This window comes from Microbacterium sp. NPDC064978, assembly GCF_044543605.1.
Taxonomy (GTDB): domain Bacteria; phylum Actinomycetota; class Actinomycetes; order Actinomycetales; family Microbacteriaceae; genus Microbacterium; species Microbacterium meiriae.
The window spans coordinates 1-55,272 of record NZ_JBITWF010000003.1; the positions used below are offsets into that span (position 1 = coordinate 1).

Sequence of the window (55,272 nt, forward strand, 5' to 3'; positions counted from 1 at the left end):
CACATTCCGAACCCGGAAGCTAAGCCTCACAGCGCCGATGGTACTGCAGGGGGGACCCTGTGGGAGAGTAGGACACCGCCGGACTCCTTTTAGTCAAGAAGGCCACCCAATGCTGGGTGGCCTTCTTGCGTTAACGCGATCGCTCCGCGCGGCCCGCAGGACGGACTCAGCGCGCCAGGCGTGCCTCGAGCGTCGCCGCGGTCTCGCGTACCGATTTCGCCAGCGCAGATTCCCTGCCGTCGTCGTCGGCCCAGGTGACCGCCACGGCGGCGACCGGCCATCCCGCAGCGTCCCGCACCACTGCGCCCACGGAGCGCAGTCCGTCCGCGACCTCACCGTCCTCGGTCGCATACTCGCGGACCCGTACTTCGCGAAGGAGTTCGCGCAGTTCGCCGGGCCTACGGGGACCACGCCCCGTGCGGTCGGAGAAGGCCGAAGCATCCGGATACAGCGCCCGCACCTGTTCACGGGGGAGGGCGGCGAGTATCGCGCGTCCCGTTGCGGTCAAATGCGCAGGGAGGCGCACGCCCACGTCGGTCACCAGTGCCGGGCGTCGCGGCGCCCGTTCCTCGACGATGTAGAGCACATCGCCGCCGCTCATCACCGCGAGGTGTGCGCTTTCCCCGAGATGGTCGGAGAGTGCGGCGATGAGCGGACGGCCGAGCCGTGCCAACGGCTGCTGCCGCGCGTAGCCCCCTGCCAGCTCGAAGGCCGACGTGCCGAGTCCCCATCGACGCTCCTCACGGAGGTGCAGGACGAAGCCATGTGCGGCGAGCGTGCGGAGCAGGTGATAGACGGTCGACCGCGGGAGCGAGAGCTCGCGGGCGATTGCGGACGCCGCCACCGGCGCCGGTCGGCCTGCCAGGTAGCTGAGGATGCGCAGGGTCTGCGCGGCCGCTGGCACCTGAACGTGGTCGGTCTCCGAGGTGTCTGGTATCACAGACACAGGTTCCCACGAAGCCTCGTCCGCGTCGACTCCATGGGTGTGGAATCGAGACATGAGCGATCCTGCCCCTGTCATCGTCGGCGCCGTCCCTCTCTCCCCGGCGGAGGTCGTCCGCGTGGTCCGGCATGACGTGCCCGTCCGGGTGGATCCCGCCGCGCTGGCGAGGGTCGCCGAGAGCCGCCGTGTGATCGACGGCCTCGCCGCGGACCCCCACCCGCACTACGGGGTGTCCACCGGCTTCGGCGCGCTGGCGACGACCTTCATCGCTCCTGAGCGGCGACTGCAGTTGCAGGCGAGCCTCATCCGCTCCCATGCCGCGGGGACCGGCGCCGAGGTGGAGCGGGAAGTGGTGCGCGGGCTCCAGCTGCTGCGCCTGCAGACGCTCGCCTCGGGGCGCACGGGCGTGCGTCCTGTCGTGGTCGAGACCTACGCCGCGTTGCTCAACGCGGGCATCGTCCCCGTGGTCCGCGAGTACGGGTCGCTGGGGTGCTCCGGGGATCTCGCCCCGCTTGCCCACATCGCCCTCGCGGCGATGGGGGAGGGTGAAGTGCGCGACGCCGCCGGGCGTCTCGTCGACGCGGCCGACGCCCTCGCCGCGGCCGGCATCGCTCCGCTCACCCTCGTCGAGAAGGAGGGGCTGGCCCTCATCAACGGCACGGACGGCATGCTCGGCACCCTGGTGCTCGCGCTCCACGACCTCGAGACGTTGCTGTTCACGGCGGACGTGGCGGCGGCGATGTCGGTCGAGTCGCAGCTCGGCACCGATGCTGTGTTCGCCGCCGACCTCATGGCGCTGCGTCCGCAGGCGGGACAGGCGGTCTCCGCCGGCCACCTCCGGGCGCTGCTCACCGGGTCCCCCATGGTCGCCAGCCACAAGGGCCCGGAGGACGGCCGCGTCCAGGACGCATATTCGTTGCGCTGCTCGCCGCAGGTGCACGGCGCCGCACGTGACACGCTCGGGCACGCCGCGATGATCGCGGAGCGCGAGCTCTCCAGCGTGATCGACAACCCCATCATCACCCTCGACGGCCGCATCGAGTCCAACGGCAACTTCCACGGGGCCCCGGTCGCCGCTGTCCTCGACTTCCTGGCGATCTCCATCGCCGACGTCGCCTCCGTGTCCGAGCGCCGCACCGACCGGGCGCTGGACCCGGCCCGCAGCCACGGGCTCCCGCCGTTCCTGGCGGCGGAGGTCGGCGTCGACTCCGGTCTGATGATCGCGCAGTATGCGGCGGCCGGCATCGTCTCGGAGCTCAAGCGCCTCGCGGTTCCGGCCTCGGTGGACTCCATCCCGTCGTCGGCGATGCAGGAGGACCACGTCTCGATGGGCTGGGCCGCGGCGCGGAAGCTGCGGCGCGCGGTCGACGGCCTCTCGCGGGTCCTCGCGATCGAGATCCTCACCGCGGCCCGTGCGCTCGACCTGCGCGCGCCGCTGCAGGCGGGCCCGGCGACCGGGGCCGTGCGCGACCTCGTCCGCACCGTCGCCGCAGGCCCCGGACCTGACCGCCACCTCTCGCCCGAGATGGAGGCCGTGACCGCCCTCGTCCAGTCGGGCGCCGTCGCCCGTGTCGCAAAGGAGCACATGCATGACTGAGGACACCGCAGCGCGTACGGTACGCGCAGCCCGAGGTGCCGAGCGCACCGCGAAGAGCTGGGGCGCGGAAGCGGCCAAGCGCATGCTCATGAACAACCTCGATCCCGAGGTCGCCGAGCACCCGGAGGATCTCGTCGTCTACGGCGGGACGGGCAAGGCGGCGCGCAACTGGGCGGCGTACGAGGCGATCGTCCGCACGCTCGACGAGCTGGAGCCGGATGAGACGCTCCTGGTCCAGTCCGGGAAGCCGGTGGGGGTGTTCCGCACCCATGAGTGGGCACCGCGCGTGCTCATCGCCAACTCGAACCTCGTCGGTGACTGGGCGACCTGGCCGGAGTTCCGTCGCCTGGAGGAGCTCGGGCTGACGATGTACGGCCAGATGACCGCCGGCTCCTGGATCTACATCGGCACGCAGGGCATCCTGCAGGGGACGTACGAGACCTTCGCCGCTGTGGCCCGCTCGCTGGGCCGGGATTCCCTGCGGGGCACGCTCACGTTGACCGCCGGCGCCGGCGGCATGGGCGGGGCGCAGCCCCTGGCGGTGACCCTGAACGAGGGCGCGGTCCTGATCGTCGACGTCGACGAGACGCGGCTGGCGCGCCGCGTCGAGCACCGGTACCTCGACGAGTACACGACCGACCTCGATGCGGCGGTGGCCCGGGTCGTGGCGGCGAAGGACGCCGGTCACGCCCTCTCGGTCGGCGTCGTGGGCAATGCCGCGGAGATCTTCCCCGAGCTCCTGCGCCGGGGCGTGCCGATCGACGTGGTCACCGACCAGACCAGCGCCCATGACCCGCTCGCCTACCTGCCGATCGGTATCGACGTGTCGCGCTGGAAGGCGGAGGCCGCGCGCGATCCGGAGGAGTTCACCCGGCTGTCCCGCGCGTCCATGGCGGCCCACGTCGCCGCGATGGTCGGCTTCCAGGACGCGGGGGCGGCCGTCTTCGACTACGGCAACTCGATCCGCGCGGAGGCGCAGCTCGGCGGGTTCGACCGGGCGTTCGCGTTCCCGGGCTTCGTCCCCGCCTACATCCGCCCGCAGTTCGAGGAAGGGCGAGGACCGTTCCGCTGGGTGGCGCTCTCCGGAGACCCGGAGGACATCTTCAAGACGGACCGTGCGATCGCCGAGCTCTTCCCCGAGGACGCCGCGCTGCACCGCTGGCTCGACAAGGCGGGGTCGGCCGTCCACTTCGAGGGGCTGCCGGCGCGCATCTGCTGGCTCGGCTACCAGGAGCGGCACCTCGCCGGGCTGAAGTTCAACGAGATGGTCGCGTCGGGAGAGCTCTCCGCACCGATCGTCATCGGCCGCGATCATCTGGACTCCGGGTCCGTCGCGTCCCCGTACCGGGAGACCGAGGCCATGAAGGACGGCTCCGACGCGATCGCCGACTGGCCGCTGCTCAACGCCCTCCTCAACACCGCCTCCGGGGCCTCATGGGTGTCGCTGCACCACGGCGGCGGCGTGGGGATCGGCCGCTCGATCCATGCCGGGCAGGTGACGGTGGCGGACGGCTCGGCCCTCGCCGCGGAGAAGCTCGCGCGCGTGCTGACCAACGACCCGGGAACCGGCGTGATGCGGCATGCGGACGCCGGTTACGAACACGCCAGGGAGGTCGCGCGCGACCGCGGACTGAAGGTGCCGATGCTGTGACGACCACCCTCATCACCGGGATCGGGGAGCTGACGACCAACGTCGCCGCCGAGGGCGATCCGAGCGGCACGCTCAGAGACGCCGCCGTGCTGATCGACGGCGAGCGGATCGTGTGGGTCGGTCCGTCCGCGGGAGCCCCCGCCGCCGACGAGGTCGTCGACGCCCGGGGGAGGGCCGTGATCCCCGGATTCGTCGACAGCCACAGTCACCTCGTCTTCGGAGGCGATCGCGCGGCGGAGTTCGAGGCGCGCATGGCGGGGCAGCGGTACGCGGCGGGCGGCATCCGCTCGACGGTGCAGGCGACCCGGGCGGCGAGCGACGACGAGCTGCGGAGCCGGCTGCGTGGCTTCATCGAGGAGCTGCGGACGCAGGGCACCACCACGGTCGAGATCAAGAGCGGCTACGGTCTCGCCGTCGCGGAGGAGGAGCGCCTCGTGCGCCTCGCCGCCGAGGTGACGCCGGAGGTCACCTTCCTCGGGGCGCACGTGGTGCCGGTCGAGTACGCTGACGATCCCGATGCCTACGTCGACCTCGTCGCGGGGCCGATGCTCGACGCCTGCGCCCCGCACTCCCGGTGGATCGACGTGTTCTGCGAGACCGGCGCCTTCACGGTGGCGCAGTCGCGGCGGATCCTGGAGGCGGGCATCGCCCGGGGTCTCGCTCCTCGCGTGCATGCGAGCCAGCTCGGCCCGGGCGATGGCGTGCGGATGGCGGTCGAGCTCGGGGCCGCCTCCGTGGATCACGGTACCTACCTCACCGACGCGGACGTCGCCGCGCTCGCCGCGTCGGACACGGTGCTCACGCTGCTCCCCGGTGTGGAGTTCTCCACGCGTCAGCCCTATCCGGACGCCCGCGGACTCCTGGACGCGGGGGTGACCGTGGCGCTCGCGTGCGACACCAACCCGGGGTCGAGCTTCACGTCGTCGATGGCCTTCTGCATCGCCATCGCCGTGCGCGACATGGGTATGACGACGGCGGAGGCGGTCTGGGCCGCCACGGCCGGCGGGGCGCGCGCGCTCCGGCGCGACGACATCGGCCGGATCGCCCCCGGTGTGCGCGCCGACCTCGTGCTGCTCGACGCCCCCTCTCGCGTGCACCTCGCGTACCGGCCGGGGGTGCCGCTGGTGCAGCGCGTCTGGAAGGACGGGACGGCCGTCGTCTGACCGTCCCGCCCCTCACCGCAGGGCTTCGGCGCAGACCACGGCGGCAGCGGCGGACCATGCCTGCGGACGGCAGGCGGCCGGGTAGGGGACCGGTCGGCCGCCGTCGACGCGGGGCTCGCCCGAGTGCAGCTCCGGCACGCGGTAGTCGAAGCCCTCGGCGAGATCGAGCAGCTGGGCGGCGATGCGTCCGGCATGATCGGTGAGGCCGGCGCGGAGCATCCCGTGCACGGCGATCGCGGTGTCGTGGGTCCACACGCTGCCGCCGTGGTAGCTCAGCGGCCAGTATCCCGAGGCCTCCGTGGACATCGTGCGGACGCCGTAACCGCTCGATATCGTCTCGCCGACGAGCAGTTCCGCGCAGGCGCGCTCCTCGTCCGGATCGAGCAGCCCGGTGCCGATGAGATGGCCGATGTTGCTGGTGAGCGTGTCGACCGCGGCGCCGTGGGCGTCGAGGGCGATGGCGGGGTACCGCCCCTCCGGCGTGGTGACCCAGTAGGCCTCCCGGAAGCGTCGCCGCAGGTCCGCCGCCCACGAACGCAGGTCGTCACCGCCGGCTGCACCCAGCTCGTCGAGGAGCGCTGCTCCGCGCACTGCGGCCTCGTAGGCGTATCCCTGCACTTCGCTGAGCGCGATGGGACCTTCCGCGAGACGACCGTCGCGCCACTGGATCGAGTCGCCGGAGTCCTTCCAGCCCTGATTCGCCAAGCCGTGGCCCGACTCATCCGCATAGTCGATGAAGCCGCTGCCGGAGGCGTCGCCGTGCTCGATCATCCACGTCACTGCGGCGCGCAACGCGGGCTCCAGGTCCTTCAGCTCCGTGATCGTCAGGCCGGCCGCGCGCGCGTCGGCGAGGAGGCAGATCCACAGCGGTGTCGCGTCGACCGTGCCGTAGTAGAGCGGAGGCAGCAGCACGCCCTCGCCGGGGAGGGAGAGCTCCGCGCTGCGGAGCTCGTGCGCGATCTTGCCCGGGGCCTCCGCGGTGCCGGGGTCGTGCACCGTGCCCTGGAGACGCGCGAGCACCCGCAGGGTGGAGGCGGCGATGTCGCGGTCGGCGGCGAGGGCGAGACGGGCCGCCCAGATCGAGTCCCGTCCGAACAGGGTGAAGAACCAGGGGGCGCCCGCGGCGTAGAACGCCTCGTCCGGCTGATCCGGAAGGGCCAGTCGCAGGGCATCGAGGTCGGCGCAGGCGCGCTCCAGCCAGCGCGCGGCGCGAGGGTCCGCTCCGGTGGGGACGGGCCGGACGCCGGCTGTCCGGGGCGACGACGTCACGACCAGGGTCGGATCGTCGAGGTCGACCGACCACGTCACCTCGACCTCGCCGCGCGGAGGGACGGTCACCCGCCAGGTGAGCAGCATCTCCCGACCGTCGATCGACACGGCGGCGTCCACAGCGCGCAGCGTGAACGACGCCTGCCCTGCGCGGCAGCGCTCGCCGTCCCACGACCACTCCTCGCCCCCGGCCACCCCCGCTTTGACGAGCTGCAGGGGGGTGAAATCCGGGCGGATGCGCACCGTGAGCTCGGCCGTCACCTCGTGCATGAGGTGCGAGGACACCCGCAGGGTCTCGGTCAGTCTTCCCGCCTCGACGGTGCGATCCCGGTCGAGGCGCACCTTCGGATCGGCGGCGGCATCGTCGAGTCCGCGCAGCAGGCCGGTGAACAGCGCACGCTGCGGGACCGGCGCCGAGCAGGCGATGGCTTCCAGGGCGGTGCCCCGCACCTCGAGTCCGATCGCGGCGATGTGACGGACGTCGCCATGGTAGACCCCGTGGATCGGGGCGCCGCCCACGTCGCCGTCGCGGTCGGACCAGACCTGGGTGGGGGCGTCGAGCACGACCACGGCGTCGTCGAGCAGCGGCTGGAGGTGGGGGCGGTCGGTCATTCCTTGACGGCTCCTTCGGTGGAATTCATGATGCGACGCTGGAAGATGAAGAACATCACGGCGACGGGGATCGTCATGATGAGCGCCGCGGCGAGCTTGAGCGGGTACTGGGTGCCCTGGCTGAGCTGCCCGCTGGCGAGCGAGGCGACACCCTTCGTGAGGGTCGTCAGCGCGGGGTCGTTCGTGGACACGATGAAGTGGCTGAGCTCGTTCCACGACCCCTGGAACGACAGGATGACGATCGTGATGAGGGCGGGCGTCGCCATCGGGAGCACGACCGACCAGAAGGTCCGGAACGCACCGGCTCCGTCGATCCGCGCCTGCTCCTCGACCGAGACGGGGATCGACTCGAAGAAGTTCTTCATGATGAAGACGCCGGCGGCGTCGACCAGCAGCGGCAGGATCATGCCGGCGTAGGAGTTGAAGATGCCGAGCTGGTTGATGACGAGGAACTTCGGGATGAGCAGGACGACGGTCGGCACCGACATCACGGCGACGAGGGCCGCGAACACGACTCCTCGACCGCGGAAGCGCAGACGCGCGAGCGCGTATCCGGCGAGGGAGTTGAAGAACACCCGCCCCGCGGTGACGAAGATCGTCACGATGGCGCTGTTGACGAACCACGACGGGAAGTCGGAGTTGGCGAAGAGTCGTTCATAGGCGGCGAACGTCCACGACTCCGGGAGCAGGTTCACGCCGGAGCTCGCGGCGTCCTCGTCCGTCTTGAAACTCGTGAACACCTGGATCAGGAACGGGTAGATGTAGATGACGGCGAGCACGATCAGCACGGTGTACAGCACGATCTGCCAGGTCAGCTGCGTGCGCGAGAGCCTCATGAAACCCCTCCCTCGCGCGCGACCTCGTACGCGCGGATGCGGCGCCGCGATACCGGCCGGTCGCGCAGCACCCAGCGCTGCAGCAGCGTGAAGATCACGATGATGACGAAGAGGATGAAGGCGATCGCCGCGCCCTGACCCCACTCCTGGTCCGTGAACGCCGTCTTGTACGACAGGTACGCCGGGGTGAGGGTCGTCTTGCTGGGGGCGCCACGGGTGCCGGTGTAGATCTGATCGAACACCTGCCAGCAGCCGATGAGCCCGAGGGTGAGCACCGTGAACAGCGTCGGCCGCAGCTGCGGCAGGGTCACCCGCCAGAACCGCTGCCACCCGTTCGCCCCGTCCATCATGGCCGCCTCGTCGACGTCCGCGCCGAGATTCTGCAGACCGGCGAGGAAGAGCAGCATGAAGGTGCCGGAGGTCGTGAAGATGGCCATCAGGATGTAGGCGCTCATGGCGATCGACGGACCGGCGAGCCACTCCCACCAGGAGATGCCCAGCATCCCGCCGCCGGTGAGCGCGGCGGGTCCGGTGTCGATGCCGATGCCGCTGAGCGCGAGATGCAGGATGCCGCGGGGGTCGTTGAACCAGTTCGGACCGTTCAGGCCGAACCAGGCGAGCACGCTGTTGACCGCTCCGCTCGCGGAGAACAGGAAGAGCCAGAGCACCGTGATCGCCACCGAGCTCGTGACGGAGGGGAAGTAGTACGCGGTCCGGAAGAACCCGCGGCCGCGCAGCACCGCTCTGTTCACCAGGACAGCGAGGAACAGGGCGATGGCCGTCTGCAGGGGCACGACGAGCAGCACGTACCAGGAGTTATTGCGCAGCGCGGTCCCGAAGTCCTTGGTCGCAAGGCCGCCGTCGGCCAGCACGGCCGAGTAGTTCTCGGTGCCCACGAACGAGACCGACGGCGAGAGGGGGCTGCCGCGCCCCGCCCAGTCCGACATGCTGACCCAGAGCGCCATGAGCACGGGGACCAGCAAGAAGACCCCGAGGATGAGGATGACCGGCGCCGTGAAGAGCCACCCGGCTGCGGCCTCGCCGCGGCGGAGTCCGGAGGCTCCCCCGCGGCGAGACAGGGCCTGTCCCGCCATCGCTACTCGACGATCGCTTCGAGGTTCGACTGCACGGTGCCGAGGATCTGTGCGGGGTCTCCCGTCTTCAGCGACTCGAGCTGCGCGTTGAAGTCGGCGATCACATCCGCAGCGCCGTCCTGGTTGGGCGGGAACTGCGCGTAGTCCGCTCCCGCGAGGAAGGGCGCGAGGTCCGGGTTGTCCGCGGTCCACTGGTCGGCGGCGGAGGTGATCGACGGCATCGGGCCGAACGCCTTCGAGAAGGCGAGCTGGCTGTCGGCACTGGTGAGGTACTCGACGAGGTCGAGGGCCGCCTGCTGGTTGGGGCTGTCGGCAGCCATGCCCCAGCAGTTCGTGAACTGCAGGGTGCCCTGGCCGCCCGGTCCTTCGGGAAGCTCGGCGACGGTGTAGTCCACGGAGCCGAAGTCGTTCGCCATCGCACCGGTGATCCAGTTGCCTTCGATCACCATCGCGGCCAGCTCCTTCCCGAGTGCCTCGCCGCCCCAGCCGGCCCCGACGTCCTTCGCGTAGGCGAAGGTGCCGTCGACGAGGTGGGTCTGCACGTACTCCAGCGCCTCGACGTTCGCGGGGTCGTCCGCGATCGCCGTGCCGTCCTTCACGAGCCCGCCGCCGGCCTGCGCCATGAACGTGCCGACGCGCTGGTACTCGGCACCGAAGGCCAGACCCACGTGGTCGGCGGTGGTGAGCTTCTGCGCGACGGCCGCGAGGTCGTCCCAGCTCTTCGGGAGGTCGGCATCGGTGAGTCCCGCCTCCGCCCACATGCGTGTGTTGATCACGAGCGCGAGCGTGGAGAAGTCCTTCGGCGCACAGTAGAACGTGCCGTCGAGGGTGAAGTTCTCGACGAGGGAGGGGTAGAAGTCGTCCTTGTTCGAGAGCTCGTCGCCGTACGCCTGGAGGGAGCCGTTCGAGGCGTACCCGGCCATCTGCTCCGGTGCGAGGTAGAAGAGGTCGGCGGGGTTCCCGGCGGCGAAGCCCTGGGAGAGCTCCTGCGCCAGGTCGCTCGCCACCTGGAGGTCGACCTCGGTGCCGGACTCCTCGGACCAGGCGTCGAGCGCCGACTGCACTGCGGCGGTCTCGGCGTCGCCCGACGAGCCGATGAGGATCGTGAGGCCGTCGTCGGAGGAGGTGAGGTCCGTGTCGCCCTCGCTCTGCTCCTCGCCTGAGAACCCGGAGCCGCACCCGGTGAGCACGAGGGTGGTGGTGATCAGGACCGCTCCGGCGCCGAGCCAGGCGCGTGTGGTCTGCCGTGTCATGTCTCTCTCTCCTTTGATGAGGGCCGGCGGGGAGGAATTTGAACGATCAAACTCTGCATGGAATACGCTAGGTGCGGCAGTGCGGACGTGTCAAGCCGCCGGGATCGAGGAGTGCGATGGCCAAGGCCCCCACGGTGGAGGATGTGGCGGCACACGCCGGCGTCTCCCGCCAAACGGTGTCGAACGTCCTGAACACCCCGGACATCGTCCGGCCGGCCACCCGGGAGCGCGTGCTCGCCTCCATCGACGAGCTCGGCTACCGTCGGCACGCGGCGGCCCGCCGGCTGCGCCTGCGTCGGAGCTCGACGATCGGCATCCGGCTCGACCCGTACCTGGGCGGGATCTCGGGGGTGGTGCTGGATCGGTTCGTGCACGCCATCACGGAGCGGTCGAGTGATCGCGGCATGCGCATGCTCGTGTACGCGGCACGGACCCCGGAGGAGGAACTCGGCCGGCTCGCCGAACTGTGGGACGGATCCGAGATCGATGCGGCGATCCTCACCGGCACCGTGCGCGACGATCCCCGCGTCACGCGGCTGGACGCGCTCGGTCTGCCCTTCATCTCCTTCGGACGGCCGTGGGGAGATGACGACATCTCCGATCCGATGCATCTCTGGGTCGACGTGGACGGCGCGGCGGGCACCAGGGCGGCGACGACGTATGCGCTCGAGCACGGGAGCGCGGTGACCTTCCTGGGCTGGCCGTCGGGGTCGGGCACGGGGGACGATCGAGAACGCGGGTGGCGCGAGGCCGTCGCGGAGGCGGGGGCGCACGGCGCCAGGGTCGTCGCCGAGGACTCGGTTCCCGAGGCGCGTCGGGCGATCACCCGGGCGCTGGAAGACGGCATCCGGGCGGACGCCATCGTCTGCGCCAGCGACTCGCTCGCCGTGGGGGCCCTGCTCGGCCTCGCCGACGCCGGGAAGACCGTCCCGGTCATCGGGTTCGACAACACGCCCACCGCCGAAGCCTTGGGATTCTCCAGCGTCGAGCAGCGACCGGAGGATGTGGCGGAGGCGATCCTCCATCTATTGATGGGGCCGACGGGGGACGTCGTCGCGCCGCGTCGGGTCGAGTCCGGCTCGGCGCACGCGCTCATCACGCCCGAGCTCGTCGTGCGCTGATCCGGCGCGTCGCCCGGGCCGCTCCTCTGCTCAGCGCGCGGCGAGGCCGGCGAGCAGCTCGAGCACGCAGAGGGCCGCGAGTCGCACGGTGCGACCGTCCTCGGCATCCGCTGTCGCATCGACCTCGGCGATGTCGGCGCTCCGGACCCGCGGGTCGGCGGCGACACCGCGCGTGAGGGCGCGCAGCTCCCACGCCGCCAGGCCTCCGGGGACGCTGGCCGGGCACCCCGGGGCGACCGCGCGGTCGCACACGTCCACGTCGATGTCGAGGTGCACGCGGGGCTCGACGCCCGCCCCCGCGATCTCGACCGCCTCGGCCACGACGTCGGCGATCCCCCGACGGCGCACGTCGTCGAGCGTGACGACCCGGATGCCCCAGTCCGCCGCGCGGCGGGCGTAGGCGGCGGAGTTCGCGAAGTCGGCGAGGCCGATCTGCACGATCCGGGTGGGGTCGATGCGGGCGGTGGGGAGGCCGGACGCCGCCGGAGCGTCTTCGACGAGTCGCCGCACCGGTGTGCCGTTCGAGACGCCGTCGCGCAGGTCGAAGTGGGCGTCAAACGTGATCAGGCCCGTGGCCTCCGCACCGAGGGCGACAGGGTAGGTGAGGGAGTTGTCGCCGCCGAGAGCGATGACGAGGTCGGACGCTCGCGCCAGCTCCCGGACCCGCTCGATCGTCCGTGCCTCTCCGGTGTCGCCGTCCGGCTCCGGCACGTCCCCGGCATCCGCGATGCGGAGCACCTCGTCCAGGTCGATCGTCGGCGGGCCGAGGACCGTCGTGCCGTAGCGGGGGAGCGCCTCGCGGATCGCGGCCGGCGTCGCGTGGGCTCCGGTCGGGGACAGCGAGGTGCGCCAGGTCGGGACGCCGAGGAGCACCGCATCGGCCGTGTCCTCGAACGCGGGCCAGGCCCCGGCGCGCGGCCAGGACGGATCGTGGGACAGCGCCATGTCAGACTCCCGGGATCAGGGCGTGGGCGACGGTGAAGATCGCAAGGCCGGCGAGGGCGCCGACGACGGTGCCGTTCAGACGGATGTACTGCAGGTCGCGGCCGACCATGAGCTCGATCTTCTCGGTGGTCTCGGCGGGATCCCAGCGCTCCACGGTGTCGGTGATGATCGAGGCGATGTCGTGCCGGTACCGGTCGACGAGGAAGACGGCCGCGTCCGAGACCCACGTGTCGACCCGGCGCTGCAGGGCGGCGTCGGTCGTGAGCCGCTCGCCGACCTCCTGCAGGGCTTGCACGGCGCGACGCCGCAGCCCGCTCTCCGGGTCGGCGAGGGAGGTGAGGAGTCCGTTCTTGGCGGTGTTCCAGGCCTCCGCCGCCAGGGCGCCGACGCGCGGGCTGTCGAAGAGAGCAGCCTTGGCGTTCTCCAGTTTCTCGCGCGTCGCGGGGTCGTTCTGCAGAGCGTCAGCGAGGCGGGACAGGTACCCGTCGATCGCGAGGCGGGCCGGATGCCGCGGATCGGCCTGCACGGCGCGGACGAACTTGACCGCCTCGTTGTACACCGTGTCGTCGATCAGGCGGTGCGCGATCTTCGGCATCCACCCGGGGAGTCGTCGGGAGACGAGTCCGGCGAAGGACGCGGCGTTCGCGTCGAGCCACCGCCCGATGCTGTCCACCGCGAGGTCGACAGCGCCGTGGTGCGCTTCCGCGTCGACGATCTTCTCCAGCCACGCTCCGGCGGGCGGCCCCCACTCCGGTGCGACGAGGTGCTCGCGGGCGAGGTCGGCGAGGAGGTCGCGCACGTCGTCGTCGCTCAGCGCGTTCAGCACCGCCGTCGCGACCGTCGCGCCCTCGGCAGCGACCCGCTCGGCATGCGGGGTCTCGCGGAGCCACTCGCCGGCGCGGAGGGCGATCGCGGTGCTGGTCAGCTTGGTGCGCACGACGTCGGCAGCGAGGAAGTTCGTCTCCACGAACTCGCCCAGCGTGCGGCCGATCTCGTCCTTGCGGTTCGGGATGATCGCGGTGTGCGGGATGGGCAGGCCGAGCGGACGGCGGAACAGCGCCGTGACCGCGAACCAGTCCGCCAGCGCGCCGACCATCCCGCCCTCCGCCGCGGCTCGCACGTAGGCGAGCCCACCGACCCGCTCCTGGAACGCGAACGCGACGATGAAGGCGAGGGCCATGAAGATGAGGGCGCCGAGCGCGACGGCCTTCATCCGCCGCAGCGCGCGCCGACGCTCCTGGTCGGCGACGGAGAGCAGCGTCGTGGGTGTTCGCGGCATGACGTCATCCTTTCACGGGGCGAGTAGCCTCGATACGTGATCGAAGACATCAAGAAGCGCGCTCTGCACCGCACCAGCATCCTCGAGGGTCAGATGCGCGGTGTCGCGCGGATGATCGAGAACGAGGAGTACTGCATGGACATCATCACGCAGTCCCGCGCGATCCAGCGCTCCCTCGAGTCGCTCAACCGTCTGCTGTTGGAGAACCACCTGCGCACGCACGTCACCCACATGTTCGAGGACGGCGGCGAGGAGCGCGACAAGGCCGTCGGCGAGCTCCTCAAGGCGTTCGACTTCGACCGCAAGTAGCGTCCGGCGGGGGGCGCCTCTCAGCCGACCGCGTACCCGTCGGCGACCGTCAGCGCCTCCTCGATCCCGGCCAGTCCCCGCACCAGCTCCGCCTCCTCGATCACCAGCGGCGGGGCGATGTGCACGCGGTGGAAGTGCGTGAAGGGCCAGATTCCTGCCCGCTTCGCGGCGGCTGCGAACGCGGTCATCGGCGCGGCATCGGTACCGGTCGCGTTGAACGGCACCAGCGGCTCCCTGGTCTGCTGGTCCCGCACGAGCTCCACCGCCCAGAACAGGCCGCGGCCGCGCACCTCGCCCACGCTCGGATGCGACGATGCCCACGCGTGCAGCGTCGGGCCGACGATCCGCTCGCCGAGGTCGCGTACGCGTTCCAGGATGCCGTCGCGGCGGAACACCTCGAATGTGGCGACACCGGCCGCGCAGGCGAGAGGGTGCCCGGAGTACGTGAGCCCGCCCGCGAACGGAACGGTGTCGAAGGCTGCGGCGATGCGGTCCGAGATCACGACGCCGCCGAGCGGGACGTAGCCCGAGTTCACCCCCTTCGCGAAGGTGATCAGATCGGGGCGCCCCTCGAAGGCGTCGATGCCGAACCATTCGCCGAGCCGGCCGAACCCCACCATCACCTCGTCGGCGATGAAGACGATCCCGTAGCGGTCGCACAGCGCGCGCACCCCGGGCAGATAGCCGGGCGGCGGAAGCAGCACGCCGTTGGTGCCGACCACCGTCTCGACGATGATCGCGGCGATCGTCTGCGGGCCCTCGAGCTGGATGGTCTGCTCCAGATGCGCGAGGGCGCGCTCGGTCTCCTGCTCCGGCGTCTCGCTGTGGAACGGGGAGCGGTACAGGTACGGGCCGAAGAACCGCACGGCGCCGGTGTCCGTGACGTCGTTCGCCCAGCGACGGGGGTCGCCGGTGAGGGAGATCGCGGTGGCGGTGGAGCCGTGGTAGCTGCGGTACATCGACAGCACCTTCCGGCGGCCCGTGGCCTGCCGGGCCATGCGCACCGCGTACTCATTCGCCTCCGCGCCGCCGTTCGTGAAGAACACCTTCTCGAAGCCGTCCGGGGCGACCTCGGCGATGAGGCGCGCGAGCTCACCCCGCACATCATTGGCCATCGACGGCTGGATGGTCGCGAGCCGCCCGGCCTGCCGCTGGATCGCGGCGACGAGGTCCGGGTGCTGATGGCCGAGGTTGAGGTTCACGAGCTGGCTGGAGAAGTCGAGGTAGGCGGTGCCCTCGTAGTCCCAGAACGTCGAGCCCTGGCCGGCGGCGACCGGCAACGGGTCGATCAGCGCCTGGGCGCTCCAGGAGTGGAAGACGTGGGCGCGGTCGTCGGCGTGCACCTGCGCTTCGGCGTCGGGGGCGGGGAGGGGGGAGGAGACCCCGTGGCGGTCGGTGAAGGTCGTCATCGTGATCGCTCCTCGTCAGTGGTTGCTCGGGAAGCCGAGGTCGATCTGCGACGGGGTGTGGTCGGGCCACCGCGTCGTCACGACCTTCGACCGCGTGTAGAAGTGCACGGACTCCGGGCCGTAGATGTGCGCGTCGCCGAAGAGGGAGTCCTTCCACCCGCCGAAGGAGTACGCGCCGACGGGCACCGGGATCGGGACGTTGACGCCGACCATGCCGACCTCGATGTCGAACTCGTACTGCCGTGCCGTCCCGCCGTCGCGCGTGAAGATCGCCGTGCCGTTGCCGTAGGCGTTCGCGTTGACCAACGCGACGGCCTCCGCGTAGGAGCCCACGCGCACGACGGACAGGACCGGGCCGAAGATCTCGTCGTCATAGACGCGCATGCCAGGGGTGACGTCGTCGATCAGGCTCACGCCGAGGAAGAAGCCGTCGCCGTCGAACTCCGCGCTCGTGCCGTCGACGACGACCCTGGCGCCCTCTCCGGGGGCTCCCGCGACATAGGACGCGACGCGATCGCGGTGCTCCGCGGTGATGAGCGGGCCCATCGCGCTCGCCGGGTCCGTGCCGGGGCCGATCGAGAGGCCGTCGATGCGGCGGGCGATCGCGGCGACGAGGTCGTCGGCGATGTCGCCCACGGCCACGAGCACGGACACCGCCATGCAGCGTTCGCCCGCGGAGCCGTAGGCCGCGGAGACGGCGGCGTCGGCGGCCGCGTCGATGTCGGCGTCGGGCATCACGACCATGTGGTTCTTCGCGCCACCGAGCGCTTGGACGCGCTTCCCGGCGGCAGACGCCCGCTGGTAGATCGCCCGGGCGATGGGCGTCGATCCGACGAAGCTCACCGCCTGCACCCGCGGGGACTCGAGAAGCGCGTCGACGGCCTCCCGGTCGCCGTGCACGACGTTGAGGACGCCGTCCGGCAGGCCCGCCTCGTGGAACAGCCGTGCGAGCCACACCGCGGCGGACGGATCCTTCTCACTGGGCTTGAGGACGACGGTGTTGCCGCAGGCGATGGCCGAGGCGACCATCCACAGCGGCACCATGACCGGGAAGTTGAACGGGGTGATGGCGGCGACCACCCCGACCGGCTGCTTGACGGAGTGCACGTCGACCCCGCGGGCGACCTGCTCGCTGCGCTCGCCCTTGAGCAGATGTACGAGGCCGGCCGCGAACTCGACGTTCTCGATGCCCCGGGACACCTCGCCGGCCGCGTCGGACAGGACCTTGCCGTGCTCGGACGTGACGATCGCCGCCAGCTCGTCCGTGCGCTCCGTGAGGAGCTGGCGGAGCCGGAAGAACACATCGGCGCGTTTGATGAGGCTCGTCTCCCGCCACGCCGGGAGTGCCGCAGCCGCGGCGGCGACGGCGGCGTCGACCTCGGCGGCCGAGGCGAAGGCGACCTCCTTCGTGACGGCTCCTGTCGCCGGGTCGAAGACGGGGCCGCGGCGCGCCGCAGCGGCCGTCTCGGTGCCGTTGATGAGATGACGGACGGTGTTCACAGGTGCTCCTTCGCAGTGGATCGCGTATCGCACACTCTGACCGAGGGTCGCTACGCTGGGGCTCGGCCCATGCTCACAGAGAACGGAGCCCGTGCAGAGTGGCAGAGCGTCAGGAGTTCTTCTTCGGTCGGACAGACCGTCCGGATCGGCGCTCGTCGGCGCTGCTCGTCGGGGACGTCCTCGCTCTTCCCGCGGTCCAGGAGGGAGCGCCGACCGTCCTTGTCGGCGGCCCGGCACTCGAGGCCGGGGTGCGGTGGGTCCACGTCTCGGACAGCGCCGACGTCGCCCGCCTGCTCGACGGCGGCGAGCTGCTGCTCACGACCGGCGCCGCCTGGCCGACCGGCACCGCAGCACTGCGCGTGCTCGTGGCGGAGCTGGCGGCGATCGGGGTCTCGGGCATCGTGATCGAACTCGGCCCGCGGATGTCCCGCGTCCCGGACGCGGTCATCGAGGCCTGCGCCGCCGCCGGTCTCGCCCTCGTCGCGCTCGCGGTGGAGGTGAAGTTCGTCGCGGTGACCGAGGCCGTGCACCGGGCGCTGATCGAAGCGCAGACCGCGGCGCTCCGCGAACGGCAGCGTCTGCATGATCTCTTCACCGCCCTCAGCCTCCGTGGCGCACCGGCCGACCTCATCGTGTCGGAGGTCGCCCGTGCGCTCGACGTCCCCGTCCACCTCGAGAACCTGGCAGGAGAGGTCGTCGCCGTCGAAGCTCTCCGCGTTCCGGTCGGCCAGGCTCTCCGTCCGCCCGGCCCGGATGGCGGTGACCGTGTGCCGGTGCAGGCGCGCGGTGTGCGCTGGGGCTGGCTCATCGCGGCGGACGGTCCACCGCATCCCGCCGGTCGCGCCACCGTCTTGGAGCTGGGGGCGACCGCCCTCGCCTTCGGTTGCCTCGCCGACGGGGAAGGCGCGTGGACCGTGCTCGCGCACCGCAGCCTCATCGAGGATCTCCTCGGCGCGCGCTTCGCCCGTGAGGAGGATGTCGAGGTCCGGCTCCGGCGGCTCGGGCTGGATCTCGCGGGCACCACCGGCACCGGGCTCGTGTTCCGCACCGACGAGGCATCGGACCGGCTGGTCGCCCGTGCGCGTGCGGCCGGTCTGGCTGCGGTGGGCTCGCGGCGCGGCGCCGACGTGGTGCTGCTCGTCGCGACCGGCGTCGGCGCCCTGTCCGATGCGGCCGTCCGCCACCTCTCCGGCGGTGCGCCCGCGATCCTCGGTCCGAGCGCCGAAGGCGTGCTCGGACTCCTGGCCTCGACCCGTGCCGCGCTCGACCTCGCCGCGCGGCCGTCCGGGGGTGACGTGCCGCCGGTCCGCCGCGTCGCCGACCGGCCGCTCGAGCGCCTCGTGTCCGCCCTGCGCGACGATCGGCGACTCCAGGCGCACAGCGAGCAGATGCTGGATCCGCTCGTGCGTCACGACAGGGATCGCCGAGGCGATCTGCTCGCCGTGCTCGCCGCTCTCGTGGCGCACCCGGGCAACCGCTCCGCCGCGGCGGCCGCGAGCCACCTCTCCCGCTCGGTGTTCTATCAGCGCCTCGCGCTCATCGGCGACCTGCTGGGCGCGGATCTGGACGACGGGGAGACCCTCGCCGCCCTGCACCTCGCCCTGCTCGCCCGCCGTCGTGATACGGCGCCGCCGCTCTGAGCGGGACGGTCAGCGTGTGCCCCAGGCGAACTGCTGCTTCTGGAGCTTCGCGTAGATGAAGGTCTCCGTCGACACCACGCCCTGGATCGGACGGATGCGGTCGTTGACGAGCGCCAGCAGATGGTCGTCGTCCTCGCACACCGCCTCGACGAGCACATCGAACGATCCGACCGTGATCACGACGTAGTCGACCTCGTCGATGTCGGCGATCGCCTCGGCCACGCCCCGCGCGTCGCCGGCGACCTTGACGCCCACCATCGCCTGCCGGTGGAAGCCGAGCTGCATCGGATCCGTCACCGCGACGATCTGCATGATGCCCGACTCGGTGAGGCGCTGCACCCGCTGGCGGACGGCGGCCTCGCTCAGCCCCACGATGCGGCCGATCCCGGAGTACGAGCGGCGGCCGTCCTCCTGCAGCATCTCGACGATGGTCTTGGAGATCGCGTCGAGGGTGTGGTCCTTCTTCGACGGTGCCATGGTGCGATCCTGGCACTGCGGACGATCGCGGACAACGGGGTCCGCGTGCGCCGATCAGGCCTCGATCGGGCCGAGCCAGGCGCTCGCCGCTGTGGCGTGCGCCGACTCGGGGTCGGAGGGGTGGAACGCCCCGGCGAGGACGTCGCGGTACAGCCGGGAGAGCTCGTTGCCGGAGAAGTACGAGCCGCCACCGGCCACCAGCATCGCCTCGTCGACCACCTGCTTGGCCATCGTCACCGCCCGGTGCTTGACTCCCGAGAGCGCGGGGAACCAGCCGGCGCCGCGGTCCGCGCGCTCATCCACGTCGCGGGCGAGGGCGGCGATCTGCGGCGGGAGCGCGTCGTAGGCGAGGGCCATGTCGGCGATACGCCAGCGGATGTCCGGATCCTGGCTGTACGCGGTGCCGCTCTTCTTCGAGCGACGTCGGTGCGCCGCCGCCACGGCCAGCTCGAGGGCCCGGCGCGCGATGCCGGTGTAGACGGAGGCGAGGAGGATCTCGAAGACGGAGAAGATGCCGAAGACGATCGGGTCCGGGCTGGGTCCCGGGTCGATGCGCCGCACCACGTGCGCCGCATCCGCGACGGCGCCGTCGAGCCGCGTGGTCCGGCTCTGTGTGCCGCGCATGCCGAGGGTGTCCCAGTCATCCGCAGTGGTGACCGCGGACGTGCGGTCGACGAAGGCGAACACGAGCTTCGGCGCGTCCGGGCTCGTGGTGTCGAGGCCGTGCAGGCCGAGCTTCGTCCACACGGGGGCGAGCGAGGTGAAGATCTTGGTGCCGGTGAAGGCGTAGCCGCCGCCGCCGTCCGGGACCGCCGCCGTGTCGCTCCCGAACAGCACGAGGTCGTTGCCGCCCTCGCTGATGCCGAACGCGAAGACCTCTCCGGCCACGGCGCCGTCCTGCACGAACTCGAGACCGGGGACCCCGCGATCCGAGAAGACCTTGGCCACGCCGGTCCAGACCAGGTGCATGTTGATCGCCAGGGCCGTTGCGGGCGCGGCGCCGGCGAGCCGCTGCTGGAGGACGGCCGCCTGCTCCAGGCCGAGTCCCGCGCCGCCGCGCTCCCGGGGCACGAGGATGGACAGGTAGCCAGCTGCGCGGAGCTCGTCGAGGTCCGCCTGGGGGAAGGTGTTCTCCCGGTCGTGGATCGGCGCCCGTTCGCGGATGCGGTCGAGCAGGTCGTCGGGGAGATACGCCGACGGGTCGAAGTCGTTCATGCCAGAGCCTCCAGGAGCTGTCGGATCGATTCCTCCGGGCGGTCGCGATGCACCGAGTGGCCGGCGCCGGCCACGACCGACAGGGAGATGCGGGGGTTGCTCGCGAGCACCTCGTCGGCGAGGGCTCCGGTGAAGATGCTGTAGACGGCGGGGTCGCCGCCGATCACGTGCGTGGGCACGGTCAGGCGGGCCGCGTGTCCGCGGACGTCCCACGGCTGATTCTGGGCGCTGGTCTGCTCGACCGCCCACGCACTCGCCCGCCGGACGGCGTCGACCTTGAGCTCCTGGTCCTGCGGGTGCCAGTGCGGATGCTCCTGCCGCACGGCGTCGAGGCGGTTGTCGGCGAAGGCGCGTTCCTGGTTGTGGCGGACGATGGCCGCGTCCCGCTGGACGATGTGGATCGCGGGGTCGATGAGGACCAGGCGGTGCGTCCAGCCCGTGTCGTCGGCGGCGGCCACCGTACCGGCCGCCCCGCCGAGCGAGTGCCCGACGACGGCGTCCCAGGCGCGCGACCCGGCAGGCCGCGTCGCGACGAGATCCGCGGCATACGCCGCGACGGAGTAGTCGAGGGCCCGCGGGGCGTCACCGTGGCCGCGCAGGTCCACCGCCGTCGCGTGCCAACCGGCCGCCGCGAGAGCATCGCCGAGCCGCCACATGAGTGCGCCGGACGAGCCGAGACCGTGCACGAGAAGGGCGCGTCGCCCCGCCGCGGGATCGCCCCAGCTCAGGCGGGGAAGGGTGACGGGAGCGGGCATGGCACCAGCCTACGACCGCGCCAGGACGCGGCGGGCGGAGTCAGCGCGCCGGCTCCAGGGGCGGCAGGTCGGCCGCGATGCGGAGCACTCGCGCTGCGGCCTCGTGTCCTGCGGCCAGGCGGGTCTCGAGGTCGGCGCCGTCGAGCGTCGCGGCCAGGAACCCGGAGGCGAAGGCGTCCCCCGCACCGACGGGCTCCACCACGTCCACGGTCGGCGCGGGCACGAAGACCGGGTCCGCGTCACCGGCGAAGGCCGTGGCGCCGACGTCGCCGTCCTTGACGACGAGCAGACCGCAGTGCGGAAGGTGCGCGCGGATCTCCGCGGCCGTCGCGGTGCCCCAGATGCGCTCGGCCTCGTCACGGCCGACGAAGGCGATGTCGGCGGCGTCGGCCAGGCGCGCGAGGGTCGCGGCCGCCTCCTCGGGGCTCCACAGCGCCCGGCGGTCGTTCACATCGAAGGAGACGACGGCTCCGGCGGTGCGCGCGTCCGCGAAGAGCCGGTCGACCATCGCCAGGCAGGTCGCAGACAGCGCCGGGGTGATGCCCGTGGTGTGCACGATACGGACGCCGGCGAGCTGCGCGGGGGACAGGAACCCGGGTGCCATGCGCGAGGCGGCCGAGCCGCGGCGATAGTAGTAGACCGCCGAGGACTCCACGCCGGGATCCTTGAACATCACTCCGGTCGGCGCCTCCGGGTCGACCTCGGTCCAGAGTTCGACGCGACGCTGCTCCAGCTCTGCGGAGAGGCGGCGGCCGAGAGGATCGTCGCCGAGACGAGAGGCCCAGACAGCCCGATGGCCCGCGGCCGCGACGCCGACGGCGACGTTCGCCTCCGCACCCGCGTGGGTGATCGACGCGGTGTCGGCGGTCGTGAGGTCGGCGCCGGTCGGCGTGATCAGGGCCATCGACTCGCCGACGCACACGATCGCGGGGGAGGAGGACGGGACGGAGGGGCTCATGAGGGGGTGACCGCCAGGGGCTCGGTGTCGGGATGGGGGCTGGCGTCGCGGTGACGCAGATCGGGGAAGGACCGCACGAACACGATGGAGACGAGCAGTCCGACCGCCGCGAAGATGGTGGCGGCCAGGTACGCACCGCGCCAGTCGCCGACGTCGACGAGGAAGCCGGCGACCGCCGATCCGGCCGCGGCGCCGATGAGCTGCCCGGTGCCCGCCCAGCCGAAGGCCTCGGCGGTCTCGCTGAACTTCACGCTGGCCGTGGTGATGGCGAACAGCACCGCGAGGGCGGGGGCGATGCCGATGCCGGCGAGGATGAGCGTGCCGCCCAGCCAGTAGACGTTGAGCATGACCATCGTGAGGGCGAGGCCCACCGTGACGATGAGCAGGCGGCGCGCCATCGCCCAGGGGCCGATCGGGATGTGGCCGAAGGCGAGGCCGCCGGCCAGGCTGCCGGCGGAGAAGACCGCGAGGACGAGACCCGCCGCGAGGCTGCCGTGCTCGAACGTCGCGACCACGCCGACCTCGACCGCGGAGCAGGCGCCGATGAGCAGGAATCCGATGACGGTCGCGAGGAGCACGGGCGGCTTGAGCACGACCGTGCCCAGCGCGTTGCGGCTGCGCGGGATGCGCACGCGGCCGACCTCGGGGGAGAGGATGAACCACGCACCGCCGGCGACGAGGACGATCGCCACCAGGAGCAGGCCCTCCATGGTGCCGACCTGGGTGGAGACGAGGGTGATGACGACCGGCGCCAGCACCCAGATGATCTCCTGCAGGGACGCGTCGAGGGAGAACAGCGGGGTGAGCTGACCGGCGTTCACGAGCTTGGGGTAGATGGTGCGGACGGCCGCCTGCACCGGCGGCGTCGAGAGGCCGGCGATCATGCCCAGGGCCATGTATCCCGGGACCGAGAGGGGCAGCAGTCCCAGGCCGAGTACGGCGATGACGCAGACGGACAGGGTGAGGGTCAGCACGCGTCGCATGCCCCAGGCGCCCATCCACCGGCTGGTGATGGGGCCGGCGACCGCTTGGCCGACACTGGTCGCGGCGAGCACGAGGCCCGCCGATCCGTACGATCCGGTCTGCTGCTCGACGTGCAGCAGGATCGCCAAGGACATCATCCCGTTGGGGAAGCGCGCGGTGAGCTGGGCGGCGATCATGCGGCCCACTCCCGGCGTGCGAAGAAGATCCCGATAGCCCGCCACCCGACAACGGTACCGGGCGGCGGGGACGTCGGTGCGATGGGCCGGGGATGGACACGCCGCGACACGCCGTGGACACGCCGATGGGCGAATTCCACAGGCCTGGGGATGTCGGATGCCCCTCGTAGGGTGCCTCCTGTGGATGGATCTCTCCCAGGCTCCTCCCAGCCGCGATTTCCCGCGGGTCGCCGACCCCGGGAGAGGGGGTCCGCCTGTGGAAGAAACGGTGGACAACCTGTGTTGTATCTGTAGAGAGCGGTGGAAAAACTACACGGATGTAACTACTACCCCTTGTGGTCGCACCGAATGTCCGTCCCTATATGTAGTATTGAGATCCCGGCGGAGGTCTGCCGGAGAAACCAGAGATTTGAGGGGTTCAGATGTCGATCACGGTGTACACCAAGCCTTCCTGCGTCCAGTGCAACGCGACCTACCGTGCCCTGGATGCCAAGGGCATCGAGTACGAGATCCACGACCTGTCGGAGGACCCGACGGCGCTGGAGCAGGTCAAGGCACTCGGCTACATGCAGGCGCCCGTCGTCGTCACCGACGAGGACCACTGGTCGGGCTTCCGTCCCGACAAGATCGACGAGCTCGCGTCCCGCCTGGCGTAGTCCGACAGGCTCACCGACCCGGCCCTTCGACAGGCTCAGGAACCCAAGGAGAGAGCTATGAGCGCCGTCGCGACCGCTGCGCCGCTCCTGGTCTACTTCTCGAGCGTGTCGGGTAACACCGCGCGCTTCATCGAGAAGCTCGGGCTTCCCGCCCGACGCATCCCCCTCCACCGGAACGAAGAGGACCTCGTCGTCGACGAGCCCTTCGTCCTGGTCACCCCCACCTACGGCGGGGGTGCCGGGCGCGGGGTCGAGAAGGGGGCCGTGCCCAAGCAGGTGATCCGGTTCCTCAACGACGAGCGCAACCGGCGTCACATCCGCGGGGTCATCTCCGCGGGCAACACCAACTTCGGCGACGCGTTCTGCCTCGCCGGCGACATCATCAGCCGCAAGTGTCACGTGCCTCACTTGTATCGGCTCGAGATCTTCGGCACACAGGACGACGTGGATCGCGTGAGCGACGGATTGGAACGACGGTGGAATCTTCAGTGACCGAGACAGTGGCATTCAAGGTGAACCCCGCGTATGAGGGTCTGGACTACCACGCCCTCAACGCGATGCTGAACCTGTACGACGCGAACGGGAAGATCCAGTTCGACGCCGACAAGCGCGCCGCGCGGGAGTACTTCCTGCAGCACGTGAACCAGAACACGGTGTTCTTCCACTCGCTCAAGGAGCGCCTGGACTACCTCGTGGAGAAGGAGTACTACGAGGGCGCCGTCATCGAGAAGTACTCGTTCGACTTCGTGCAGAAGCTCAACGACCTCGCCTACTCGAAGAAGTTCCGCTTCGAGACGTTCCTCGGCGCGTTCAAGTACTACACGAGCTACACGCTGAAGACGTTCGACGGCAAGCGCTACCTCGAGCGCTTCGAGGACCGCGTCGTGATGACCGCGCTCGCCCTCGCGGACGGCGACGAGAAGCTCGCCGTGAACCTCGTCGAGGAGATCATCTCCGGTCGCTTCCAGCCGGCCACCCCGACCTTCCTCAACGCGGGCAAGGCGCAGCGCGGCGAGCTCGTCAGCTGCTTCCTGCTGCGCATCGAGGACAACATGGAGTCGATCGCCCGTGGCATCAACTCCGCGCTGCAGCTCTCCAAGCGCGGCGGCGGCGTGGCCCTGCTGCTGTCGAACATCCGCGAGTCGGGTGCCCCGATCAAGCAGATCGAGAACCAGTCCTCGGGCATCATCCCCGTCATGAAGCTCCTCGAAGACAGCTTCAGCTACGCCAACCAGCTCGGCGCGCGTCAGGGGGCGGGTGCGGTGTACCTCAACGCCCACCACCCCGACATCATGCGCTTCCTCGACACCAAGCGCGAGAACGCCGATGAGAAGATCCGCATCAAGACGCTGTCGCTCGGAGTCGTGGTGCCGGACATCACGTTCGAGCTCGCCAAGAACGACGAGGACATGTACCTGTTCTCGCCGTACGACGTGGAGAAGGTCTACGGCGTTCCGTTCGGCGACATCTCGGTCACCGAGAAGTACCGCGAGATGGTCGACGACCCGCGCATCAAGAAGACCAAGATCAACGCGCGCGAGTTCTTCCAGACCGTCGCCGAGATCCAGTTCGAGTCCGGCTACCCGTACGTCATGTTCGAGGACACGGTCAACAAGGCCAACCCCATCAAGGGGCGCATCAACATGTCCAACCTCTGCAGCGAGATCCTGCAGGTGAACACGCCGACCACCTACAACGACGACCTGTCGTACAAGGAGATCGGCAAGGACATCTCCTGCAACCTCGGCTCGATGAACATCGCGCTGTCGATGGACGCCGACGACCTCGGCCAGACGGTCGAGACCGCGATCCGCGCGCTCACCGCGGTCAGCGACCAGAGCCACATCGGCTCGGTCCGTTCGATCGAGGACGGCAACGACCGGTCGCACGCGATCGGCCTCGGCCAGATGAACCTGCACGGCTACCTCGCCCGCGAGCACGTGTTCTACGGCTCGGAGGAGGGTGTCGACTTCACGAACATCTACTTCTACACCGTGCTGTTCCACGCGCTGCGCGCCTCGAACCAGCTCGCGATCGAGCGCGGCACGACGTTCGACGGGTTCGCCGACTCCACCTACGCGTCCGGCGAGTTCTTCGACAAGTACATCGACCGCGCCTGGGTGCCGGAGACCGAGAAGGTCAAGGAGCTCTTCGCGGGCAAGCACATCCCGACGCAGGAGGACTGGGTCCAGCTCAAAGCGTCGATCCAGGAGCACGGCATCTACAACCAGAACCTGCAGGCCGTGCCGCCGACCGGCTCGATCTCCTACATCAACAACTCGACGTCCTCGATCCACCCGATCGCCTCGAAGATCGAGATCCGCAAGGAAGGCAAGCTCGGTCGCGTCTACTACCCGGCGGCGTTCATGACGAACGACAACCTGGAGTACTACCAGGACGCGTACGAGATCGGCTACGAGAAGGTCATCGACACGTACGCCGCGGCCACGCAGCACGTCGACCAGGGTCTGTCGCTGACGCTGTTCTTCAAGGACACCGCCACCACGCGCGACATCAACAAGGCCCAGATCTACGCATGGCGCAAGGGCATCAAGACGATCTACTACATCCGTCTGCGTCAGCTGGCGCTCGAGGGCACCGACATGACCGAGTGCGTCTCGTGCATGCTCTGACACTTCGACAGGCTCAGTGACCCAGGAACTAGGACAAGAATGACTCCTCACTCCCCGCTCAAGCTGGTCTCCAGCGTGCAGGCGATCAACTGGAACCGCATCCAGGACGACAAGGACCTCGAGGTCTGGAACCGTCTGGTGAACAACTTCTGGCTGCCGGAGAAGGTGCCGCTGTCGAACGACGTGCAGTCGTGGAACACGCTCACCCCCGACGAGCAGCTGCTCACCATGCGGGTGTTCACCGGGCTCACGCTCCTCGACACGATCCAGGGCACCGTCGGTGCGGTGTCGCTGATCCCCGACGCGATCACGCCTCACGAAGAGGCCGTGTACACGAACATCGCGTTCATGGAGTCGGTGCACGCGAAGAGCTACTCCTCGATCTTCTCGACCCTCGCGTCGACGAAGGAGATCGATGAGGCGTTCCGCTGGTCCACGGAGAACCCGAACCTTCAGAAGAAGGCTCAGATCATCATGGACTACTACCAGGGCGATGACCCGCTCAAGCGCAAGGTGGCCTCCACCCTGCTGGAGTCGTTCCTGTTCTACTCGGGGTTCTACCTGCCGATCTACTGGTCCTCGAAGGCGAAGCTGACGAACACGGCCGACCTGATCCGCCTCATCATCCGTGACGAGGCCGTGCACGGCTACTACATCGGCTACAAGTTCCAGAAGGGGCTCGAGAACGAGACCCAGGCGCGTCGCGATGAGCTCAAGGACTACACGTTCTCGCTCATGTACGAGCTCTACGACAACGAGGTGCAGTACACGCAGGACCTCTACGACGGTGTCGGCCTGACCGAGGACGTCAAGAAGTTCCTGCACTACAACGCCAACAAGGCTCTGATGAACCTGGGCTACGAGGCGATGTTCCCCTCCAGTGTCACCAACGTGAACCCGGCCATCCTGTCGGCGCTCTCGCCGAACGCGGATGAGAACCACGACTTCTTCAGTGGGTCGGGCTCGTCGTACGTCATCGGCAAGGCCGAGGCCACGGAAGACGACGACTGGGACTTCTGAGCCCGCTTGTGCGGCGTCACGCAGTGTGGCGCCGCACCACGTCCGGGCCCGCGCGCCACACTCTTCGACAATTCCTCGAGGCGGCGCAGCTTGATGCGCTCGTACGCGACGTGCTGGTTCCGGCTCCGTGAGGCTGGCGTGAGATAAGACGCAGGGGGGTGTCCCTCATGTTGCGGCAGAGATCGCGGAGCCACAGACGTCAGCGTGCGCTCAGGACGAAGGCCAGAACCGCTCCCAGGACGGTGCCCGCGAGCATCGCGGCGGCCGTCCAACCGACGACGCGACCTCGGGCGACCTGGCGTTTCGTCGCGTACACGCCCGCGCCGAGGCCACCCACCACCACTGCCGCCATCGTCACGCCGGCGACGAGCGCCTGGACCCCGTAGTCCGGCGTCGGCGGGGCAGGATCGACGAGCGGAGTCGCGAAGCGGTAGGTCATGACGACGCCGAGGGCGACGAGCGAGACCGCGGTCATCGCTGCGATCAACCCCCACGCTGTCGATGTGCGCATCCGTCACCTGTTCTTCGCGGAGTTCGATGACCGGAGGTCGCCACAGGCGGAACGCGGGTCAGTGACCCGCGGCGCGCTCCGCTTCCTTCTCCGCGACGATCCTCCGGAGGCCCGAGCTGGAGAACCGATGGTCTCGGCTGTTGAAGTAGAGCTCGATGCCACTCTCCTCGCAGTACGCGCGGCCGGTGAAGTCCCGATCGCGGTACTCATCCCCGACGATGCGCACATCGAGCTTGAAGGACCGAAGGATGTCCTCGAGGTCCTGCTCCGTCGAGTACGGCACGATCTCATCCACGTGCTGACAGCCGCGAAGCTGGATGTAGCGCTCCACGACCGTCTGCGTCGGCGCGTTCTTCTCCGGGCGGTCCAGGGTCGGATCCATCTGCAGGCCGACGATGAGGTAGTCGCACTGCCGCTTCGCCTCGGCGAGCATCATGATGTGCCCTGCGTGCAGCAGGTCGAAGGTGGAGAAGGTGATCCCCACTCGCGGTCCGGGGTTGTAGTCGCGCCGTTGCGCCATGGACTCGTCAGACAAAATGTTCCCCCCTGTTTCCCGTACTCTACCGGCCCGCGCTCGCGCGTCGATTCCGGTCACGGAGTCGCTCGCGTCAGCCGCCGTCGCCGAGCACCGGAACGCCCCAGATGCGTGCCGCGTCAGAGATCAAACGGTCCATGCCGTCCGGTGACTCCCGGCGAAGCGGCGCGTCGTCCCTGGTCACCGGGACCGGGATCGTGGCCTGTCCCGCTCCCTGCGAGACCACGATCTCGAGGGTCGGGTAGAGGAAGGCGCCCTCCTGGATGGCACCTCTCGTCACGCCCTGGATCCGATCCCGCGGCACGCTGTATGCGGTGAGGAGACGGTCCCCGCCGCGGACCACCCGGAACCCCGAAGGGTCGATGACGCCCGTGGGGCTCGCCGTCAACAGGCCGCGGGGGGCGGGGCCGAGTCCGAGGAGGGGGATCGCACGTGACAGGTAGGCTGCAACACCGTTGAGCGCGTAGGAGCCGAAGGCTCGCGCCTGCGGCTCGCGCTCCCGCAGTGCTCGCCGCTGGGTGCGCTGCAGTCGTTGGATGCGTCCGAGCACGATCCAGATGATCAGGCCGGCGAGCAGCACTCCCGTCGCGAACACCAGCGATGTCGGCACAGGCAGCTCGCCCTCGACCAGGGGACGCACGAGTGTCCCCCAGGCGAAGAACGCCGCCAGGGTCACAGCCATCGCGAGCATCAGTCTGTTGGCGGGCGGGTTCCGGCGCACGAGGGCTCTTTTTCAGGAAGCAGTGAGGGCGAGGGTTGTTGGGGCTGGCTGACACCCTGCTCGCGGCGGTTCAGCCACCCATGAGGAACGCGGCGGTGGGAAGGACCGACACGGCCCCCAGCACGGTTCCCGCGACCGGCCACGCGTAGCCGCCGCGGTCGGCACGGGCGAAGACGAGCCCGATGACGCCGAGGATGACGGCGGTGCCACCGAAGAGGACCGCGAGCGGCAGCGTGAGGAACAACAGCCATCCGTAGTTCGGGTCCGCCGTCCCCGCCAGGACGAAGACGATCGCGGTCGGCACGATCCCGACGAGCGCCACGACGGCGGCCGCGACCCCGCATCCGAAGGCTCGGCGACGGGGTGACGGGATGATCTGGCTCACGGGGCGATCCTAGCCACAGCCTGATCGCGCGACGAAAGCGTCGTTCTCGGTGACCACGGCTCCTCGCGATCGGAGGATGCGAAGATGAGGGGCGAGCCGGGGGAGGGGTGGCCGATGAACACCGAACATGACGAGGACGTCAGCGCGTTGCGAGGGGTCGTCGGCCCGGTGCTCCGCGGCGGCGGTCAGCCGACCAGGGGAGCAGAGGGCGCATGCGATCGATGACCCCGATGCCGGGGGACCCGTGGCCGCACGACATGATCATCACCGTCGACGATCGCCCTCACGCCCTGCTCGAACTGCTCTGGGTCCGGGAGGCGCACGGGCTGGTCCCTGTCGACGACGCGCTCCCGCCGCTCCTGGTCGACCGGCCAGCGGAGGCGGAGCGGCCCGTGGACGCGCAGACCCGTGATCACTGGGCGGAGGTCTGGCCCCGGATCTGGGACAAGGCTGTCGCGCACGCCGCGACGGAGCCGGATCGGACGTTGTTCGACCGCGCCCTCGATCCGACGATGGGTCCGGATGAGCGGGAGACGCTGCTCGGCCAGCTCGTCGGCCCCACGGCGCGGGATGAGTTCGGAGACGATGTCTTCGACGACGCGGCCTACCGCGAATGGGAGCGGCGTGGCTCCGACGCGCACCTCGCGACGAACCGCACGACACTCGCGGACAGCCCTGAACACCGGGACGTGGCGACGCTCGCCGACGCCTGGCGGCGCGGCCTCGGGAAGGTGGTCACGCTGCCGTGCCGCGGGGTGTACGTCCGGCAGATCGGTCCTCGCGCCCTCCTGGTCACCGATGCGGTACGGAACGACGCCGCCACGTATCGCACCGCGCTGGAATCGTTCCGCCGGTCATCCTCGCAGCGACCGTCGACGGCGTGAGGTTTCCGCGCGCGACGTCAGAGGACCAGCGGGAGGAAGGACACGATCAGACCGACGGCACCGACCGCGGCGAAGACCACCCCGACGGTCCGCAGGACCCGACGCAGATGCGGCGGCTCACCGATCCGGATGCGGGCCAAGTCGTTCGAGCTGTGGAACCCGTCGAGCCATCCATCGGTGGTGGCCGTGGGCTCGCTGCGGCGCAGCGGTCTCTCGTGGAAGTCGCCGCCTGCGAACCAGCGAGCGGTGGGGCGGCCGTCCCGATCGATCACGGCGATCTCGACGGGGATCCACTGCCCCTCGACGAGCCGGATCAGCAGGGCCACGATGAGGAGCGGCACGCCGATACCGAGGCCGATCCAGGACAGCACCTCGCCGACGACGGAGAGGGTGTCGACGAGCTGCACGAGTCCATCGTAGAGACGCATGCATCCGGAGTCGTGCGAGACGCGGCGCCGGATCACGGAGGACCGCTCGCTGATCCGCCGTCATACTGCATCCTTCCCACGGATAGTCTGACCGGCATGACGGATTCTGCAGACATCCCGACGTCCCGCCCGATGGACGCCTGGCTCGACGCGCTCAGTCAGCCCACCGGTTCGCCTGGCGGAGGTGCGGCGTCGGGGGTCATGCTCGGCCTGGCCGCGGCACTGATGGGCATGGTCGCCGGATACACCCGCGAGGATCCTGCTGTCGCCGAGAGCACCGGCCGCCTCGACCCCGTGCGCGCGGAGCTCCTGCAGGCCGTCGAGGCGGACGGCGTGGTGTCGGCTGGCTTCGGTGCCGCGCTCGCACTGGCACCGGAGGACCCGGCACGGGAGGAGAGGGTGCGGAACGCCGCCCTCGACGCCGCTGCGTCCGTCGCGCGCCTCGGCCGCATCGGTATCACCCTGGTCGCGGAGGCGCGCACTCTCGCGTCGCGCGGCAACCCGCACCTCGCCGTGGACCTCGCCGTCGCGACGGAGGCCCTGGAGGCCGGCCTCTCGGGTGCCTCCCTGAACCTCCGCGCCAACCTGCAGCTCGCTCGCGCACACGGCGCCTCGCCGTCCATGCGGTCCGGGCTCGACGAGGAGGTCGGGCGATTGGCGGAGGCGCGGACCCAGGTCTCGCGGATCACGGCGGAGCTGTCCGCGCGCCTGGACTGACGTGGCGCACGAGGAAGCGCTGCATGCGCGCGCCGCGGAGGTCCTGAACAGGTGGAGTCTCTCTCCGGACGGGCCCCTCCGGTCCGGAGAAGCGGGGATCGTCGTCCCGGTCCGGCGGACGGACGGTCTCATCGCCGTGGTGAAGGTGGAGCAGCCGGGGCCGGAGTTCGACGCGGCGGTCGTCGGGCTGGGGCGGTGGGACGGGCGAGCCATCGTCCGGCTCCTCGCGAGTGCCCCCGATCAAGGCGCGATGCTCCTCGAACGTCTCGATGCCGAGCGCAGCCTCGAGGCGATGGAGGACGACGATGCCACGCGCGTCGTCGGTTCCCTTCTCGAACGCCTGCACCGCGTCGACCCGCCGCCAGGTCTTCCGCGCCTGGAGGCGGTGGTGTCGCAGATGCTGAACGATGCGACGGGAGCGGCGGTGCTGCTGTCGGGCGAGGACCGACGACGATTCGACCGGTGGCTGCACCTCGTCGCGGACGTCGCTGCGATGCCCGGCAGCCGGTTTCTGCACTGGGACCTGCACTTCGGCAATGTCCTCGGCGCGGAGCGCGAGCCGTGGCTGGCGATCGACCCCGAGCCGCTCATCGGCGACGCGGGCTTCGATCTGTGGCCGGCTCTGGACAGTGGATGGAGCCGGGACCCGCGTACCGCCGATGCGGCACGCATCGTGCGTCGTCGGTTCGACATCCTCTCCGACATGCTCCACCTCGACCGCGCATGCGCGGCCCGCTGGACGAGCGCGCGGCTCCTCCAGAACACGCTCTGGGAGATCGAGGACGGCCGGCCCACGATCCCGACCGCCGCGAAGGTGCTCGACGATGCGCTTCGGTCTGCAGGGCTGTCTTGATAGCATCCCGCCCATGAGCACGCCGGACTCCGATGCCGCTCGGCCCGAGCACGACCGCGCCGCAATTAAGGAGCGGGTGTACGCCACCTTCACGGGCCTCGCCATCGTGCTCGTGCAGAACTCCAACGTGGAGCACACCAGCGCCCTGCAGGCCACGGTGACTCTGCTCGTCGGCATCGTCGCCATCGCCCTCGCGGGCTTCGCCGCCGATCTGGTCGCCCATCTTGCGGCGCACGGCAGCTTCCCCCGAGGGTCCGAGCTGCGGGATGTGCTGCGGCTCACCGGTACAGCGCTGGGATCGGCGGCGATGCCACTGCTCGTCCTCCTCGTCGCCGTGCTCGGATGGATCGAGCTGCGGACGGCGCTGACCATCGCGTCGATCGTCTACGTCGCGATCCTCGGACTCATCGGATACGTCGCCGTCCGCCGGACGGGAGTGAGCGGATGGCAGCAGCTCATCGCCCTGGGGATCCTCGTCGGGCTCGGCGGCATCGTCGTGCTCGTCCAGCAGCTCGCGCACGGACACTGACGGACACACCCGTTGCGCGGGCCGTACGCATGGTTCATCCTGAACGTGCTGCACCGATCGACTCGGGGGGCCTTGCCGGTCGCGCTGCGGCCGACGGAGCGCCTGCCACCCAACTCCCTCCCCCGGCGGGCGCTCCGCTGCGCGAGAAGGTGCTCGCTTGCGCGAGAGTCCCGGGACTCACCCGGGTGAACATCGCTCAGCCCCTTTTCGCCGGAGGAGCCTGTGTCTATCGTCGGTGACCAACGGCGGGCTGTCGCAGGTCGGGGAACCCGTCACTCGGATCATCGGCGAGATCGAGGGACACCATGCACACCGAGACGACGCGATCGCGTACGCGCACGGCAGGGGCTCTTCTGGCGACGGCCATCGCCGCGGCGATGGTGCTCTTCGGAGCCACGCCGGCATCGGCTCTGTGGGATCCCGATCCGGTGCTTCCGCGGGCCGGCTTCTTCACGCAGGTCACCATCACCGGCTCGCAGTACCCGACGAACGTGACCGGCGAGCTGACGACGCTGGGGCCCACGCCCGGCCCCTATCCGGCGACCGGGGCCTCCGTGGAGGCCGTGAGCCCCCAGCTGATCACCATCGCCGATCCGGTCTCGGGGGCGACGGCCTCGGCGTACTGCATCGATTTCAGTACCGAGACCGGCGTCGGGGCGGGCTACAACATCGGCGAGTGGGACGAGTCCAACGTGCCCAATCTCGACTACATCAACTACATCCTCACCAACTACTTCCCGTTCGACACGAGCAACCCGATCTCCGGGCTCACGCTCGCCCAGCAGGTGGCGGCCGTGCAGAGCGCGATCTGGTACTCCAGTGACGGATTCGTCCTGGCCACCGGCACCACCGCGACCATCCGGAACGCCACGGCCGCTGTCGTCCAGGATGCGCTGGACAGCGGAGGTCTCCCGGAGCCGTCGGTGCCGACGCTCGGCATCGAGCCCGGCACGACGACGATCCCGGAAGACGGCTCGATCGTGGGACCGTTCACCGTCTCGGGCACCGCCAGCGGCACGCTCGACGCCGCCGCGGGCGTCGAGGTCTTCCTCGATCAGGCCGGAACCCAGCCCGTTCCGGTCGGCACGGCTGTCGCGTCCGGGGCGCAGCTCTGGGCGCGCTGGACCGGACCCGCGGCACCCGTGAACGGCTTCCGGATCACGGCGCAGGTGCCCCTGACGCAGGGCACGGTCTATCTCTACGACCCGGAGTCCTCGGACAGACCCGCAGCGCAGAAGCTGGTCCTCGCGCAGACGACGACGCTCCCGGTCCGCGCCGGGGTCCGGGCGACGCCCTACGCCTCCGGCGAGATCACCGTGCAGAAGATCATCACCGGTGACGGCGCGGGACTTCAGGGCGCCATCACGATCGACCTGGCCTGCACGCCCGCCCCGGCACCCGGCGTCATCGTCTCCGCCACGATCCCCGCCGGAGCGACGGCCGCCGACCCCGTCGTCTTCTCCGGGCTGCCGGATGGCGCGACCTGCACGGTCAGCGAGTCCGCGGACGGCGCCAACGACGCGGTCACGCTCGCCGCGCAGACCATCGAACCGGCGACCGTGACGGTGGACGCCGCTGCGACCACCCCGGTGGCGGTGACCGTGACGAACACCTACGACCCCGTCGAGTCGCCGAGCAACGGCGGCGGCGAGGAAGGCGGCGAGGGCGGCGGTGAGGGCGAAGGGCTCGCCGCCTCCGGGCCGACGCCGATGACGGGCGCGCTGACGGTGGCCGGGCTCGGTCTCCTGCTCGCGGGTGCCCTGCTACGGGTGCGGCGACGGGCGAACCTGCGCTGACGATGCCTCGACCTCGTCCTCCCGCCGCGTCAGATGGTCGGCGAGTTCGGGCACGAGCACGAGGACGACGTCGACGAGCTTCCAGTCCAGCTCGTGGCACTCCTGGCGCGCGCGGTCGAGGTCGGCCAGGGAGGGCAGGGCATCGTCGACGGGCACGATGAACGCTTCGACGTGGAAGAACTGGCCTTGATCCCTCGTCCGCACCGCGACGTCGCGGACCCAGGGCAGGGTGCGGAGGTGGTCCAGCACGGCGTGGGAGTCGGGGTGCGGCTTCTCGTCGTCGAAGGTCGTCGCCCTGGTGTCCATGAGGTCGGTGATCGCGGCGCGGGTGTTGCGCCACCCGTCCCAGAGGATGCTCCCCGCGATGAAGGTCGCCGCGGCGGCGTCCGCCCACCACAGCCCGAGCCCGATCCCGCCGACCCCGACGATCGAGCCGGCCGCGGTCATCCAGTCGGCCTTGTTCATGTCCGCATCGGCATAGAGGACCTTGTTGTGCAGATCCTTGGCCAGGCGCATCTTCACACGCCCGAAGTAGATCGGCAGCGGAATGGTCAGCGCCATCATGCCCATCATCAGCCAGCCCGACCAGATCACGTGTCCGAACACCTGGACCGACCCGATCGGAGGCCGGTCGCCGCTCACCAGCCCGATGACGGAATCGACCACGAGGAACGCGCCCATCGCGAACAGGGCGACGCCGGCGACGAGGTGGGCCACACCGACGGAGCGGAAGAACCCGTACGGGTATTTGACGGTCGGCGGCTTCGCGATGATGCGGACGGCGACGAGGAAGGCGATCGGCGGGGCGAGGGAGAGCAGGTCCTCGATCCACGCGGCCTTCATCGCCTGCGAGCTGCCCATGACCAGGTAGACGCCGGTGATCGCCACTGCGAGGAACGCGAGCGTGAACCACTCGTAGCGGATCGCTCGACGCAGGGTGTCCTGCTGCGCGGGCGGAAGGTCGGGATGAGCCCTCATCGCGCGTCTCCTCGTTCGAGCAGGAAGGTCTCCAGGGTGGTGAGGAACCGGTTCTCCCCCAGAACGGTGAGCATCACGTGCTTCTTCGTCTCGCCCGCGGTCGTCGCGTCGTCGAATGGGACGGTCATCGCCGCCTTCTCGACCCAAGGGGTGTCGTCGGTGAACCCGCCGACGGCCAGGTCGAGGGCATGGTCGTGCAACCGCTCGGCCAGGTTCGCCTCGCTGTCGGCGGTCCAGACGACGGTCGCGTCCAGCGTCTCGGCGAACTCCTCCACGAGGCGCACTTCGACCCCGGCCGGGTCCGACGGATCGGTCGTGTCCGTCCACGGCGGGTTGTGCGTGATCCCGACCCGGATCTGGCCGTCGCGGGTCCTGTCGAGGGTGCCGTCGACATCGGCCGGGATCGCCGTGCAGCCGGCGAGCGCTGCCGCGATCGCGAGCCACCCTCCGATGATCCCGATCTCGCGGAGAAGTGGTCTTCCGGTGCTCATCCTGCGCATCGGCGCGCGACGACCAGGCCTGCACATCGCTTCGTTCGCTCCTCTGGGGTAGGAAAAACGCGCCGCACAGGCGACGCGAAGGGCATGGCTCTCACCATAGCCCGACCGGGTCATCGTCCTCTGGTCGTCCGGTCTTCCGGCTCCGACCCGTCGTCGTCGTTCTCGACGCGGATGCGCCGTCCCTCCTCGATGTCCTTCCGCTCCTTCTCCGCCCGCTTGTCGCTCTGACGAGTGTCGCGTGCGGGGAGCTGGATGTCGCGCTCGGCGGCGATCCCGGCCTGAAGCTGGCGGCCGCGTTCCAGCTCCGCGTCGAACTCCGCGCCGAACAGCAGGGCGAGGTTCGCGATCCACAGCCACAGCAGGAACACGATGACACCCGCCATCGATCCGTAGGTGCGCTCGTAGTTGGAGAAGGTGGTGACGTAGAGCACGAAGCCGAGGGTGGCGACGGCCAGCACGACGATCGCCACGAGGGCACCCATGCTGATCCACCGGAACTTGGGCTGCTTGGCGTTCGGGGTCGCGTAGTAGAGCATCGCGACGAGGAAGACGACGACGAACAGCAGCAGCGGCCACTTGGCGATGCTCCACGCGAGCTGCACGCCCTCGCCGGCGCCGATCGCGTCGCCCAGCGCCGACACCACATCTCCGGAGAGCACGAGCACGATGGCGACGATGGTCAGCGAGACGACGGTGATGAGCGTGACGAGCAGCTGCATGGGGCGCAGCTTCCAGAACGGCCGCCCCTCCTCGATCTCGTAGATGCGGTTCATCACCCGGCTGAACGCCCCGACATAGCCCGACGCCGACCACAGCGCGAGGAGGATCCCGGTCACGAGCGCGATGCCGGCGCCGGGAGCCTGGGAGATCTGCTCGATCGGACCGCGGAGAGCTTCCGCGGTCTCCGGCGGTGCCACGTCGCCGATGATGCCGAGCACGGCGTCGGCGGCGGCCCCGCCCTGGCCGAACACGCCGAGCAGCGAGAAGACGGCGATCATGGCGGGGAAGATCGAGAGCACCGCGTAGTACGTGAGGGCCGCGGCGCCGTCCATGCACTGATCGGCGGAGAACTCCCGGACGCTCTTGACCAGGACGTACTTCCACGACCGCTTCTGCAGATCGGTCGGGCTGTCCGGCTTCTCGTCGTGCTCTGGCGATGGAGCGGACGCGGATCCGCTTCGTCCTGTGGCTGCCTTCGACATGGCTCCTCCTCGGCGTCGGCGCGAGCACTGCTCCCGCGATCCAGTCCTATGAGGAGAAGAGGTGTTCCGGCACGGGGGTTGCGCGAAGACGAGACGAGGGGGATGCTGTGCCGACGTGCGGTCATGCGGCCGGGTAGGTGACCGTCCCGTCCGCGCGGACGACCGCGCCGGCGCTGAGCTCGGCCGGATCGACGTGCCCGGGACCGAGGATGTGGCGGACGACTTCGTCCCGCGCGAGGAGGTGGTCGGCGATGATCCGTCGATGGCACCGCCACCACACGCTCTCCGAGCACATCACCGTGACGCGCCGCTCGCGGCCCTCGGCGCGGAGCTCGTCCAGGGCCTGCCCGAAATCGGCGGAGAGGGCGTGATCGGCGTAGTTGTGGAAGCTGCGGTTCTGCCACCACGCGTTGGTCTCGAAGGGCACGTCCCTGCTCACGGGGCGGCGACCCGTCAGCCCCTCTGCACGGTGGTAGGCGATCCCGGCGGTGCGGAGGGAGGACGCGAGTGCGTCCTGGTCGAACTGCGGATGCCGCTTCGAACCGGGGAGGCGGCGCACGTCCACGACGCTCTCCACACGGCTCTCCTGCACCAACGCGAGGAACTCATCGATCGTGCGGGTGGAGTGCCCGATGGTGAAGAACGGCTCGGCCATGAGGCGACCGTAGCCCACCCCTCCCGATCCGCCGGCGACCCTTGCCCTGCCGAGGTCCTCGCCCCTACGGTGAGGTGACGGGTGGGATCCGCACCCGAGGCGGGGGCCGTTCGATCATGAGAAGAGTCCGATTCGGCGTTCTGGGCGTGCTGCTGGCCGCCGTGGTCGGTTTCGGCGGCGCACTCCCCGCCGTCGCCGCCGAGCCCACTGCCCGGCTCTCGCTCTTCAAGGCGATCGAGAACCTCGACACGGGGGCCAGTCTGGGGGATCGGACCCTGTGGACGATGCACGCCGTCAACGTGGCCACGGGGGAGACCTTCACCGGCGACGGCCTCAACGGCATGCAGTCGCGCCTCGTCCCGCCGGGCACCTACCGCATCTTCGAGACCGGCGGCGTGGCCGGTTACGCCTTCTTCGCCTGGAACTGCGACGGCGACATGACGACGGAGCCGGAACGCACGATCACGATCACCGCGAACCAGTCGATGACGTGCACGGTGCAGAACAACGCCATCCAGGGCAGACTCACGCTCGTCAAGAACGTGCAGGGCGGCGGCGCGGCCCCGTCGGAGTGGACGCTGCGAGCCCAGGGACCGTCGACCATCGAGGGGGTGGGAGGCTCGGCCGAAGTGCAGAACCAGCCCGCCCGGATCGGCGTCTACACGTTGAGCGAGTTCGGCGGACCGGGGAGCTACGTGCCGGGGCCGTGGACGTGCGAGCGGCGGGATCTGACGACCGGAGTGGTCACCGAGGTCCCCGTGAGCGGCGACCAGTTCGAGATGACGCTCGGCGGTGCGGTGACCTGTCAGATCACGAACACCGGGGATCTGCCCCACCTGACGCTCGTCAAGGAGGTCGTCGACCCGGCAGCCACCGGATACCCGTTGGCCGCCCCGTCGGACTTCGTGCTGAGCGCGAGCGGACCCGAGCGGATCTCCGGTCCCTCCGGCTCGGACGCCGTCGACCACGCCTCCATCGACCCCGGCGCCTACACGCTCGCCGAGAGCGGCCCTGCCGGATACAGCGGAGGCGCGTGGACCTGCGTCGACGCCACGAGCGACGGCGGCATCGACGGCGGCCTCCTCTTCGTGCGCGAAAGCTCCGACATCACCTGCCGCATCACCAACACCTTCGCGGGCGGCTGGCTCACCCTCGTCAAGAACGTGGTGGGCAGCGACCAACCGCCGTCCGACTGGACCCTGACGGCTGCAGGACCGGAAACGGTCACCGGTGCCTCCGGATCCGCTGCCGTCTCCCGCGTCCCGGTGCCGGTCGGCGACTACGCGCTCGCCGAGGCGGATGGCCCCGCCGGGTATGCGGCCGGCCCGTGGTCGTGCACGGGCGGCGCCCTGGCGACCGACACCGTGACGGTCGGCGCCGGAGCGGACGTGACATGCACGGTCACGAACACCCTCGAGGTCGGCCAGCTCACCCTGGTGAAGAACGTCGTGAACGCGGGCGGCGGCCCGCTCACCGCGCAGGACTGGGAGCTCACCGCGAGATCGGCCGACACCGTCATCAGCGGCGCCTCCGGCTCGGGCAAGGTCAGCTTCGCGGCGGTGGCACCGGGGACCTTCACCCTGTCGGAGGCCAGTACCGCTCCGGAGGCGGGCTCCTATACGAGCGAGGGCTGGTCGTGCGTCGATGACGAGGGCACTCCGGTCGGCACGGGCGACACCGTGGAGGTCGTGCCGTTGGAGAGTGTGATCTGCACCGTCACGAATCGATGGACCGAGTCGACCCTGACGCTGCGCAAGCAGGTCGCCTCCGCCTTCGGCACTCCGGCCCTGCCCTCGGCCTGGACGCTGACCGCGACCGACGGCGCCGCCACGGTGTCGGGGCCCGCCAACTCCCCGGCTGTCACGCAGGCGGCGGTCGCCCCCGGCGCGTGGACCCTCGGCGAGACGGGAGGCCCATCCGGCTACGACCCTCTCGGGTGGAACTGCTCGGGCGGGTCCGTGTCCGGGGACGTCGTCCAGGTTCCTCCGTCCAAGGACGTGGTGTGCATCCTCACCAACGCATCGATCACGCCCAGCCTCACGCTGGTCAAGCAGGTGGTGAACGGCGAGCGCGGCCGAGCAGTGCCTGCGGACTTCGAGCTGAAGGCCCGCGGTCCGGGCAATGCGGCTCTCTCCGGTCCCAGCGGCTCGGAGTTCGTCACCGACATGCAGCTTCCGCCGGGCGACTACATCTTCTCCGAGGACGGCCCGAGCGGCTACGAGGCCGAGTGGTCCTGCACGGGCACCGCCTGGGACGGGACCACGGCGACGCTGGGGTTCGGGGAGGACGCGATCTGCACCGCGACCAACACGTTCGTCGGCGGAACCCTGACGCTTCGGAAGGCCATCGTCGGGGTCGGCCCCGGGGCGCCGACCGGGCCCGCCGACGCCACGGACTGGACCCTGCGCGCCATCGGCGGCGGGCAGTTCCCGCGTCCGCGCATCGAGGGGGCGTCCGGAGAGACCGCAGTGACCCTCGCTCCGCTCGGCGCCGGTGCGTTCCGGCTCTCGGAGCGGGCGGTCGCGGGGGCGCCCACAGCGGACTACCGCAGCGACGGCTGGGCGTGCACCGGGGGAGCGCTGGAGGGCGACGTCGTCGAGGTCACGGCCGGGATGGACACCGTGTGCACGGTCACGAACGTCTACGACCCGGGGCCCGAGCCCGAACCAGAACCGGAACCGGAGAACCCGGATCCCGGAACGGACGGAGGCCCCGGCCCGGCGACCGGGTCGGAAGGCGGGGCGGCCTCCGACCTGGCCACGACAGGGCTCGCGCCGGCGACGGTCGTGATGGCAGGCGCCGGTGGTCTGCTCGTGCTCCTCGGGGCCGTGCTGATCGCGACCCGCCGTCGCCGACGGCGAGGAACGGATCAGGGATCCGGTGTCCGCACGTCCGCGCGTCCGTAGTCGCCGAGCTTCTCCACCGCGAAGTCGAGGAGGGCATCGGCACGCGACGTCAGGGTCATGTCCGCCGGCCAGATCCCCACGACGTGGGAGACCGTCACCGGGGGGTCCAGGGGGCGGATCACGACCGGGCGTCCCTCGCTGCTCACGGGCAGGGTGTTGGGGCGGGACATGAGGAGGCCGTAGCCCAGGCCTCGGCCCACGAGGGCTTCGACGAGGGCGAGCTGGCTGACGCGGGCCTCGATCCGGGGCTCGAGTCCGCGCGCGGTGAAGGCATCGATGACGTTGCGCGTCCCCGGGCTGGCGTCGTACTGGATGTAGGGCTCGTCGGCGAGGTCCGGCAGGTCCAGGGTCGCCGCATCGGCCAGCGGGTGCGCGGGCGGCAGGTGGACCTCGAGCTCGGTGGCATAGATCCGCCGACGACGGTATCCGGCGGGCAGGGACACGTTGTACACGAGCGCTACATCGAGGTCTCCCGCGTCGAGTGCCGCGAGGAGTTCCTCGTTCGTGCCGATCATGATCTCGAGCTGCACGCCCGGATGGCGCTTCGGGAAGCCTTCGAGCAGCTCCGGAACCACGCTGGTCGCGAAGCTGGCGTAGCACCCGAGCGTGACCGGGCCGCGCAGCTCGGTGCCGCGGCGCGCGTCGAGGACGAGCTCCTGAGCATCCGCGACGATCCGACGGGCCTGCTTGGCGAACTGCTGACCGGTCGGCGTCAGAGTGAGGCCGCGTGCCTTCCGTCGCACGCAGAGCTGGGCGCCGACCGCCCGCTCCAGGCTCGTCACCGCCTGGGACAGCGCCGATTCCGAGATGTGCAGATGAGCTGCCGCGGCGCTGAGGGTCGGGAAGTTGGGCAGGGCGGCGAACAGCTCGAGCTGCCTCATACTCACGTCGGACATGACGGCTCCCCCTCGATTCTTCTTCCGCTCACCTGAACTATAACCACGAAGAAGTGCGATTTACGTACAGAGTCCCCGCCCTCACGATGAGAGGGACACATCCCGATCCCCTCGCTCGCGAGGGGGACAACGACGTTAGGGACGACCATGACCTCCTCTTCCGCATCAGGCAACGCCAGCTCGCAGCGCCGCATCGCCTTCGCGACGATCATCGGCACGACCATCGAGTGGTACGACTTCTTCATCTACGCGACGAGCGCCGGGCTCGTCTTCGCACAGCTCTTCTTCCAACCCGCCGGCAAGGAGATCGGCCTGCTGCTCTCCTTCGCCACGGTCGGCATCTCCTTCCTCTTCCGTCCGCTCGGCGCCTTCCTGGCCGGGCACTTCGGCGACGTCCTGGGGCGGCGCACGATGCTCGTCCTCACCCTCGTGCTGATGGGAGCGGCCACCACCCTCATCGGTCTGCTGCCGACGTACGCCCAGATCGGGATCGCCGCGCCGATCCTCCTGCTGCTGCTGCGGATCCTCCAGGGTCTCTCGGCCGGCGGTGAGTGGGGAGGTGCGGTGCTGATGGCAGTGGAGCACGCCCCGGCCGACCGTCGAGGGCGCGCGGGGTCGTGGCCCCAGCTCGGGGTGCCCCTCGGCTTCCTCCTCGCCTCCGGAGTGACGGCCCTCATGACCGGCGTCATCACCCCGGGTGCCGCGTACCTGGAGTGGGGCTGGCGCGTGCCGTTCCTGGTGAGCGTCGTGCTCATCGCCGTCGGGTTCGTCATCCGGCGCTCCGTGTCGGAGAGCCCCGTCTTCGCGGAGATCGCACGCCGCGGACGGCAGTCCCAGGCGCCGATCGTGACCCTGTTCCGGCGCCACTGGTATCTGGTGCTCCTGGCCGCCCTCGTGTTCGCGGGCAACGGCACGCTCGGGTACATGACGACGGGTGGCTTCCTCAACAGCTATGCGATCAACGTGCAGAGCCTCGACACCACGGCGGTGCTCGTCGCCGCGTCGGTGGCCGCCGTCGTCTGGTTCTTCTCGACGCTCCTCGCCGGGTACCTCTCCGACGTGATCGGGCGGCGGAGCACCTTCCTGATCGGTTTCGCCCTGCAGGCTCTCGTCGTCTTCCCCGTGTTCTGGCTGGTCGACCACGGAGGTCTCCCGGGGCTGTACACCGCGCTCGTCCTCATCTCGACCGGACTGGGCCTCACCTACGGACCGCTGGCCGCCTGGTACTCCGAGATCTTCCCCGCCTCGATCCGCTTCTCGGGCGTCTCGATCACCTACGCGATCGGCGCGGTGCTGGGTGGTGCGTTCGCACCGATGATCGCCCAGCTGCTGCTCGACAGGACCGGTACGACCGTGGCCGTGTCGGCCTACCTCCTGGTGGCCTCGCTCCTCGGCGGCATCGCGACGCTGTGTCTGCGGGATCGATCGGGGATTCCGCTGGGACCGGACCACGAGGCCGAGCAGGCCACGGGAGCCACGATGTTCCGGTCGCGCCCGGCTGCGCCCGCGCTGGCCGCGAAGTGAGAGGACGCCTGTTCGTGCGTCATTCGATGAAGGAGAGGCAATGGTAGACAGCAGGACGAGGATCGCCGTGATCGGCGGGGGGATGGGCGGGCTCACGGCCGCGATCGCCCTCACCCGGATCGCCGGTGTCCAGGTCACCGTGTTCGAGCAGGCGACGGCGCTCGGCGAGGTGGGAGCAGGCGTGACCGTCGCCCCGAACGCGCAGCGCGTGCTGGACGCCCTCGGTGTGCTCGACCAGGTGCGACGGGCCGGGGCGACCCCCGACGGGCACGGCGTCTACCTGGATGCGAGTGGGGCGCTCGTCACCGACGCGGCGTGGGAGGACTCCGCGAAGCAGTACCGGAACATCGGGATGTACCGCCCGGATCTCATCGAGGTCCTGGCGCGCGAGGTCGACGGGGAGAGCATCCGCCTCGGGCACCGCCTGGCCTCCCTGCGCACGGAGGAGTCCGGCGTCCGCGTCACCTTCGAGAACGGGGTGACCGACCTCTTCGACGCGGTCATCGGGGCGGACGGCATCCACTCCGTGGTGCGCCGCAGCATCGTGCCCGATCCGGAGCCCGTGTACTCCGGCTACATCGTCTACCGGGGCGTCGTCGACGCCTCCCACCTGCCCGCGGACTGGCCGCGGATCAGCCAGGTGTGGATGGGGGATCAGCGGCACTTCATGTGCTACCCGCTGCAACAGCGCACCCTGTTCAACTTCGTCGCCGGGGTGCCCAGCGACCGCCCGCTCCACGGCCCCTGGTCGGGCCCCGCCGACGTGAGCGAGCTCCGCGCCGAGTTCGCCGGCGAGATGTGGGACACCCGGCTCCAGCGCTTCCTGGGAGCGATCGAGAAGACGTTCTGGTGGGGGCTCTTCGACCACGAGCCGCTCCGCAACTGGTCCCACGGAGCGGTGACCCTGCTCGGCGACGCCGCACACACGATGCTGCCGCACCAGGGCCAGGGCGTGAACCAGGCGATCGAGGACAGCATGGCGCTCGCCGTGTTCCTGAAGGCCGCCGACACGGTCGCCGACATCCCGGAGGCGTTCCGGCGCTACACCTCGGTCCGCATGCAGCGGACCGCGATCCTGCAGCACGGCTCACGGCGGGCGGGGTGGATGTTCGACGCGCAGCACGAGTTCGCGGACCGGCGGAAGCGCGACACCGACCTGCGCGTCGGGCGCGACTTCCGCCGGAGCGCGGTCTTCGACTACGACGCGAGGAAGGTCGCCGAGAGGGCGCTGGCCCGCTTCCGGAAGGAGCAGTACGCATGACCTCGATCAGCATCATCGGCAGCGGGAGGATGAGCGCGGCGATCGCGGACGTCGCCGCGCGCGCCGGCGCGGGTATCCAGATCGTCCGTCGGAGCACCGCCAGTTCCTCCGGCGACCGCCCCGACGTCACGTATGCCGCGCTCGGCGACGACCTCACGGGCGACCTGGTGGTGCTCGCAGTCCCCTCTGCGGCGTACCCGAGCATCCTCGACCACTATCGCGAGCGCCTGCGCGACAAGGTCGTGATCGATATCAGCAACCCCATCGACTTCACGACCTACGACGAACTGACCGTCCCGTCCGATTCGTCGAGCGCCGCGGAACTCGCGCGGATGCTCCCCGAGGGGGCAGCGGTCGTCAAGGCGTTCAACGTCAACCTCGGCGACACCCTGGTCACCGGCACCAACGGCACCACGCGGACGACGGTCCTCTTCGCCGGTGACTACGCGGAGGCGAAGATCGCCGTCGCGTCGCTGATCGAGGATGCGGGGCTCCGCGCCGTCGACGTCGGTCCGTTGTCCCGTGCTCGGGAGCTCGAGGCGATGGGGTTCCTCCAGATCGTCCTCGCCGCGCTCGGCGCCACGAGCTACGAGTCGGGATTCACCCTGCTGCCCTGAGGGTTCCGCGTCTGGTCGTGCCGGGAACGTGCACGGGACACGATGCTGCGGGTCCGCCCCGGAACGGGACGGACCCGCAGCGCCGAGGCTCAGCCGGCCGCCGGCGCGATCTCGTTCGGGGTGACCTCCAGCTCGGTGCTCGCGAGCACCTCGCCCGTGGTGAGGTTCACCGCGTGCACGCTGTCCGCGGCGGGCTCGGTCACGTAGGCGATGTCACCGGCGACGACGATGGCGGGGTGCGGGTCCTGCCACTCGGCCGGCCCTTCCCACGCCTCGATGACGGGGTAGGAGTCGGTGATCTCCCCGGTCTCGGGGTCGAGCACATGGATGGCACCGTCGGCGCCGAGGATGTAAGCCAGGTCGTCCGGCCCCCGCACGACGTCGCGGAAGGTGTACTCCGCTCCCTCCGGCAGGGACACGACCTCGGACGTCATCGCCGCGGTGTCGATGAGCGTGACGGCGTCGAGCAGGTACCCCTCGGCGTCAGGATCGTTCTTGTAGTCGCCCACCACGATCGGGCTCGTCTCGCTCACGTAGGCGTTGCCCATGCGGCCGTACGGCTGGTCCGGGGCGGCGAGCTTGGTGATCTCGCCGTCCTTGTAGACGAGCGCGCCGTCCTCGCAGCCGAAGACGACGACCTCGTCGGACGCCGTGCCTTCGCCGTGGACGCCGGGGCACTGATCGGACGCCGCGATCTCCGTGCCCTCCGCATCGCGCACCACGATGCCGCTGCGACCGTCCGCATCGCCCACCGTGGTGAGGAACGTGCCGTCCTCCAGCAGCACCGAGACGCCGTGGTGCGCCTCGACGCCGTCGATGGTCTCCACTTCCGGGAGGCCGTCGTCGCCGAGGGCGGCGGTGTCGAAGATCGTGGTGTCGCTCGTGCCGTCGGCGTAGAGGATGGTCTTGCCACCGTGACGGACCACGTGGCCGGGGGTGTCGGCCGCGAACACCGTGTCGGTCAGCGCCGCGTCATCGGTCGACCCGGCTCCGGTGTCGAGTACCTGGAAGCCCTCGCTCATCGTCACCATGACGTGGCGACCGTCGCCCGCCGGATTCAGGCGGGTGAACGGCTCCGAATCGAAGTCGGCGACGGTGTCGAGGGTCTCCCCGTCGAGGACGAGGATGCCGCCCTCGTACGAGATGGTCACCCGGGGGCCGGGGTCCGACTCCGGGGCATCGCTCCCGGCGGAGCCGGACCCGGGGCTGGTCGAGCAGGCGGCGAGCGTCACGGCGGCGCCGAGGGCGACGGCCCCGGCCAGCGCCCGGCGCAGGGGGAGTGTCTTCATGCGGTGCTTCTTTCTTGTGAGGGTGGTCTCAACGGGTGAGACCGGAGGCGATGCGCTCGGTGTTGACGCGCATCATGGTCAGGTAGTCCGGGGCGCCGCCGTCTTCCGCGGTGAGCGACTCGGTGAACAGCTCGATCACCTCGACGTGGACGTCGGCCTCCTCGGCGAGCGCCTGGACGAGGCGGTCGGGGGAGGAGGACTCCGCGAAGACGGCGGGCACGCCCGTGTCCTCCACGGCGCCCACGAGGTCGGCGAGGTCGGAGGCCGAGGGTGCAGCGAGCGTGGTTCCGCCCGGGATCACGGCGCCGACGACCTCGAAATCGAAGCGGTCGGCGAGGTAGCCGAAGACGTGATGGTTGGTCACGAGCGCCCGGCGTTCGTCCGGGATCCGGGCGAATGCGGCGGTCATCTCGGCGTCGAGCGTCGTGAGCTCCTCGCGGTAGTCGGCGACGTCCGCGGCGAGGGTGTCGGCGTCGATCCCGTCGAGCGCGGCCAGGGCGGGCTCCAGGGCATCGACGACGTCGATCATGCGCGCGGGGTCGGTCCAGAAGTGCGCATCGGGCATTCCCGCGGCGTCGCCGTCGCGGTAGTCCAGCACCTCGATCGCGTCGCCGGCGACGAAGGACGGCACCTCCGCGGCGACGGCCGCGTCGAGATGCTGCTGCAGGCCCTCCTCGAGCCCGAGCCCGTTGGAGACGAGGAGGTCGGCGTCCCGGAGCGTGGCGGCCTCCTGCGCCGAGATCTCGAACGAGTGCGGGTCCGCGTTCGACTTCATGAGGGTGACGACGCGAGCCTGACCCCCGACGAGCTCGCCGACCACGTCGCCCAGGATGTTCGTCGAGACGACGACCACCGGTCGCGTGTCGGCAGGGGTGGCGCAGGAGGTCAGGGTGGCAGCGGCGCACGCGGCGAGCGCCGTGGCGGTGAGAACGCGGAGGAAGCGCATGTCAGCGCCCCGTCTCGGCGACGAAGGCCGGGGCGTCGGTCGTGTCGAAGGTCCTCGCGACGCGGGCGCCGTCGGCGTAGTCGATCTCGAACAGCCGGTGCTCCGCCGGGCCGCTGAGGTAGGCACGGTGCTGGTCGGCGATGAGGACCGGGGTGGCTCCCCCCGCCACCGACTCCGCCACCAGCGGCGCCGTCTCCGCTCGCACCGCCCCGTCGAGCGCGCTGAGCACGAGCACACGGCCGTCCTCCGCGAGGGCGAGCAGGGTGTCGTCCTCATCGCCGACGGCTGTCACCTGCACGAGTGGGGCCGGAGCGGTGAGGAGGGTCCAGGCCCGGGCCCGGGTGTCGAGGATGCGGATGTCGGTGGGCCCGGCGAGGCCGGCGACCGTGGGGCGCCCCTCACGATTGTGGAAGGACGTCACGGCTCCGGCCGGCGCGTCCTCCGGGTAGGGGATGCGGTCGACGACGACGGCGCCGTCCTCGACCTGAGCCAGCAGGGCACCGTCCGCGCAGCCGATCACCGCTCCGACCCTGGTCGTGATCGTGCCGCTCGGCGCGACGCAGTTCTCCCGGAGCCCTGTGCGCTCGCCGTGTGCCGTGTGGCCGACGACGGAGCCGCCCGCCTCACCATCGTCCTCGGTCACGAGGGCGAACGACCCGACCGGTACCACCAGACCCTCGTGGGGAGTGCGCTCGATGCGGAACAGCTCACGGATCTCCCCCTTCGACAGGGCCTCCGTGTCGAGGAGGACCGCGTCACCGGATCCGGAGAAGGAGATCCCCGTGCCGCCGGTGGTCGAGCTGTTCGTCGTCGCGACCGTTGCCGTGCCGTCGCCCTCGACCGTGCCGAGCAGCGCGGGCTCCGCCCGGTAGTAGTGGAAATGGTCGACGTGGTCCCACGTCCAGACGCCGCTGTCGACGACCTCGACGCCGTCGCCGGTGTCCGCGAAGAGGTACCGGCCGTCGGTGGCCATGCCCTCGGGGGCGGCGACCGCACCGATGTCGGTGACGCTCTCATCCAGGAGGTCGAGGTGGGTCACCCGACCCGCGTCGTCGACGGTCGTGAGGCCGAGCTGCGGTTCGGCGACCTCTTCCGCTCCGGCGATCGCGCCGTGCCCGTCCGCGGGAGTCGAGGGCGCGGCCGGGCTCTGCGTCGCGGGACCGGCGCAGGAGGTGAGGGCGAGGGAGAGGGCGGCGAGAGTGATGAGGGGCAGGAGGCGGGAGCGCACGAGAACCTTTCGGAGACGGGTCAGGAGGCGGGAGCAGGGTCGGGATGGGCGGCCCGGTCGGCGAACGGATGCCGTGTGCGCACGGCGGCCCGCGCCGCCCAGGAGAGGCCGGCGAGCCCGATCGCGGCGGCGGCGACGGACGCTCCGGCCGCGGTGGCCGCGTACCAGGACGCGAGGAGCCCGACGAGGACCGCGGCGACCCCGAACGCGGAAGCCAGGACCATGCGCGTGGGCAGCCGCGACGTCCACTGTGCGGCGGCGACCGCCGGAGCGAGGAGCAGACCGACGACGAGCAGCGAGCCGACCGCCTGGTACGACGCCACGACCGCGAGGGTCACCAGCCCGACCAGGGCCGCCTGGGCCCACCGCGGACGGAGCCCGAGCACCGTCGCGATCCGGGTGTCGAGGGCCAGCGCGACGAACGGTCGGTGGCAGAGGGTGGCGGCGATCACTCCCAGTGCCGCGGCTGCGGCGAGCAGGAGGAGATCGGCGCGGGTGATGGCGAGGATGTCGCCGAACAGGATGGCCGTCGCGTCCGTGGCGAAGCTCCCCGAGTGGGAGATGATGATGACGCCCAGAGCCAGCATCGCGACGAACAGCAGACCGATGCTCGTGTCGTAGGAGAGCCGGGCGCGTCGTTGCAAGGCGCCGATGCCGATGCTCATCGCGACGGCGCTGAGCGCTCCGCCCACGAGGACGGGAGCCCCGAGCACTGTCGCCAGCGCGACACCGGGCAGCATCCCGTGGGCCAGTGCCTCACCGAGGAACGCCATCCCTCGGACGACGACCCAGGTGCCGACGACCCCGCAGAGGACCGCGACGAGCGCGCCGCCGAGGAGCCCGCGCTGGAAGAACTCGAGCGTGAACGGGGTGAGGAGGGCGGAGAACGAGGAGGTCACGGAACGCGAGCCTATGCGTAGTTGAGAATGATTATCAAATTCATAAACTGGAGATATGACGACGCTCTCATCGACCACCGACCCCTCCGTGTGCCTGGACGGTGTCTCCGTGCGGTTCGGGGAGCGCGATGCGCTGCGCGACCTCACCCTGTCGATCGGAGTCGGAGAGGTCGTCGCCGTCTCCGGCCCGAACGGCGCCGGGAAGTCGACCCTTCTCGAGGTCGTCGCCGGCGTGCGTTCACCGACGCGAGGGCAGCGGAGCGTGACGGGCCGGATCGCCTTCGTGCCGCAGCGCGCCGTGGTGCCTCCCGGCCTGCCGCTCACGGCGCGAGATGTCGTGGAGGTCGGCACGTGGGGGCGGCTCGGCGCCTTCCGGCGGCGGGATCAGCGTGCGCGCCACGCGGTCGAGGCGGCGATGGAACGCACGGCCGTGCAGGCTCTGGGGCGTCGTCCGTTCGTGGAGCTCTCCGGTGGCCAGCAGCAGCGGGTGCTGCTGGCTCAGGGGCTGGCGGCAGGCGGGGCGGTCCTCCTGCTGGACGAGCCGACGACCGCTCTGGATGCGGAATCGGTCCAGCGGATCCGGGCCGTGCTGCGCGAGGAGGCCGAGTGCGGAACGACCGTGATCTGCGTCACGCACGACGCCGGGCTGATCGCGGCGGCCGACCACGGGATCGCCCTCCTCGACGGGGTGCGGCAGGCAGATCCGCGTCGCCGGGACGCGCGCACGGCGGTGCGGTCAGAGACCGTGCCCCATGTCGAAGTCGGAGAGTGCGGGGATGTCGATGTCTCCGCGCGATGACGAATCGCCCGTGGTCTTCGGGAAGTGGCGATGCGCGCGCAGCTCGTCGACCTCCGTCGCGAAGTCGGGTTCGGGGTCCGCGGTGTGGTGGGGGCTCACGAGCACATCGTTGCCGACACCCACGAGCAGATCGGCCCAGTCCTTCTCCCCGTCCAGGAGGATCGGGATCTCCACCGCTTCGGACTCGCCCTCGCTGGCGATCGCGGCCGCGAGGGTGAGGAGCGTCTCGGCGACGTCGTCAGAGGTGAGGAGCTGCTGGCCGGCGTAGGAGACGAGTTTCATGAGGACATCTTGTCGTCGTCGGCACCCTCCGGCACGGGGGTTGCGTCGATCCTCGAGCAGGGGATAAGCGGTTCAGCGCAGATAGGCGTCGACCATCAGGGCGCCGCGGATGTCGCGGAGCCGGTCGATGAGCCGGGTGATCCCGGCGGTGCCCACGGAGGCGAGAGGAAGGTCGAACGGGCCCAGGGGCTCCAGCTTCCCCATGCGCAGCCGGACGACCTCCCATCCGGCGCTGCGGACCGCGCGGTCCTTCCGGCGGTCCGTCTCCTCCCGCTTGCCGACGTGCTCCAGCCCGTGCCGGCCGACCGTGTCGTACTCGACCGCGATGCGCAGCTCGGGGAGCAGGATGTCGGGCCACACCTCCGTATGCCGGAAGAAGGGCCGCCCGACCTTGATCGCGTTGAGCTCGTCGGGGAACACCAGCCGTTCGGCCAGTGCCTGCCGGAGCTTCCCCTCCGCCGCCGAGGCCGGCTTCGGAGCGCATGCGCTCAGGAACGCGGTTCCCGTCGGCAGCGCAGGAGTCTTGGTGCAGAGCGCCGGTGCCTGCTTCTTCGGACGGGCGGGGAGCGCACGCGCCTCTCCGAGGATCACCGGCTGCGGCCGCGCCAGCGCCGCGCACTCCGGACACCAGGACGAGCGCCGTCGGACCCGCCCCGGACGCTCGCGCTGCTCGGTCGGCGTCGCCGCGAACAGGTGCCCGACGGCGCACTCCCAGCAGAGCAGGACATCGGCGGCCAGCGGGATCTGCGAGAGCACGATGCCGTGGTTGAGCTCCGGGTGGTACTGCCGGATGAGCTCGGGGTAAGCCGCCCACGCCGCCCGGTACGTCCCGACCGCATAGGGCACGTCGAGTCCGCGCGAGAACTGCCGTCTCGCCCACCACTGCTGCACGGACTCGGGCACGACAGCGACCGTAGGCCAGGCCACGGACATCGCCGAGCGGAGTCACCAGGGTGAACATCGCTCGCCGCTCTGTCGTGTCCCCAGGGGCGCGCCTAGGGTCGGTGGCGAAGACCGGTGCCTCTGCGCGCGTGGAGAGCATCTCCGACCGCAACCGAAAGCAGGAAACCATGGCTGAACTGATCGTCATCTCCTATGACACCGAGAGCGACGCGGAGGGCGCCTACAACCGCGTCCAGGCCCTGCAGGACGACCTCGTCGTCGAGCTCGCGGGCCTCGCGCTCGTGAAGGTCGACGGGGAAGGCAAGACGAAGGTGGAGTACCCGGGCGCCGGGAGCAGGATCGGCCTGGGCGTCGCGTCTGGTGCCCTGTTCGGCGCGCTGATCGGCATCCTGTTCTTCATCCCGGTCGCCGGCCTGGTGTTCGGCGGCCTGCTCGGGGCCCTGTTCTCCGGTCTCGACAAGACCGGCATCGACGCCGAGTTCCGCGACCGGGTCAAGGCCACCGTGACGGCCGGCAAGTCGGCCGTCGTCATCTACGCCCTCAAGCTCACGGAGGACAAGTTCGCCGAGGCGCTCGCCCCGTACAACGGCACCGTCGTGCAGACCTCGCTGTCCAAGGAGGACGAGGCCGAGCTGGTCAGGGACCTCGGCGGCCACTGACCGCCCACTGATGCGCCCGCCGTGGATCCGCCCGCGGCGGGCGCATCGTCGTCTCCGGTGTCGGTGGGGCGTGCAAGGCTGCGCGCGTGGACACACTGAGCCTCCGGCCCTGGTCGGCCGACGATCTCCCTCTCCTGCGGGCGGCGAACACCCCGGAGATGACGGTGCACCTCAACGGGCCGGAGAGCACGGCGGAGGTGCAGGCGCGTCACGAGAGGTACCTGCGTCTCGTCGCAGACGGCGAGGCCCTGATGTTCGCGATCATCGACGACGAGGGGCAGCCTCTCGGCTCGATCGGCGCGTGGCGGATCACGTGGCAGGACGAGCCCGCGTGGGAGACCGGCTGGTTCGTGCTGCCTGCCGCGCAGGGCCTGCGGGTGGCCGCCCGCGCTCTCGCTCTGCTCGTCGACGTGCTCCGTGGTCGAGTGGGGGACGGGCGGCTCCTGCTCGCGTTCCCTGCGGTCGACAACCCCGCGTCGAACGCCGTGTGTCGTCGCGGCGGGTTCACTCGCCGGGGAACGATCACGGAGGACTTCCGCGGGGCCGAGCTCACGGTCAACGAGTGGGTGCTCGACCTCGCCGCCGACTCCTCGACGGGATGACGCCGTCGGGTCAGCGGCGCACGCGCGCCCTGGTCTTCGCCACCCCGGCGAGAGTCGCCCGCACCGGCGTTCCGAGGTAGAGCCCGAGGGAGGCGCCGGAGGCGAGGGCGATGCCGATCACGGCGGCGTCGATGAGCGATCCGCCCACGGTCAGCATCCCGGTGGAGGTGCCCGCCGCGTGCACGACCTCGAGCAGGCCCTGGAAGACCGCGACGCCGGGGACGAGCGGGACGATCGCCGCCGTCGTCACCGCGACCGAGGGCACGTGCAGGTTGTGTGCGATGAGCATGCCGATGAAGCTCGCCAGCAATGCTCCGACCGCGCTCGCCGCGGCCGGGTGCAGCTGGAGCGCGACGGTGCCCGCGTACCCGGCGAGGGTGACGGCGCTGAGCAGGGCGCTGACGAGGATGATGCGGATCCCGGCGCCGTTGAACACGGCCACCGCGACCGCGATGATGATGGCCCCCGCGAACTGGTTGAGCAGGGGTCCGAACGGCGCCGGGTCGTCCGGGAGCTCCATCGTGAAGCCCAGCACGCCACCGAGCTCCAGCCCGACGAGGATGCCGATCACCACGCCGAGCGTCTGCATCGTCAGGTCGAGGATGCGCCCGCCGGCGGTGAGTGCGAAGCCGTCGATGGCGTCCTGCGCCGCGCCCACCACGGTGAGCCCGGCGAGCATGAGCACGATGCCCGAGGCGACGATGATCGACGGACGGATGCCGACGAACGGTTCGATCCCCGCGCTGCCGAGCGCCGAGACCGCCACCGCGACGACCGTGGTGACGAGGCCCCCGGCGATCTGGCTGAAGAACAGCGGCACCCGCAGCCGGGCGAGGCCCGCCTGGGTGAGCGCCGCCCCCAGGGCCGCGACGAACGTGAGACCCACGATGAGCGGAGAGGCCCCGAGCATGATGCTCACCCCGACCGCGAGGAGCGCCCGTGCGACGATCACCACGGGCTGCTGATAGCGGAAGGGCACGCGGCGGATGACGCGGAAGGCGGTGCGCGCGGATTCCAGGTCCAGGCCGCCGTCTATGTCAGCCACGAGCGCCTGCACGCGCTGCAGCTTGGCGTGGTCCGGGGCGGCGACGCGGACCACGCGGACGAGGGTCTCCGGCCACACCTCCCCGCTGAGGTGGAAGGAGACCGTGATCGAGTTGTAGGTCACGTCGACCTGCACGCCCTTGAGTCCATAGGCCTCGCACACGCGGGTGATCGCGAGCGTGACCTCGTGGGCGGAGGCGCCGACCGCGAACATCGACTCCCCGATGCGCGTCGCGAGATCGAGGACCCGCGGGACGGTGTGCTCGTCGATCACGGGCATCGCCTCGGTGTGGGCGACGGTGGACGGATCGGTGTGCAGCAGCCGGCGGACGGAGTGGAGCAGTCGCTGAGGGGAACGCGCGGGCATATGTCCCATTCTCCCGCGGGCGAGGACCTCCCGATCGACCGCCCCGCTGTCAAGGCCCGAGACGACCTCCGGCCACGCTCTTAGAGTGGCCTCGCCGTGGCGCTCCCGACGCCGTGGCAGGAGGACTCGACGATGACGGATGACTCGCTTCCCACGGAGGCGCTGCTCGATGGTCGCTACCACCTCCGGGAGTGCGTCGGGCAGGGCGGGATGGCGCGGGTGTACCGCGCCGAGGACTCGCTGCTCGGGCGCACAGTGGCCATCAAGATGCTGCGTGCGGAGACGGAGGAGGGGGCCGCGTCCGAGCGCGCTCGTGGCGAGATGACCGTCCTCGCCTCACTCAACCATCCCGCGCTGGTCACGCTGTACGACGCGCAGCTGCATCCCGGGCGGGCCGAGTACCTGGTCATGGAGTTCATCGACGGGCCGACCCTCGCGGCGCGGATCGCCCAGGGGCCGCTTCCTTCGGACGAGGTGGCGGCGCTGGCTGCCGACCTGGCGGAGGCTCTGCACGTCGTGCACGGCGCGGGCATCGTGCACCGCGACATCAAGCCCTCCAACGTCCTGCTCACGGGTCGCTCTCTCGCCGGGAGCCGATCGGGCGCGAAGCTCGCCGACTTCGGGATCTCGGTGCTCGTGGACGCGGCGCGGCTGACGTCTCCGGGGACGGTGATCGGGACCGCGGCGTACCTGGCGCCGGAGCAGTTGAACGGCGCGGCGCCGGCGCCCGCCGCCGACATCTACGCACTGGGGCTGGTCCTGCGCGAAGCGCTCACCGGAGAGCGCGCGTTCGCCGAGGCGGAGGGGATCGGGGCCACCCTGGCCCGCCTGATCGAGCCGCCCACGATCCCGGAATCCGTG

The 55,272-nt window shown here is 70.4% G+C and carries 54 protein-coding genes and 1 rRNA gene (1 of these 55 only partly in view); 24 read left to right on the forward strand and 31 right to left on the reverse strand.

Features of this window, described 5'->3' with window-relative positions:
- Positions 1–84, forward strand: a 5S ribosomal RNA gene (gene rrf / locus ACIGJI_RS09910); the annotation flags it as partial.
- An 82-nt stretch (positions 85–166) separates the two neighbouring features.
- Here rrf and ACIGJI_RS09915 read toward each other — a convergent pair.
- On the reverse strand, positions 167–904 hold the full coding sequence (locus tag ACIGJI_RS09915) for an IclR family transcriptional regulator (protein ID WP_363446940.1): 738 nt from the start codon (positions 902–904) through the stop codon (positions 167–169).
- A 94-nt stretch (positions 905–998) separates the two neighbouring features.
- On the opposite strand from ACIGJI_RS09915, the gene hutH reads away from it, so the two are divergent.
- From hutH to hutI, 3 genes are read left to right on the forward strand one after another with little or no spacing between them, the layout of a single operon-like run.
- A complete protein-coding gene (gene hutH, locus ACIGJI_RS09920) occupies positions 999–2,540 on the forward strand; it encodes a histidine ammonia-lyase (protein WP_363446547.1) in 1,542 nt (513 codons plus the stop codon).
- Positions 2,533–4,191, forward strand: a complete 1,659-nt coding sequence (gene hutU, locus ACIGJI_RS09925) for a urocanate hydratase (RefSeq protein WP_280570079.1) — start codon at positions 2,533–2,535, stop codon at positions 4,189–4,191. Before hutH ends, hutU begins: the two co-directional genes overlap by 8 nt.
- The gene (gene hutI, locus ACIGJI_RS09930) at positions 4,188–5,354 is read left to right on the forward strand and encodes an imidazolonepropionase (RefSeq protein WP_363446549.1); all 1,167 of its coding nucleotides are present in this window, start codon (positions 4,188–4,190) and stop codon (positions 5,352–5,354) included. The genes hutU and hutI overlap by 4 nt, the downstream gene beginning before the upstream one ends.
- Positions 5,355–5,366: 12 nt before the next feature.
- Here hutI and ACIGJI_RS09935 read toward each other — a convergent pair whose 3' ends face one another.
- The 4 genes from ACIGJI_RS09935 to ACIGJI_RS09950 are packed head-to-tail and all read right to left on the reverse strand — an operon-like array spanning position 5,367 to position 10,418.
- Entirely contained in the window at positions 5,367–7,235 is a 1,869-nt protein-coding gene (locus ACIGJI_RS09935; RefSeq protein WP_363446551.1) for a glycogen debranching N-terminal domain-containing protein, read from the reverse strand.
- Positions 7,232–8,071 (reverse strand): carbohydrate ABC transporter permease, encoded by an 840-nt coding sequence (locus tag ACIGJI_RS09940; RefSeq protein WP_268776569.1) that lies wholly within the window; start codon positions 8,069–8,071, stop codon positions 7,232–7,234. The genes ACIGJI_RS09935 and ACIGJI_RS09940 overlap by 4 nt, the downstream gene beginning before the upstream one ends.
- Entirely contained in the window at positions 8,068–9,165 is a 1,098-nt protein-coding gene (locus ACIGJI_RS09945; protein ID WP_363446553.1) for a sugar ABC transporter permease, read from the reverse strand. Before ACIGJI_RS09945 ends, ACIGJI_RS09940 begins: the two co-directional genes overlap by 4 nt.
- Before the next feature lie 2 nt (positions 9,166–9,167).
- Positions 9,168–10,418 (reverse strand): extracellular solute-binding protein, encoded by a 1,251-nt coding sequence (locus ACIGJI_RS09950; protein WP_259954071.1) that lies wholly within the window; start codon positions 10,416–10,418, stop codon positions 9,168–9,170.
- Positions 10,419–10,534: 116 nt separating this feature from the next.
- Between ACIGJI_RS09950 and ACIGJI_RS09955 the strand changes: the two genes are divergently transcribed.
- Positions 10,535–11,539, forward strand: coding sequence for a LacI family DNA-binding transcriptional regulator (locus tag ACIGJI_RS09955; protein ID WP_187662417.1), 1,005 nt, complete (start codon positions 10,535–10,537; stop codon positions 11,537–11,539).
- Positions 11,540–11,569: 30 nt separating this feature from the next.
- Here the strand turns inward: ACIGJI_RS09955 and ACIGJI_RS09960 are convergent, their stop codons facing one another.
- Positions 11,570–12,484, reverse strand: a complete 915-nt coding sequence (locus ACIGJI_RS09960) for an agmatinase family protein (RefSeq protein WP_363446555.1) — start codon at positions 12,482–12,484, stop codon at positions 11,570–11,572.
- Between the two features lies 1 nt (position 12,485).
- A complete protein-coding gene (locus ACIGJI_RS09965) occupies positions 12,486–13,763 on the reverse strand; it encodes a DUF445 domain-containing protein (protein WP_187662415.1) in 1,278 nt (425 codons plus the stop codon).
- A gap of 36 nt (positions 13,764–13,799) precedes the next feature.
- Between ACIGJI_RS09965 and ACIGJI_RS09970 the strand changes: the two genes are divergently transcribed.
- Positions 13,800–14,072, forward strand: coding sequence for a metal-sensitive transcriptional regulator (locus tag ACIGJI_RS09970; protein ID WP_025102619.1), 273 nt, complete (start codon positions 13,800–13,802; stop codon positions 14,070–14,072).
- Positions 14,073–14,092: 20 nt separating this feature from the next.
- On the opposite strand, the gene ACIGJI_RS09975 is transcribed toward ACIGJI_RS09970, so the two are convergent.
- Together ACIGJI_RS09975 and ACIGJI_RS09980 are read right to left on the reverse strand one after the other, a co-directional pair.
- The gene (locus tag ACIGJI_RS09975; protein ID WP_363446557.1) at positions 14,093–15,481 is read right to left on the reverse strand and encodes an aspartate aminotransferase family protein; all 1,389 of its coding nucleotides are present in this window, start codon (positions 15,479–15,481) and stop codon (positions 14,093–14,095) included.
- A 15-nt stretch (positions 15,482–15,496) separates the two neighbouring features.
- A complete protein-coding gene (locus tag ACIGJI_RS09980; RefSeq protein ID WP_259954069.1) occupies positions 15,497–16,981 on the reverse strand; it encodes a CoA-acylating methylmalonate-semialdehyde dehydrogenase in 1,485 nt (494 codons plus the stop codon).
- Between the two features lie 98 nt (positions 16,982–17,079).
- Here ACIGJI_RS09980 and ACIGJI_RS09985 point away from each other — a divergent pair, with 98 nt between their 5' ends.
- Positions 17,080–18,621: a PucR family transcriptional regulator gene (locus ACIGJI_RS09985; protein WP_259954068.1), complete on the forward strand. Its 1,542-nt coding sequence runs from the start codon at positions 17,080–17,082 to the stop codon at positions 18,619–18,621.
- Between the two features lie 9 nt (positions 18,622–18,630).
- On the opposite strand, the gene ACIGJI_RS09990 is transcribed toward ACIGJI_RS09985, so the two are convergent.
- From ACIGJI_RS09990 to ACIGJI_RS10010, 5 genes are read right to left on the reverse strand one after another with little or no spacing between them, the layout of a single operon-like run.
- Positions 18,631–19,098 (reverse strand): Lrp/AsnC family transcriptional regulator, encoded by a 468-nt coding sequence (locus ACIGJI_RS09990; RefSeq protein ID WP_363446560.1) that lies wholly within the window; start codon positions 19,096–19,098, stop codon positions 18,631–18,633.
- A 54-nt stretch (positions 19,099–19,152) separates the two neighbouring features.
- A complete protein-coding gene (locus tag ACIGJI_RS09995; protein ID WP_187662411.1) occupies positions 19,153–20,313 on the reverse strand; it encodes an acyl-CoA dehydrogenase family protein in 1,161 nt (386 codons plus the stop codon).
- Positions 20,310–21,068, reverse strand: coding sequence for an alpha/beta fold hydrolase (locus ACIGJI_RS10000; protein ID WP_259954067.1), 759 nt, complete (start codon positions 21,066–21,068; stop codon positions 20,310–20,312). Before ACIGJI_RS10000 ends, ACIGJI_RS09995 begins: the two co-directional genes overlap by 4 nt.
- Positions 21,069–21,108: 40 nt before the next feature.
- Positions 21,109–22,026 (reverse strand): sugar kinase, encoded by a 918-nt coding sequence (locus ACIGJI_RS10005; protein WP_187662409.1) that lies wholly within the window; start codon positions 22,024–22,026, stop codon positions 21,109–21,111.
- Positions 22,023–23,186 carry an MFS transporter gene (locus ACIGJI_RS10010; RefSeq protein ID WP_268776580.1) on the reverse strand — a complete coding sequence of 388 codons (1,164 nt, stop codon included), beginning with the start codon at positions 23,184–23,186 and terminating at the stop codon, positions 22,023–22,025. Before ACIGJI_RS10010 ends, ACIGJI_RS10005 begins: the two co-directional genes overlap by 4 nt.
- A 422-nt stretch (positions 23,187–23,608) precedes the next feature.
- On the opposite strand from ACIGJI_RS10010, the gene nrdH reads away from it, so the two are divergent.
- The 4 genes from nrdH to nrdF are packed head-to-tail and all read left to right on the forward strand — an operon-like array spanning position 23,609 to position 27,495.
- Complete coding sequence (gene nrdH, locus ACIGJI_RS10015; protein ID WP_017202656.1) at positions 23,609–23,842, forward strand: glutaredoxin-like protein NrdH; 234 nt, start codon at positions 23,609–23,611, stop codon at positions 23,840–23,842.
- Positions 23,843–23,899: 57 nt separating this feature from the next.
- On the forward strand, positions 23,900–24,334 hold the full coding sequence (nrdI, locus tag ACIGJI_RS10020) for a class Ib ribonucleoside-diphosphate reductase assembly flavoprotein NrdI (protein WP_060922465.1): 435 nt from the start codon (positions 23,900–23,902) through the stop codon (positions 24,332–24,334).
- Positions 24,331–26,475, forward strand: a complete 2,145-nt coding sequence (gene nrdE, locus ACIGJI_RS10025) for a class 1b ribonucleoside-diphosphate reductase subunit alpha (RefSeq protein WP_060922464.1) — start codon at positions 24,331–24,333, stop codon at positions 26,473–26,475. Before nrdI ends, nrdE begins: the two co-directional genes overlap by 4 nt.
- A gap of 39 nt (positions 26,476–26,514) precedes the next feature.
- Complete coding sequence (gene nrdF / locus ACIGJI_RS10030) at positions 26,515–27,495, forward strand: class 1b ribonucleoside-diphosphate reductase subunit beta (protein ID WP_363446563.1); 981 nt, start codon at positions 26,515–26,517, stop codon at positions 27,493–27,495.
- 199 nt (positions 27,496–27,694) lie between these two features.
- On the opposite strand, the gene ACIGJI_RS10035 is transcribed toward nrdF, so the two are convergent.
- From ACIGJI_RS10035 to ACIGJI_RS10050, 4 genes are all read right to left on the reverse strand, one after another.
- Positions 27,695–28,006 (reverse strand): hypothetical protein, encoded by a 312-nt coding sequence (locus ACIGJI_RS10035; protein WP_259962771.1) that lies wholly within the window; start codon positions 28,004–28,006, stop codon positions 27,695–27,697.
- 58 nt (positions 28,007–28,064) lie between these two features.
- Positions 28,065–28,541: an adenylyltransferase/cytidyltransferase family protein gene (locus ACIGJI_RS10040; protein ID WP_259954064.1), complete on the reverse strand. Its 477-nt coding sequence runs from the start codon at positions 28,539–28,541 to the stop codon at positions 28,065–28,067.
- 73 nt (positions 28,542–28,614) lie between these two features.
- A complete protein-coding gene (locus ACIGJI_RS10045; protein WP_363446565.1) occupies positions 28,615–29,223 on the reverse strand; it encodes a hypothetical protein in 609 nt (202 codons plus the stop codon).
- Between the two features lie 109 nt (positions 29,224–29,332).
- Positions 29,333–29,647 carry a hypothetical protein gene (locus ACIGJI_RS10050; RefSeq protein WP_363446567.1) on the reverse strand — a complete coding sequence of 105 codons (315 nt, stop codon included), beginning with the start codon at positions 29,645–29,647 and terminating at the stop codon, positions 29,333–29,335.
- A gap of 212 nt (positions 29,648–29,859) precedes the next feature.
- Between ACIGJI_RS10050 and ACIGJI_RS10055 the strand changes: the two genes are divergently transcribed.
- Complete coding sequence (locus ACIGJI_RS10055; protein ID WP_363446569.1) at positions 29,860–30,531, forward strand: hypothetical protein; 672 nt, start codon at positions 29,860–29,862, stop codon at positions 30,529–30,531.
- A gap of 17 nt (positions 30,532–30,548) precedes the next feature.
- Here the strand turns inward: ACIGJI_RS10055 and ACIGJI_RS10060 are convergent, their stop codons facing one another.
- Positions 30,549–30,959 carry a hypothetical protein gene (locus ACIGJI_RS10060; RefSeq protein ID WP_363446571.1) on the reverse strand — a complete coding sequence of 137 codons (411 nt, stop codon included), beginning with the start codon at positions 30,957–30,959 and terminating at the stop codon, positions 30,549–30,551.
- 96 nt (positions 30,960–31,055) lie between these two features.
- On the opposite strand from ACIGJI_RS10060, the gene ACIGJI_RS10065 reads away from it, so the two are divergent.
- The 4 genes from ACIGJI_RS10065 (at position 31,056) to ACIGJI_RS10080 (ending at position 34,854) form a co-directional block, all read left to right on the forward strand.
- Positions 31,056–31,676, forward strand: a complete 621-nt coding sequence (locus tag ACIGJI_RS10065; protein ID WP_363446573.1) for a cyclodeaminase/cyclohydrolase family protein — start codon at positions 31,056–31,058, stop codon at positions 31,674–31,676.
- Between the two features lies 1 nt (position 31,677).
- Positions 31,678–32,529 (forward strand): aminoglycoside phosphotransferase family protein, encoded by an 852-nt coding sequence (locus ACIGJI_RS10070; RefSeq protein ID WP_363446575.1) that lies wholly within the window; start codon positions 31,678–31,680, stop codon positions 32,527–32,529.
- A 13-nt stretch (positions 32,530–32,542) separates the two neighbouring features.
- Positions 32,543–33,058, forward strand: a complete 516-nt coding sequence (locus ACIGJI_RS10075; protein ID WP_280568104.1) for a hypothetical protein — start codon at positions 32,543–32,545, stop codon at positions 33,056–33,058.
- A gap of 305 nt (positions 33,059–33,363) precedes the next feature.
- Entirely contained in the window at positions 33,364–34,854 is a 1,491-nt protein-coding gene (locus tag ACIGJI_RS10080; RefSeq protein ID WP_366244124.1) for a thioester domain-containing protein, read from the forward strand.
- Here the strand turns inward: ACIGJI_RS10080 and ACIGJI_RS10085 are convergent.
- The 4 genes from ACIGJI_RS10085 to ACIGJI_RS10100 all read right to left on the reverse strand — a co-directional run bounded on the left by ACIGJI_RS10085 (position 34,822) and on the right by ACIGJI_RS10100 (position 38,189).
- On the reverse strand, positions 34,822–35,832 hold the full coding sequence (locus ACIGJI_RS10085) for a cation transporter (RefSeq protein WP_363446578.1): 1,011 nt from the start codon (positions 35,830–35,832) through the stop codon (positions 34,822–34,824). The genes ACIGJI_RS10080 and ACIGJI_RS10085 overlap by 33 nt on opposite strands.
- Positions 35,829–36,323, reverse strand: a complete 495-nt coding sequence (locus ACIGJI_RS10090; RefSeq protein WP_363446580.1) for a transporter substrate-binding domain-containing protein — start codon at positions 36,321–36,323, stop codon at positions 35,829–35,831. Before ACIGJI_RS10090 ends, ACIGJI_RS10085 begins: the two co-directional genes overlap by 4 nt.
- A gap of 119 nt (positions 36,324–36,442) precedes the next feature.
- The gene (locus ACIGJI_RS10095; protein ID WP_268776589.1) at positions 36,443–37,534 is read right to left on the reverse strand and encodes a YihY/virulence factor BrkB family protein; all 1,092 of its coding nucleotides are present in this window, start codon (positions 37,532–37,534) and stop codon (positions 36,443–36,445) included.
- Positions 37,535–37,655: 121 nt separating this feature from the next.
- Complete coding sequence (locus ACIGJI_RS10100) at positions 37,656–38,189, reverse strand: DUF488 family protein (protein ID WP_187662395.1); 534 nt, start codon at positions 38,187–38,189, stop codon at positions 37,656–37,658.
- Positions 38,190–38,305: 116 nt separating this feature from the next.
- Between ACIGJI_RS10100 and ACIGJI_RS10105 the strand changes: the two genes are divergently transcribed.
- The gene (locus tag ACIGJI_RS10105; protein WP_363446583.1) at positions 38,306–41,095 is read left to right on the forward strand and encodes a hypothetical protein; all 2,790 of its coding nucleotides are present in this window, start codon (positions 38,306–38,308) and stop codon (positions 41,093–41,095) included.
- Here the strand turns inward: ACIGJI_RS10105 and ACIGJI_RS10110 are convergent.
- Entirely contained in the window at positions 41,059–41,991 is a 933-nt protein-coding gene (locus ACIGJI_RS10110; RefSeq protein ID WP_363446585.1) for a LysR family transcriptional regulator, read from the reverse strand. The two genes, ACIGJI_RS10105 and ACIGJI_RS10110, sit on opposite strands and share 37 nt — an antisense overlap.
- Positions 41,992–42,138: 147 nt before the next feature.
- Here ACIGJI_RS10110 and ACIGJI_RS10115 point away from each other — a divergent pair, with 147 nt between their 5' ends.
- Genes ACIGJI_RS10115 through ACIGJI_RS10125 form a run of 3 tightly spaced genes read left to right on the forward strand, consistent with a single transcriptional unit; the run spans position 42,139 to position 45,393 of the window.
- A complete protein-coding gene (locus ACIGJI_RS10115) occupies positions 42,139–43,515 on the forward strand; it encodes an MFS transporter (RefSeq protein WP_187662392.1) in 1,377 nt (458 codons plus the stop codon).
- Between the two features lie 40 nt (positions 43,516–43,555).
- Positions 43,556–44,776 carry an FAD-dependent monooxygenase gene (locus ACIGJI_RS10120; protein ID WP_187662391.1) on the forward strand — a complete coding sequence of 407 codons (1,221 nt, stop codon included), beginning with the start codon at positions 43,556–43,558 and terminating at the stop codon, positions 44,774–44,776.
- Positions 44,773–45,393, forward strand: coding sequence for an NADPH-dependent F420 reductase (locus ACIGJI_RS10125; RefSeq protein WP_187662390.1), 621 nt, complete (start codon positions 44,773–44,775; stop codon positions 45,391–45,393). Before ACIGJI_RS10120 ends, ACIGJI_RS10125 begins: the two co-directional genes overlap by 4 nt.
- Before the next feature lie 89 nt (positions 45,394–45,482).
- Here the strand turns inward: ACIGJI_RS10125 and aztD are convergent, their stop codons facing one another.
- From aztD to aztB, 4 genes are read right to left on the reverse strand one after another with little or no spacing between them, the layout of a single operon-like run.
- Positions 45,483–46,682 carry a zinc metallochaperone AztD gene (gene aztD / locus ACIGJI_RS10130; RefSeq protein ID WP_363446587.1) on the reverse strand — a complete coding sequence of 400 codons (1,200 nt, stop codon included), beginning with the start codon at positions 46,680–46,682 and terminating at the stop codon, positions 45,483–45,485.
- A gap of 28 nt (positions 46,683–46,710) precedes the next feature.
- On the reverse strand, positions 46,711–47,628 hold the full coding sequence (aztC, locus tag ACIGJI_RS10135; RefSeq protein ID WP_363446589.1) for a zinc ABC transporter substrate-binding protein AztC: 918 nt from the start codon (positions 47,626–47,628) through the stop codon (positions 46,711–46,713).
- Position 47,629: 1 nt separating this feature from the next.
- Positions 47,630–48,856: an ABC transporter gene (locus ACIGJI_RS10140; protein WP_363446591.1), complete on the reverse strand. Its 1,227-nt coding sequence runs from the start codon at positions 48,854–48,856 to the stop codon at positions 47,630–47,632.
- A 20-nt stretch (positions 48,857–48,876) separates the two neighbouring features.
- A complete protein-coding gene (gene aztB, locus ACIGJI_RS10145) occupies positions 48,877–49,755 on the reverse strand; it encodes a zinc ABC transporter permease AztB (RefSeq protein WP_363446593.1) in 879 nt (292 codons plus the stop codon).
- Positions 49,756–49,810: 55 nt separating this feature from the next.
- On the opposite strand from aztB, the gene ACIGJI_RS10150 reads away from it, so the two are divergent.
- Entirely contained in the window at positions 49,811–50,554 is a 744-nt protein-coding gene (locus tag ACIGJI_RS10150; RefSeq protein ID WP_363446595.1) for a metal ABC transporter ATP-binding protein, read from the forward strand.
- Here the strand turns inward: ACIGJI_RS10150 and ACIGJI_RS10155 are convergent.
- Both ACIGJI_RS10155 and ACIGJI_RS10160 read right to left on the reverse strand, forming a co-directional pair.
- On the reverse strand, positions 50,492–50,836 hold the full coding sequence (locus ACIGJI_RS10155) for a hypothetical protein (RefSeq protein WP_187662384.1): 345 nt from the start codon (positions 50,834–50,836) through the stop codon (positions 50,492–50,494). The two genes, ACIGJI_RS10150 and ACIGJI_RS10155, sit on opposite strands and share 63 nt — an antisense overlap.
- A 72-nt stretch (positions 50,837–50,908) precedes the next feature.
- Entirely contained in the window at positions 50,909–51,739 is an 831-nt protein-coding gene (locus ACIGJI_RS10160) for a hypothetical protein (RefSeq protein ID WP_363446597.1), read from the reverse strand.
- Between the two features lie 167 nt (positions 51,740–51,906).
- Here ACIGJI_RS10160 and ACIGJI_RS10165 point away from each other — a divergent pair, with 167 nt between their 5' ends.
- Positions 51,907–52,398, forward strand: coding sequence for a DUF1269 domain-containing protein (locus ACIGJI_RS10165; RefSeq protein WP_187662382.1), 492 nt, complete (start codon positions 51,907–51,909; stop codon positions 52,396–52,398).
- 86 nt (positions 52,399–52,484) lie between these two features.
- On the forward strand, positions 52,485–53,000 hold the full coding sequence (locus tag ACIGJI_RS10170) for a GNAT family N-acetyltransferase (RefSeq protein WP_363446599.1): 516 nt from the start codon (positions 52,485–52,487) through the stop codon (positions 52,998–53,000).
- A gap of 10 nt (positions 53,001–53,010) precedes the next feature.
- Here the strand turns inward: ACIGJI_RS10170 and ACIGJI_RS10175 are convergent, their stop codons facing one another.
- Positions 53,011–54,411, reverse strand: coding sequence for a threonine/serine exporter ThrE family protein (locus tag ACIGJI_RS10175; RefSeq protein WP_187662380.1), 1,401 nt, complete (start codon positions 54,409–54,411; stop codon positions 53,011–53,013).
- Between the two features lie 132 nt (positions 54,412–54,543).
- Here ACIGJI_RS10175 and ACIGJI_RS10180 point away from each other — a divergent pair, with 132 nt between their 5' ends.
- Positions 54,544–55,272: the 5' portion of a protein kinase gene (locus ACIGJI_RS10180; protein ID WP_363446602.1), read on the forward strand. It continues 720 nt past the right edge of the window; 729 of the gene's 1,449 nt are visible here — the first part of the coding sequence; it begins with the start codon at positions 54,544–54,546; its stop codon lies beyond the right edge, outside the window.

What these genes read in the sequence shown, in the direction of transcription:
- ACIGJI_RS09975 (WP_363446557.1), bottom strand. Translation starts at nt 15,481, where the DNA reads ATGACGACCTTCACCGACCGCCACGGGGTCTCCTCCCCCCTCCCCGCC.
- ACIGJI_RS09945 (WP_363446553.1), bottom strand. Translation starts at nt 9,165, where the DNA reads ATGGCGGGACAGGCCCTGTCTCGCCGCGGGGGAGCCTCCGGACTCCGC.
- ACIGJI_RS10165 (WP_187662382.1), top strand. Translation starts at nt 51,907, where the DNA reads ATGGCTGAACTGATCGTCATCTCCTATGACACCGAGAGCGACGCGGAG.
- ACIGJI_RS10075 (WP_280568104.1), top strand. Translation starts at nt 32,543, where the DNA reads ATGAGCACGCCGGACTCCGATGCCGCTCGGCCCGAGCACGACCGCGCC.
- aztC (WP_363446589.1), bottom strand. Translation starts at nt 47,628, where the DNA reads ATGCGCTTCCTCCGCGTTCTCACCGCCACGGCGCTCGCCGCGTGCGCC.
- ACIGJI_RS10125 (WP_187662390.1), top strand. Translation starts at nt 44,773, where the DNA reads ATGACCTCGATCAGCATCATCGGCAGCGGGAGGATGAGCGCGGCGATC.
- ACIGJI_RS09960 (WP_363446555.1), bottom strand. Translation starts at nt 12,484, where the DNA reads ATGGCGCTGTCCCACGATCCGTCCTGGCCGCGCGCCGGGGCCTGGCCC.
- ACIGJI_RS10010 (WP_268776580.1), bottom strand. Translation starts at nt 23,186, where the DNA reads ATGATCGCCGCCCAGCTCACCGCGCGCTTCCCCAACGGGATGATGTCC.
- ACIGJI_RS10080 (WP_366244124.1), top strand. Translation starts at nt 33,364, where the DNA reads ATGCACACCGAGACGACGCGATCGCGTACGCGCACGGCAGGGGCTCTT.
- ACIGJI_RS10000 (WP_259954067.1), bottom strand. Translation starts at nt 21,068, where the DNA reads ATGCCCGCTCCCGTCACCCTTCCCCGCCTGAGCTGGGGCGATCCCGCG.
- ACIGJI_RS09955 (WP_187662417.1), top strand. Translation starts at nt 10,535, where the DNA reads ATGGCCAAGGCCCCCACGGTGGAGGATGTGGCGGCACACGCCGGCGTC.
- ACIGJI_RS10035 (WP_259962771.1), bottom strand. Translation starts at nt 28,006, where the DNA reads ATGCGCACATCGACAGCGTGGGGGTTGATCGCAGCGATGACCGCGGTC.
- ACIGJI_RS10095 (WP_268776589.1), bottom strand. Translation starts at nt 37,534, where the DNA reads ATGTCGAAGGCAGCCACAGGACGAAGCGGATCCGCGTCCGCTCCATCG.
- ACIGJI_RS10060 (WP_363446571.1), bottom strand. Translation starts at nt 30,959, where the DNA reads ATGCGTCTCTACGATGGACTCGTGCAGCTCGTCGACACCCTCTCCGTC.
- ACIGJI_RS09935 (WP_363446551.1), bottom strand. Translation starts at nt 7,235, where the DNA reads ATGACCGACCGCCCCCACCTCCAGCCGCTGCTCGACGACGCCGTGGTC.
- ACIGJI_RS10085 (WP_363446578.1), bottom strand. Translation starts at nt 35,832, where the DNA reads ATGAGGGCTCATCCCGACCTTCCGCCCGCGCAGCAGGACACCCTGCGT.
- ACIGJI_RS10150 (WP_363446595.1), top strand. Translation starts at nt 49,811, where the DNA reads ATGACGACGCTCTCATCGACCACCGACCCCTCCGTGTGCCTGGACGGT.
- ACIGJI_RS10120 (WP_187662391.1), top strand. Translation starts at nt 43,556, where the DNA reads ATGGTAGACAGCAGGACGAGGATCGCCGTGATCGGCGGGGGGATGGGC.
- ACIGJI_RS10090 (WP_363446580.1), bottom strand. Translation starts at nt 36,323, where the DNA reads ATGAGCACCGGAAGACCACTTCTCCGCGAGATCGGGATCATCGGAGGG.
- ACIGJI_RS09950 (WP_259954071.1), bottom strand. Translation starts at nt 10,418, where the DNA reads ATGACACGGCAGACCACACGCGCCTGGCTCGGCGCCGGAGCGGTCCTG.
- ACIGJI_RS10045 (WP_363446565.1), bottom strand. Translation starts at nt 29,223, where the DNA reads ATGGCTGTGACCCTGGCGGCGTTCTTCGCCTGGGGGACACTCGTGCGT.
- hutU (WP_280570079.1), top strand. Translation starts at nt 2,533, where the DNA reads ATGACTGAGGACACCGCAGCGCGTACGGTACGCGCAGCCCGAGGTGCC.
- ACIGJI_RS10105 (WP_363446583.1), top strand. Translation starts at nt 38,306, where the DNA reads ATGAGAAGAGTCCGATTCGGCGTTCTGGGCGTGCTGCTGGCCGCCGTG.
- aztD (WP_363446587.1), bottom strand. Translation starts at nt 46,682, where the DNA reads ATGAAGACACTCCCCCTGCGCCGGGCGCTGGCCGGGGCCGTCGCCCTC.
- nrdH (WP_017202656.1), top strand. Translation starts at nt 23,609, where the DNA reads ATGTCGATCACGGTGTACACCAAGCCTTCCTGCGTCCAGTGCAACGCG.
- ACIGJI_RS10005 (WP_187662409.1), bottom strand. Translation starts at nt 22,026, where the DNA reads ATGAGCCCCTCCGTCCCGTCCTCCTCCCCCGCGATCGTGTGCGTCGGC.
- ACIGJI_RS09990 (WP_363446560.1), bottom strand. Translation starts at nt 19,098, where the DNA reads ATGGCACCGTCGAAGAAGGACCACACCCTCGACGCGATCTCCAAGACC.
- nrdI (WP_060922465.1), top strand. Translation starts at nt 23,900, where the DNA reads ATGAGCGCCGTCGCGACCGCTGCGCCGCTCCTGGTCTACTTCTCGAGC.
- ACIGJI_RS10175 (WP_187662380.1), bottom strand. Translation starts at nt 54,411, where the DNA reads ATGCCCGCGCGTTCCCCTCAGCGACTGCTCCACTCCGTCCGCCGGCTG.
- ACIGJI_RS09965 (WP_187662415.1), bottom strand. Translation starts at nt 13,763, where the DNA reads ATGCCGCGAACACCCACGACGCTGCTCTCCGTCGCCGACCAGGAGCGT.
- ACIGJI_RS09940 (WP_268776569.1), bottom strand. Translation starts at nt 8,071, where the DNA reads ATGAGGCTCTCGCGCACGCAGCTGACCTGGCAGATCGTGCTGTACACC.
- ACIGJI_RS10110 (WP_363446585.1), bottom strand. Translation starts at nt 41,991, where the DNA reads ATGTCCGACGTGAGTATGAGGCAGCTCGAGCTGTTCGCCGCCCTGCCC.
- hutH (WP_363446547.1), top strand. Translation starts at nt 999, where the DNA reads ATGAGCGATCCTGCCCCTGTCATCGTCGGCGCCGTCCCTCTCTCCCCG.
- ACIGJI_RS10155 (WP_187662384.1), bottom strand. Translation starts at nt 50,836, where the DNA reads ATGAAACTCGTCTCCTACGCCGGCCAGCAGCTCCTCACCTCTGACGAC.
- nrdF (WP_363446563.1), top strand. Translation starts at nt 26,515, where the DNA reads ATGACTCCTCACTCCCCGCTCAAGCTGGTCTCCAGCGTGCAGGCGATC.
- ACIGJI_RS10055 (WP_363446569.1), top strand. Translation starts at nt 29,860, where the DNA reads ATGCGATCGATGACCCCGATGCCGGGGGACCCGTGGCCGCACGACATG.
- ACIGJI_RS10115 (WP_187662392.1), top strand. Translation starts at nt 42,139, where the DNA reads ATGACCTCCTCTTCCGCATCAGGCAACGCCAGCTCGCAGCGCCGCATC.
- ACIGJI_RS09995 (WP_187662411.1), bottom strand. Translation starts at nt 20,313, where the DNA reads ATGAACGACTTCGACCCGTCGGCGTATCTCCCCGACGACCTGCTCGAC.
- ACIGJI_RS10100 (WP_187662395.1), bottom strand. Translation starts at nt 38,189, where the DNA reads ATGGCCGAGCCGTTCTTCACCATCGGGCACTCCACCCGCACGATCGAT.
- ACIGJI_RS10065 (WP_363446573.1), top strand. Translation starts at nt 31,056, where the DNA reads ATGACGGATTCTGCAGACATCCCGACGTCCCGCCCGATGGACGCCTGG.